Below are 57,347 nucleotides of genomic sequence, written 5' to 3'. Positions count from 1 at the left end.
CCAGCATCACGCCCTTGAGGTGTGGAACCGGATCGCGACGCGTGCGCTCGGCGAGTTTTGGAACGGCGGCGTGACGCGAACGCGCGCTCGGTTTCGATTGCCACGTCTTCGCGCGCGGGTCGCGGGCGACGTCGGCCAACGTCTTTCCCGACTTGACCGATTCGGGATGAGCGGCCGGATCGTACTTAGGATCCGCGTACTCGTCGCGGTCCTTAAAGAGCAGCCACGGGTCGCCGGACTCGCTTTCGCGCGGCTTGATCTTGACGAGCGTGAACTCGCCCTTGAGTTTTTCGCCGTGCATGACGAACTTGATCTTTCCGTTGGCGATCTCTTCGGCGGGATCGTCGCCTTCGACGAGCGAGTACGTTCCTTCGTCCCAAACGATCACGCTGCCGGCACCATACTGGCCCTGCGGAATGTTGCCCTCGAAATCGCGGTAATCCATAGGATGGTCTTCGACGTGCATCGCGAGCCGGCGATCGAGCGGCGCCAGCGTCGGCCCTTTCGGCACGGCCCACGACGCGAGTACGCCGTCGGCCTCGAGCCGGAAGTCGTAATGCAGGCGGCTCGCGCGGTGCATCTGCACGACGAACTTCAGCCGCTTGGAAGCAGCCGCTTTCTTTCCGCGCGGCTCGGACGTGATCCCGAAGTCGCGCTTCTTGTGATACGTTTCGAGCGAGCCGGGACGCCGGCTCGCTCGAGTTTGCTTCGGTGATGGCGGCATTACTGCCGTCTTCGACGGGTTACCGTCGCTACACCCTCGCGCCTCGACCGCTGAACAGGTTGATGATCAGCAGGACCACGGCAACCGCCAGCGCGATGTGGATTAGGCCACCGGTGAGATGCACCGCAAAGAACCCGATGAGCCACACGATGAAGAGTATAACGATGATCGCCCAGAGGATGCCTGCCATAAGTGTTACTGCCTTCCCTACGTCGGTGACGTTACGGTTGTCTTCTGTTGAGTGGACGATCCTTGGTTGGGAGCGCCAGGTTGTGTGATGGTCGTCGTGGATGACGACGACGTCGACGTTGACCACGGATGCCACACGAAGAGTGCTACCAGTATTGCGACGATGACGATCGCAAGCACGGCAATCCCCGCGGAGCCGCCGCTATCCCGTTCGACGATAATCGGATCTCGTTGTCCCATGGGATTCGTGTTTCCCAACCGAAGGGGGCTACAAAACGCACATGTGGAATATAGGAGGTTTGGCGCTCGCACTCTTCCTCGCCGGAGTCGCGTTTGTGCGCAGCCGCTCGCGTGGCGGTTATTACGATGCAGAACTGTACGGAATGGTACCGAGCACTCACCGGCGCTATGCAGCGGTTAGCCTGGCGTTTGCTTTCTTCTTCGCGATCGCGCTGGCGCTGCGAGCCGAACCGGCGGGGATCGTTCTGCTCTCCGTGTACGCGGTGATCGCGCTCTTGTATCTCACTTCATTTCTTCGCGGGTACGCAGATACCGATGAATGACTTTCGATTCTCTCCCCGCCCCAATCGCGCGAGCGAAATCGGCTGGATGCCCTGGGGTACGGATGCTTTCGAGCGCGCGCGTTCGGAGGACAAACCGATTCTGCTGTCCATTTCGGCGGTGTGGTGTCACTGGTGCCACGTGATGGACGAAACGTCGTACTCCGATCCCGGCGTCATCGCCGCGATCAACGAACGATTCGTTCCAGTGCGCGTCGACAACGACCGCCGTCCCGACGTCAACGCCCGGTACAACATGGGTGGTTGGCCGACGACGGCGTTTCTGTCGCCAGACGGTTCCACCTTAACCGGCGCGACGTATCTGCCGCCGGCGCAAATGCGCCGCGCGCTCGACGAGATCGCGAACTTCTACACCGAGCAGAAAGGTGCGCTCGCCGAGCGGGCGCTCGAGATGCGCTCGCAGCGCGCGACGTATCGTCCCTCGTCGCGGGACGATCTGCGCGAAAGCATGATCGTCCGTCTCACCGAGGAGCTGCTCGAATCGTACGACGACGAGTACGGCGGTTTCGGCGACGCTCCGAAGTTTCCGCAGCCGGAAATGCTCGAGTACTTGCTCGCGGAATGGCGTCTTTCGCGCGAACAGCGCCTGTACGAGGTGGTTGCGAAAACGATGCTGGGCATGTCGCGCGGCGGAATGTACGATCACGTCGAGGGTGGGTTCTTCCGCTATTCGACGACGCGCGACTGGTCGGTGCCGCACTTCGAAAAGATGGCCGAAGATCACGCCGGACTGCTGCGCGTTCTAGGGCAGCTCGTGCTGTTCGGTTCCGCGGCCGACTTCCGCGCGACGCTCGTGTCCGCATATTCGTATCTTCGCGACGTTTTGCGCGATCCGCAGACGGGACTGTTCGCGGGGAGCCAAGATGCCGACGAGGAGTATTACACGTTGCCGCTGGAGGAACGCCGCGCGCACGGCGCTCCGTACGTCGATCGCACGTCCTACACGAACTGGACCTGCGGACTTGCCGGCGCGCTGGCGTGGACTGCGCGCGCGCTCGACGACGACGCAATCCTCGCCCAAGCGCTGCAATGTCTGGATTACGTTCACGACACGATGCGTGACGACGACGGACTGGCGTATCACTTCATCGAGCCGGGAGGGAGGCCGCGCGTTCGCGGCCTGCTGACCGACCAAGTCGCCTATTTGCGCGCGCTGCTCGACGCGCACGAAACGTCCGGCGAGCGGCGCTTCCTCGAGCGGGCCGAGGCGTTGGCGCGTGCAACGACGGCGCGCTTCGCCGCCGAGGACGGCGGATTCTACGACCGGACCGGCGGCGAAACGCTCGGCCGCCTCGACATCGCCGACCGGCCCCTCGTCGATAACGGGCTGCTTGCCGAGTCGCTGCTGCGGCTCGCGAGCCTTACCGGCGACGGGTCGTGGCGGGACGCCGCGGAGCAAACGCTCGCGCTCTTCGCCCGGACGTATGCGGCGGGCGGCCCCTTCGCGGCGCCGTACGCCCGGGCGCTGCGTCGCTATCTCTGCCCCGAGGCCGTCGTCCGCATCGTCGGCGATGCCCAAAGCACCGGTGACTTCCGCGAGGCGGCAATCCGCCTGCCCAGTCCGTTCGTGTCGATCCGTACCGCACCGTCGGGTGCGGACCAGAGCTTGCCCGACGAGCCTCGACCGGCGGCGTACGTCTGCGCGGGAACCGCCTGCGGAAGCCCGGCCACCGATCCGGCCGGCATCCGGGCGGCCTACGACGACCTCTCGGCGGTGAAACACCGCGCATAGTGGGGCGTACTTAGCGTCGGAGGATCAAAAAGGTGACACCGTACGCCCAGATGCTGGCTCTCCGCATGCGCCCCGAAGCGCAAGCAACGTTTGCCTACGAGTACCAGCGCTACGCCAAGGACCCCAGCCTCGCACTCGTCCTGACGATCGTTCTCGGAGTCGTCGGCGGCGAATCGTACTACATCGGGAACTACGTCCGAGGCATTCTGATGTCGATCGCACTGTTCACCGGCATCGGCGCTTTGATCGCCGTGCCGATGTGGATCGTGCGCTGCTTCACTATCACGGGCGAAGTGGAGACGTACAACGATTACGTCGCGTACGCTCTCGCGTTGCGTTACGGTGCGTACCAAAACGCAGATGCCGGCGAAATGCCGCCCGCGCCGCCGCAACCGCCGCAAGCCGCGCGCACTCGGCCGAACATCGGCGGCCTTCCGGTTCCGCTTCGCAGCGTCTAAGTTCGAATAAAGGTCTGCCAGAACCAGATTCCCCAGAGTCCCACGACGCACGAGTACGCGACCAGCACGTAGCCCCATCGGGCGAAGCGGTCGCGTACTGCGAGCATCATGAGCGCAACGAGGAACGGTTCGAAGTCGAGCGCGTGGCGCATCCCGAACTGCGCGAATCCGTTGACGTAGTACACGAAGTTCGGCGCCGCTGCCGCCAGCGTCAGGATCCATAGCGCGATCGTCCAGCGAAACGGCGAGCGCGCGAAAAACGCGAGGATCAACGCCGGCGACGTCCAGGTCAACGCGACGCCCGAGATATCGGGCTGCAGTCCCGGATAGTCGGTGAGCTGCTTGGGCGCTTGGACGAAGAACGACCATAGCTGGTACGGCAAATACTCTAAACGGAACGGCGATCCGGTCGGCATCCCGGCTTGATCTTGGTGGTACCACGCGACGTAACCGATGTCGTTCCACGTTCCCCAGCGCGCCTCGTTATACCATAGCCACAGCAGTGCGACCGGAACGAGTACGGCGGCGAACTGCGCGACGGTTTGCTTCCACTGCTTGGGCGCACCGAGCAGAACGAAGTAGACGGGCACGGCGAGCAGCAGCGAGAAGCGCGACTCGAACGCGCACGCCGCCCACAGCGCCACGAGCCACGGGCGCCGCTTTCCGGCAATCTCCGCAAGCGCCAGCATCGTAAAGGCGACCGCGCTGACGTGCGCGATGAACCAGACGTCGCCGAACGTCGCACACCACAGCAGATCCGTTCCGGCTAACAGAAACGCGCAGATCCACGCGTTGCTCGCCTGGGACAATCCGAAGCGCTCGCCGAGCTGCCACGCCGCACCGACCGCGACGCCGCACAGCGCGACGGAGAGCACCGTTTGATTCGCCTGCAATCCGGCAGCGGCAACGTAGGGCAACAGCAGAATCGCCGGCAGCGGCGCCTCGATGACGTAATAGCGTCCGGCGTACCGCAATGCATCGATCCACGCGCCCGGCAAGTCGATCCACGCGTGCCCGTGCAGCAACGCTTGCGCCAGATAAACGTAATTGTCGTACGGCGTGGCGCGCAGGTGCGAGAGTGCGGCGGTGATGACGGCCGCGACGACTCCCGCGAGGACCGCAGGCCTTACGCGCACGAGCCTGCCGTCAAATCGGCGGAAGCGTGGCGTGCGGCAGCGGCCGCGGCGGTTCGAACGTCGAGGGCGGAAGCGAATCGGGGAAGCGGTAGTCGCTCCAGGCGATCCGTTCGCGCGCCGGCTTCCCATTGACGACCGCGGTGACTTCGGCCAGCACCGGCATCCAGTACTTTCCGAACTGGGCGTACGCAATGTGCGCGGTACCGCTCGAGCTCTGCGTGCCGGTCTTGAAACGCACGTCCTTCGGAAGATACTTCAGTCCGTCGATCGTCACGCGGTCGACGACGGCGTCCGCTCCATGGATCAGCGGCGCCGCGGCGTATTGATAATCGACGTGGTGACCGTCTTTGAGCGAACGCAGGAAGAGCAGTTCGTACGCTGCGGCCTTGGGCGCGATGCGCGACACGTCGTACCGGTCCTCGCGCCGCCCGAAGCTGACGATTTTATGCACCAATGCGACGCCGTCGACCGCAAGCGTTTCGTCGCGCACCTGCGATCCGTTGCGATAGACGACGTGCCGCTGATCGATGTTGCTCGGCCCCGCTTGCGAAACCGTATACGTAAAGATGACCGCCTTGGGAACGGGCACCGTCTCGATCGCTACCGCGTAGCGCTGCAGCACGTACTGCGAATCGAGCTCGGCCGGCGTCGCGCCGGCCGCGGCAAGGATGAGGGCTAGAGCGACCAGCGCGCGCTTCATGTCACGCCAGCACGGCGTCGCGAATCGCGCGCAGCGCGGCGTCGGCCCCACCGGCATTTTTCCCGCCCCCTTGTGCCTGCGCCGGTTGTCCGCCGCCTTTGCCGTCGACGAGCGGTGCGGCCAGCTTGACGAGGTTACCGGCGTGAACGCCGCCGCGCACCAAGTCGTCGCTCGCACTCACCAACAAACTGACGGTACCGTCGTCCACGCCGGCGAGCGCGATGACCCCCGAAGGCAAACGGTTGCGAATCGCTTGACTCAAATGCCGCAGCGCTTCGCCGTTGGCTTCGTGCACGACCGCACCAACGAAGCTGCGATCGCCTTTGCGCTCGGCGCGCTCGACGTACGTTTGCGCGTCGGCGGCGGCCAGGCGCGCTTTGAGTTGTCCCAGGCCCGTTTGGAGATCGCGAACCTCGCGTTGCAGTTTGGCGATGCGATCGCCGAGCTCGTCGGGCGTCGTGGCCAGCGACGACGACAACGTCGAAACGAGATCGCTCTGACGCGTGACGAACGTTTCGGCGGCGTCGGAGACGCACGACTCGATGCGCCGGATGCCGCTGCCGACCGAGAACTCGGACAGAATGAGGAACATGCCGAGCTCGCCCGTGGTGTGCGAATGCGTACCGCCGCAAAACTCAACCGACGGTCCGGCTTGAACGACGCGGATCAGCTCGCCGTACTTTTCACCCGCCATCCAGATCGCGCCGCTTTCTCGCGCCTGATCCAGCGGCATGACGCGCGTCACCAGGTGCGAGTCGTCGCGAATCATCTCGTTGACGCGGTGCGCGACCGAGTGCTTCTGTTCGGGCGAGAGCGCTCCGCCCGGCCAGCGGAAATCGAAACGCATGCGGTCGATCCCGACCCACGAACCGGCCTGCACGACGTCGTCGCCGAGCACGTCTTTGAGCGCGCGCTGCAGCAGATGGGCCGACGTGTGATGGCGGCGAATCTCGCGGCGCCACCAATCGTAGACTTCGGTACGCACGCGTTCGCCGGCCGTGATTTCTCCGCCGGTCACGACGCCGGCGTGCGCGATGGCGTCGCCCATGTACTGCGTGTCGCGCACTTCGAACGTGCCGGTGTCGCTGCTGACGATGCCGCGATCGCCGACCTGTCCGCCGCGCTCGGCGTAGAACGACGAACGATCGAGAATCAGCGTCCCCTCTTGCCCGGCGCTCAGCGTTTGCACCGGCTTGTCGCCTGCAAGAATGGCGACGATTTCGCCGTCACTCGAGAGACCGTCGTAACCGGTAAACTCGCTCTTGATCGCGGGAACTTCCGCGAGCGAGACGACGGCGCGCTTCGCGGCCGCGTCGCTGCGAGCGCGTTCGCGCTGCTGATTCATCAGCTGCTCGAACGCCACCGTATCGACGGCGGCGGCGTGTTCGCCCGTGATCTCGCGCGTCAGCTCGATCGGGAACCCGTACGTGTCGTGCAGCATGAACGCGTCCTCGCCGCTCACCAGACGCGTGCAGTTGGCGATCGCGTCGTCGATGAGGCCGTCGAGCATCTTCATGCCGCGCTCGAGCGTCCGGTCGAAGGTCTGCTCTTCGGTCCGTAACGCATTGGCGATGCGGCCGACGTTCTGCCGAAGCTCGGGGTAGCCCGGCTCGAGCGACTTCACGACGGCCGGCACGAGTTCGGTGAGAAACCCGTTGGGAAAGCCCAGCAGCCTGCCGTTGCGAATCGCGCGGCGAATCAGAAACCGCAAGACGTAGCCGCGATCGGTGTTGGACGGATAGATGCCGTCGTTGATGAGAAACGTAGCGGCCCGCGCGTGATCGGCGACGATGTTTTGCCGCGTACCGCGCTCCGCCGGCGAGAGCGAACCCTCACCAGGCGGCATAGCGGCGATAATGTCGGAGAAGAGATCCGTGTCGTACATCGACGCCACGCCGTTGGCCAACGCCAGCACGCGCTCGAAACCCGCGCCGGTATCGATCGCCTTACGCGGCAGGTCGACCAGCTTGCCGTCCGACGTGCGATTGTATTGCTGGAAAACCAGATTCCAGAACTCGACGTAGCGGTTGCCAAGGTTTGGTCCCGTATCGTCGGGTCCACTGGCGTTTTCGGCGCCGGTGTCGTAGAAGATCTCGCTGCACGGCCCGCACGGACCGGTCGAACCCATCGTCCAAAAGTTGTCTTCGTCGAAACGCGTGACGCGCGACGGCTCCAGCCCGATGTCGTCGACCCAAATACGCTCGGCTTCGCCGTCGCTCGTGTGCACCGTGACGTAGAGCTTGCTCGGGTCGAGCGCGAGCGTCTTGGTGACGAACTCCCATGCCATCGCGATCGCTTCGCGCTTGTAGTAGTCGCCGAAGCTGAAGTTTCCGAGCATCTCGAGGAAGGTGCCGTGCCGGCCGGTCCGGCCGACGTTTTCGATATCGCTCTTTGCGCCCGCAACGCGCAGGCAGCGCTGGACCGTCACCGCGCGGGGGGCCGGCGCGGGCTGCTCGCCGAGGAAGACCGGTACGAACTGCTCCATGCCGGCGATCGTAAAGAGCGTCGTCGACATCTCGTGGGGGATGAGCGTCGCCGGCGGCAACAGCTTATGCCCCTTGGAAACAAAAAAATCGATCCAGGCTTGTCGTAACTCTTGAGACTTCATGGGCTAGCCACAAATGATAGCAGAAACGCCCCCCACCCTCCTACTACCGGTGAGGGGCGGCCGGGCAAGCGGGGCCGAAGAACCCCCATCCCATGGAACGAAGCTTTGAGCCGTTCCTGATTACGGCTATTGAGAACGCCAATGACGCCGTCATCGTCTACGACTACGCGCCGGGGCCGATCCCGTTCCGGATCCGCTACGTCAACCCCATGTTCGAGCGCCAGACCGGCTACCGGGTGGAAGAGGCGATCGGGCAGTTCCCCGAGTTGATGTACGGTCCCAAGACCGATCGCGCGGCGGTCGAACGCGTCTCGCAGACCCTCATCGCCAAACTGCCCGTCGAACTCGAGACGCTGCGCTATCGCAAGGACGGGACGACGTTCTGGGCCCAGATCAACATGCGCCCGCTCTGCGACGACGACGGCAATCTTTTGGGAGTCGTCGCGATACAGCGCGACGTCACCGACCGCGTGAGAACGAACGAGAATCTCGAGCTGCTCTCGGCCGCGATGAATCAAGCCAGCGACGCGATGGCCGTCTTCGAGCGTCGCGAGGGCGCGAATCAGTGGGTACTGGCCTACGTCAACGAGATGTTTTTACGGCTCGTCGGTTACCGGCGCGAAGAGGTCATCGGCCGCGCGTCCGACTTCCTTGCCGGCCCCGAAACCAACGTCGAGACGTTGATAGAGTGGCGCCGGCGCCTCCTCGACGGCGAACCGGTGCACGGCGTATTAGCGCTGTACCGCGCGAACGGAACGCGCTTTTGGGCTGAAGCCAGCGGTCGCCCGATCAAACAAGCGCTAGCGAGCAGCGTCTATTCGATCGTCGTGTACCGCGACATCACCGAAGAGTACGAGCGCGAGCGGCAGCTCAGTTACGAGGCTTCGCACGATCCGCTTACCAGCGTACACAACCGGCGTTCGCTCGAGCGCGCGCTGGAAGAGGCTCTCCAAGAGACGCGCGCCGGCGGAATGACGCACGGCTTGATCTATTTCGATCTCGACGGATTCAAACCGATCAACGACCGGCACGGACACGAAGCCGGAGACCGCATTCTCGTGCAGCTTGCGACGGCCGCGAGCGCAAAACTGCGCCGCGTCGACTTGCTGGCGCGCATCGGCGGCGACGAGTTCGTCGCGCTGCTGCGCGGCTGTCCGCCGTCGGTTGCCGAGAACATCGCACGCGACATTCTCGAAGCGATCGGCGGCGTCACGTTGCTGTGGAACGGACAAGCGTTGCGGGTCGGCGCCAGTATCGGCGTGATCTCCGTCGATTGCACGGTTCACAGTGTCGCGCAGGCACTGCGCCGCGCCGACGAAGCGTGTTACGAGGCCAAACGCTCCGGCCGCAATCGGATCTACGTCGCGTCGTAAGGATTACTGTTCGGCGAGTACGGTGCGGAGTTTTTCGAGCGCTTTGGCTTGCAAGCGCGAAACGTGCATCTGCGAGACGTTGAGCCGTTTGGCGATTTCCGTCTGCGAGACCGACTCGTAAAACCGTAAGTAAATGATCACTCGCTCGCGGCCCGTGAGCACGGTGAACGCGCGTTCGAGATTGGCGCGGTCTTCGAGCAGCTCCAAACCGGCGTCGTTGTGACCGACGGTATCGGCGAGGGTCTGAGATTTTTTCTCGGTCTCGCCGGAGACTTCGCTGTCGAGCGAGAGCAGGTTGTACGCCTGCCCGAGTTCTTGCGCTTCGAGAATTTCTTCTTCGGTTGCGTTGAGATGGGTCGCCAGCTCGCCGACGGTCGGGCTGCGCCCCATCTCGATCGCGAGTTTGTCGCTGGCACGGTTGACCGCGAGATTGAGTTCCTGGAGCCGCCGCGGCACCTTCACCGCCCAGCCTTTATCGCGGAAGTAGCGCTTGATCTCGCCGACGATCGTCGGCGTAGCGTAGGTCGTGAACTCAACGCCGCGATCGGTTTCGAAGCGATCGATCGCCTTGAGCAATCCGACGGTGCCGACCTGAACGAGATCGTCGAGCGGCTCGCCGCGATTGGCAAACTTGACCGCCAAGAAGCGCACGAGGTTCAGGTGCGCGACGACGAGCTCATCGCGCAGCGATTCGTACTGTTGGTCGTGGCGCTCCGGGTAGCTCTCATGTCGCTTACGCGCATCGGCAAAAAGAGAAAAGAGCGCGCGCGTCCGTTCGCGGTCCGGGCGCGAGTCGTCACGTTCGGTCACGTCGTTATGCCGTTGCGCCCTGCAGCCTCTTAACCATTACGAGGTCCGTCCCCGCCTCGGGATCGACGTCGTACGCCACCTCGTCCATTAGCGTACGAATGAGAAAAACGCCCAATCCGGCGATACGCGCTTCGTCGAGATCCATGGTTTTGCCGTTCTCACGAGAGAGCGCCTGCCGGCCCGCGTCGCGCACGCGAACGCGAAGTCCGTTCGACGACGTCTCACACGTGAGATCGATGAACTCGCCGTGGCGTTCGTGTTGGATGACGGCGGTACACGCCTCCGCCACCGCAAGCTTAATATCCTCGATGTCTTCGATCGAGAAGCGCAGTCGATTGGCAACCGCGGCGACCGCCAGTCGAGCTAGCGCAACCCATTCGGCTCGGCTTGGAATGCGCAGCTCGACGAGATCGGTACTCAACTGCTCGACCGCTTGTTTCACACAAGCGCCTTCATCGCCGAGTCCTCGTTATCGAAGATGCCGAAGATCTTCACGAGTCCGGTGATGTCGAATATTTTCTTGATCTGCGGGTTCGTGCAAACGAGGTTGACCGAACCGCCGTGCTCGCGCACGCGCTTGAGACCGCCGATGAGAACGCCAAGTCCGGTCGAATCGATGTAGCGAACCTTCTCGAGATTGATCACGAGATGGTAGACGCCCCGATCGATCAGCTCGCCGATTGCATCCTTGACCTTCGGCGACGTATAGACGTCTATCTCGCCGCTCAAATCGACGACGTAACAGTCACCCGGTGCCTCACGTACGTTGACCTTGATGTCCAATGTGTTATCCCCCGTCCCGAGCATCTGCCCGGGATGTCATTGCTTCACTCTCGAGTTCGCCGCGCGTTTGCGTCGCCGCGTTGCGGCCCTCGTCGACGGCGGCGTCGAGGGTCGTGCGCGCGTTCTCAACAACCTGGCGGCCGCGCTCGTACAGCTCGGACGCGCTCGATTGCCACTGCGACGTCACGTCGCCCACCTTGCCGCGCAAATCTTCGGTGGCATCCTTGGCAAAATTACCCGCTTCGCGCACCTTTCCAACGACGATGTCCCGCGTATCTTCTTGCGAAAGCAAAACGGCGGCGGCACCTCCGACGATAGCGCCGATGAGAAAGCCGACGAAGAATCCACCTCCGCCTTTACCGTTGCTCATAATAAACCGACTCCTAGCTTAGGGTTGGTCTGTGGACTTCTTTCCCGTAACCAAGCGCCGTAAACCAGCGCTGATTCCGCTCGCGGCGGCGCCCACGTTGACGAGCGCCGGCGTGAAGGCGCGTTTGGCGAGGTCGGCCGTATCGGAGAGGCTGCCGGCGACGCTCTCGAGCGATCCGACCACCCCGCCCAACCGGGCCAGGGTCTCGTCGGCCGTGCCGGCTATGCCGTCGACGTGGCTCAACGTCTTCGCGACGGGCTCGCCGAGGTTTTCCAGCTGCCGGTCGACGCCGTCGAGGGTCGTGCCGAGCCGTTTGAGGGTCTTGGACAGGGCGAGCATCGCGATGAAGATGCCCAGACCGAATAAGAAGACGCCTACACCGACGAGGATGTCGCGTATTACGCTGCTGGTGTCTGCGGTCACGCTCGCTTGCCCTCCAAGGTCGGTCGCGGTTCGGGCCGCGCCGTCAATATCCCCTTTTGGGCCACAAGCTACGCAGGCGCCTCCGCGCCGGGGAGGCGCCTGCGACGGGGGGCCGTTACGGCAAGAGTTCCATGAGCGTCGGCACGGTCGACGAGCTCTCGCCCAGGTGAGATAGGCCGAACGCGTCCTCGATGAAGCGCAGCTCCGAGTAATGGTTCGAGGGCAGCGCGCTCTGAATCGGCTTGCCGTAGTTCGGCGTGATGACGATCACGGGAATGTGTCCGCCGCCGTGCGGATAGATCGATTTGCAGCACCCCGTTTGGGAGCTGTAGTCGTCTTCATCCCACGCCACGACGATCGCCGTGCCGGCGACGAACGTCTTCGAACGCGAGATCGTTTCGACGAGCTGATGAACGTACTTGTCGCCCTCGATCAGTAGTGCGTCGCCCGACGGACAGTCCGTCGTTCCGTGCATGTCGTGGCATTGATCCGGAACGATGAAGGTGAAGTTGGGCGCCGTGGACGGATTCGAGAGCGCGCTCGCGATATCCGACATGCTCTTGAGCGGCACGATGTTCTTCAGGCGCGTCGAGTTCGTGGCGACGTCCTTGAAGTACAGCAGCGGGTTATGCTTTTGCGCGTAGTGCGTCGGGCCGTTTCCGCTCGTGGTGGCCGGCGGATACTGCGGGCCGAGGTATCCCGCGCTGGGCATCGATTGCTCGAAAACTTTCCAGGTCATGTGCTTTCCTTCGAGCAGATCGGCCAAGTTTTTTGCGTTCGCCGCCTGCTTATCGCACGGGCTCTGCGCGGGTTGAGCGTAGCAGCTCGCGTTGTCGTCCTGAATGCCGAAGTAGCTTCCGGCGAACAGCGACAAGTAGTTCGGCAGGCTTGGGTGCGTGGTACCGAAGCTGAACGTTTGGAGGCCGTACTTCAGGGCCAATGCCGTAATATGCGGAGTATCCGCACCGTACGTGCTGGGATTTTCGTGGCCGATGACGTCGTCGAAGCCCTGATTCTCCATCATGATGTAAATGATGTGCGAGAGGTGCTTCACTCCAACGTGCGGTTGCAGATAGGCGGCGCCGAAGTCGGAAGAGGCTAACTCGGGTTGCGATCCGTTCGGGAGAGCAGCGCCGGCTCGGCCGCTTCCGCCGGATCCGGCGCACGCGCTGAGCGCGAGCGCCGCGACGGCCGAAAGAATGATTGAAACGGGGGACGTACGCATCGTTGCTTTGTCCTCTGCTTAAGATGAGTGCTGGATACAGCGTAATGAAACTAATTCACCAACCGCATCCCTGACGACGCCACTCGGTCTTAACCAACCGGACGAGACGATTATGCAATGCTAAGGACCTTTGGGGATCCTTAATAGTGGATTCGGTTACGCGCGCGCGCGAACGCGGCGCAGATTGGCCACGCCGGCGGCGACGGCTTCCAGCGCGCGATCGATCTCGGCATCGGTCGTGCCGATGCCAAGCGAGAATCGAATCGCGCCGCTTCTCCACGCGACGCCGGTGCCGAGCGCGGCAATCACGTGACTGGGTTCGAGCACGCCCGAGGTACACGCGCTCCCGGCCGATACGGCGACGCCGTCTAAATCCAAGCGCACCAGCAGCTCGTCCGAAGCGATGCCGGCAAAACTCGCGTTGAGGACGTTCGGCAGGCGCGGCGCGTCGGCGCCGTTGACGCGAACGTCGGGCACCGTTTCGAGGATTCCCCGCTCCAGGCGGTCGCGCAGCGCTTCGACGCGGACGCGCGTCGGCGTCCGTTCCGCCTCCGCGAGCTCCAGCGCGCGCATCAATCCGGCGATCCCGCCGACGTTCTCGGTCCCGGAGCGGCGTCCGAACTCTTGGCCGCCGCCGTACACCAGCGGCTCGATCGCGACGCCGTCGCCCGTCGCGAGAACGCCCACGCCTTTGGGTCCATAAAATTTGTGGGCGGAGAGCGATATTGCATCGACGCGCAGGGTCTGCACGTCGACCGGGAGCCATAAGGGCGTTTGGATGGCGTCCGTATGAAAGAACGCGCCCCGCGAGCGCGCGATTGCCGCGAGCTGCTCGACGGGTTGAATCGTTCCGATTTCGTTGTTCGCGTACATGACCGACGCAACGACCGTGTCATCGCGCAGGGCCGCTTCGAACGCCTGCGTCGCCACCACGCCGCGCTCGTCGACCGGCACGAGCGTTACGTCGAAGCCGTTCTCCGCGAGCGAGTCGAGCGCGTGCAGCACCGCGTGATGTTCGATCGTGCTCGCGACGACGTGACGCCCGCGGCCACGGCGCGCGGCGGCGCGCGCGGCTCCCACGATCGCCAAGTTGTCTGCTTCCGAACCGCTGCCGGTAAACGTGATGCCTTTACGCGCGACGCCGAGAACGCGCGCAACGCGGTCGCGCGCGTCGTCGAGCACTGCGCGAGCGCGCCGGCCCTCCGCATGCAGCGAACTGGGATTGAACGGACCCTCGCTTAGTGCCAAACTCATGGCATCCGCAGCTTCCTTGCGTAAGGGAGTAGTCGCCGCGTAGTCGAGATACACGCGCGAAGAATTTTGATGACTCACAGGGCGCTCCCAGGCGTGCCCTTTACCATAACACTCGTGCGAAGCTCCAACGCACACTCCGAGAAGTAGCAACGGGAAACTGGCGGTCTGGGAAAAAAACCAGGCCGCCTTTTTTATTTGTCATTCTCGCCCGGCTCATAATACTTGCGGTCTTTTAAATTGTCAGGCAAGTTCAATTGTTTGACGTCGTAATCGTCATGAGCGTAGTGGTAGTCTTTGCCGTAGCCGAGTTGACGCATCAGTCCCGTAGGAGCGTTGCGCAGGTGCAGCGGTACCGGGTCGTTGCGCGTCTCTTCGACGTCGTGCGCGGCCGCGCCGTAGGCCCGACCGACGCTGTTGCTCTTAGGCGCCTTCGCCAAGTACAGCGTCGCGTGAGCCAGCGGAAAGAACCCTTCGGGCATGCCCACGAAATGGACCGCTTGCTGTGCCGCGATCGCGACCGAGATTCCGCGTGAGTCTGCCAAACCTACGTCTTCCGATGCTAGGATCACCAGCCGGCGCGCGATGAAGAGCGCGTCTTCGCCGCCGTCGATCATCCGTGCCAGCCAATAGACGGCGGCGTCGGGATCGCTCGCGCGTATCGACTTGATGAAGGCGCTGATGGTGTCGTAGTGAGCCTCCCCGCCCTTGTCGTAGACGGTGCCGCGGCGCTGCATGGCGTCGAGCACGAGCGCGCGTCCGACGATGCGCTTGCCGTCACGCTCCGAAGCCGTCGCGGCTGCAAACTCGAGGGCGTTGAGCGCCGCGCGCGCGTCGCCGTTGGCGAGATCGATCAGGGTCTTGCGGGCGTCCGGCTCCAGCACGACCGTGCGATCCCCGAGGCCGCGCTGCGCGTCGCTCAAGGCGCGATCGACGATGCTTCCGACGTCGTCGTCGCTCAGCGCCGAAAGCACGAACACGCGCGCACGCGAGAGGAGTGCGGAGTTCACTTCGAACGACGGATTTTCGGTTGTCGCGCCGATGAGGGTCACCGTTCCATCCTCGACGTACGGGAGAACCGCGTCTTGCTGCCCCTTGTTGAAGCGATGGATCTCGTCGATGAAGAGCACGGTGCGCGTGCCGGCCCGCAAGCGCGCTTTCGCCTCGGCCATCACGCGGCGAAGATCGGCTACGCCCGCGCTAACGGCCGAAAGCCGCTCGAAATAAGCGCCCGTACGATGCGCAACGATTTCGGCGAGGGTCGTCTTTCCGGTGCCGGGCGGGCCCCACAAAATCATCGACGGAACCGTATCGGCTTCGATCGCGCGCCGTAACGCACGGCCGGGACCGAGCACGGAGTGTTGTCCGACGAATTCGTCGAGCGATTGCGGCCGCATCCTAGCGGCCAGCGGCACGTTTTCGGGGCGTGCGAAGAGGGACGGCGCCGGCTCGTGCGATGCCATACGGGTTACGGAGCGGGCGACGCGCTTCCCACCGGCTGGGTGATCGGATTCTTGGGAACGTTCAACGGCTTGGGGGTCGCGAGGCCGCGATGCAGCTGTCCGGGAAACTGCATCGTCACGTTGCCTTCGGCGTGCGCTTGACCGGTGATGGTGTTGTAGACGACGTTGTCCGCGTCGACCTTGCGCGTACCCTGCGTGATGCGCACGTTGCCGCTGAGATCGAGATCGTGGGTTTCGTCGTTGAGCGTGCCGTTCGCGGAATCCACGACGGTGTCGTTCTCGACGTAATGCACGTTGCCGATCGCTTTATAGAGTTTTGCCTGGCCGTCGATTTCCGCGCGGTCGGCCGTTAGCGTCGAGGGTCCGTTCGATTTCGCCGAACCACCACCCAGCCCGCCGTAGTTTCCACTGTTATCGTGCATGACGACGTGCCCGACCAAATAGACGGTCGATTTCTTATAGTTGCCGTTGGCTTTGTCGGCCGTGACGTCGCCGCCGGCCCGCGTCATCAACACTTTTTCGTTGGTGTGGAAATCGCCGGTTTTGATGTTCGCGTCCACCGACGTCGCGTGTACGGTCCAAACGCCGAACTCCATCGTCGCCGCGCCGCTCGAAGCCTCGGGCTGCGGTGAGGGCATCGCCGCGGGCGGCGGCGAGACCGGCACGGGCGCCTGTCCGGGCGTTGCCGGGACGCGCGGACGCGGCGTCGGCGCCAGGAACGCGAGGGTGAGGACGACGGCCAGCAGACTTCGGATCATTTCGCTTGAGTACGCACCTTTACCGTAGGACGTTCGATCGGGCCGAGAAGTTCCGCAAGACGCGCTTCCGGCACCACGCCTTCCCGAAGCAGGCGCGCGTGCACACCGGTGAGATCGACAATGGTCGATTCGCGGTCGTAGAGCGTCGGTCCGTGTTGGATCAGCAAATCGGCCGGCGGCAGCGAATCGCACGCACCGTCGCCGCGGTACCTTGGACCGCCCGGCGGATTTGCCGAAACGCCCGCTAACGGTCCGCACCGTTCCAGCAACGATGCCGCCAGCTCGTCGTCGGGAACGCGAAACGCCACCGTTTGCAGGCCGGCCGTCAAATCGTCGCTGACGAAGCGCGGCTTGCGAATCAACACGATGACGGGGCCGGGGAGAAAACGTTTGGCGACGAGCACCGCGAGCTTATTGCCGGCAGCGTACTCCAAGAACTCCGCCACCGACGCTACGTGGATCGTGAGCGGACGCTGATCCGGACGCCCGAGCGCGGTGTAGACGCGATCGACCGCGTCGCTGCGCTGCGGATCGCACGCGAGCGCATAGCTCGTATCGGTCGGAAAGATGATCGTTCCACCGGCAAAGACGACGTTGGCAACCTCTTCGACCACCTCTTCGAGGCGCTCGGCGCTGGCGTCGACGACTCGGTTTACGCGCGACTCAGACGTGAACGCGGGCCCCCGTTCCCAACGCGACGCACGAAAGCGGATCGTCCGCGACGATCGCCGGTACGCCCGTCACTTCCGAAAGCAGCTTGTCGAGTCCGCGCAGCAGCGCGCCTCCCCCGGTGAGAATGATGCCGCGATCGATGATATCCGACGCCAGCTCCGGCGGCGTCTTTTCGAGCACCGACTTCACCGCTTCGACGATCGCGCCAACCGGCTCGTTGAGCGCTTCGCGAATCTCTTCGCTCGTGATCTTCACCGTCTTGGGCAGACCGTTGATCAGATCGCGCCCGCGAATTTCCATCGCGAGCTCTTGCTCGAGTTTGTAAGCGGAGCCGATCTTGATCTTGATCTCTTCGGCCGTGCGCTCGCCGATCATCAAGTTGTAGACCCGGCGAATGTAACGAACGATGGCATCGTCGAGCTTATTCCCCGCCACGCGCAGCGACTGCGAGACGACGATACCGCCCAACGAAATGACCGCTACGTCGGTCGTTCCGCCGCCGATATCGACGACCATGCTGCCCGACGGACCGTCGATGGGAAGCCCCGCGCCGATGGCGGCCGCCATCGGCTCCTCGACGATTTCGACGTCGCGGGCACCCGCCAGCTTAGCCGCGTCTTTGACGGCGCGCTCCTCGACGCTGGTAATCTCGGCCGGCACGCAAATCGTCACGTGCGGCTTGGGTTTGACGATCGACGACCACCACGAGCGATCTTTCATAACCTTCTTGATGAAGTACGAAAGCATCGCTTCGGTGACTTCGAAGTCCGCGATCACGCCGTCGCGCAGCGGCCGAATCGCCTGAATGTGTGCGGGCGTTTTGCCGAGCATCTGACGCGCTTCCTCGCCGACGGCGAGCACGCGGCCGGTGTTCATGTCCTTGGCCACGACGGACGGCTCGCGTAAGACGATGCCTTTGCCCTTGACGTGCACGAGCACGTTGGCCGTGCCGAGATCGATCCCGATATCCAAAAAAAAAGACTCCTAGCCTGCAGCTGAAATTCTGGGGTATTCGCTGGTTTCGAAGAAGCCGGCGGGTTCGGTCAACGGCGTGACGCCGCTGCTTCTCTGCACCTGGCCACCCAAATCTGAAAGCAGCTCTTCCAAGCGCTCGTAACCGCGATCGATGTATTCCAAACCGATGATTTCGGTCTCGCCGGCGGCCGCCAATCCAGCCACGACCAATCCCGCACCGGCACGAATGTCCGGCGCTTCGACCGGCGCACCCGAAAGCTGACGAACGCCTTTGATCACCGCCGCGTTGCTCTCCATCGTCACCTTGACGTCGGCGCCCATGCGCGCCAGCTCGTTGACGTAGGAGAAGCGCGCGTTGAAGATCGATTCCTCGACGACGCTCGTTCCCGGACACGTGCTGAGAAACGCTACCATCTGCGGCTGTAAATCGGTTGGGAAACCGGGGTGCGGCGCGGTGAGAATGTCGGTCCCGCCGGTAATGCCGTCGGCTTTGACGCGAATCCAGTCGTCGCCGGTCACCGTGACGATTCCGCACTCCACGAACTTCTCGAGTGCGGCGCGCAAATGCTCGGGGTTACATTTGGTCACCGTCACGTCGCCCCGCGTCACGGCTCCCGAAAGCAACAGCGTTCCGGCAACGATGCGGTCGGAGATGATTTCGTATTCGGCGCCGTGCAGCTCGTCGACGCCGTCGATGACGATCGTGTCGGTCCCCTGTCCGGCGATCTTCGCGCCCGTCGCGACCAAGAAGTTCGCAAGGTCGACGACTTCGGGTTCCATTGCGACGTTCTTGAGCGTCGTCGTTCCGTCGGCGACCACCGCCGCGAGCATTGCGTTCTTCGTCGCGCCGACGCTGGGCATGCGAAACTCGACCGTTGCGCCGCGCAGACGCGGATGCTTCGATTCGGCGATCAAGTAACCGTGCGCGTTGTGGACGTCGCATCCGAGCGCCACGAAAGCTTGTTCGTGCATGTCGGTCGCGCGCGTGCCGAGCACGCAGCCGCCGGGAAGCGGGACTTCGGCGCGGCCGAACCGACCCAGGAGCGGCCCCACGATATCGAACGACGCGGCTAGTTTGCGCACCAGCGCGTACGGCGCCCGATACGACGCAACGTTACCGGCGTCGATGGTAACGGTGTCGTCGCCCTCGTAACGGATGCGTGCGCCGAGCGCTTCGAGCAGCGACCACATCACCGAGACGTCGGTGATGTGCGGAATCCGGTGCAGCGTAACGGTGCCTTTTGCAAGCAAGCACGCGGCCATGATCGGCAGCGCGGCGTTTTTCGCACCGTGCGTCGCTACCGAGCCTTCTAAACGGACGCCGCCCCGCACGCGGAGCGTCGTTTCGAGCCTATCGAGCATGCTGTGCGGGCTGTTTCGCTTACGAAGCCGTTGCGGCCTTGGCCTGCGGCCCGAGCGCTAATGCCCCGTTACGCGCAGTTTTGCGTTGGCAAAATCGATCGCGGCTTGCTCGCGTGCGAACGCCGGCGAGTCGATCGTTTGTGCCTTTTGGCGCTCGGTCGCGGCGGCGAGCTCTTCCCGCGCGCGCGCCACGTCGACGTCCTCGAAACGGAGGGCTTCGTCGACCAGGACGGTGACGCGATCGGGGAGTGCCTGCATGAAGCCTTCGCCGGTCGCCAGCTCGAGACGCTCGGTCTTTCCGTCGGCGGCGACGTTGGCGCGCAGCACCCCCGGCCGCAACGCGGCCAAGAACGGCGCGTGCTTGGGCAGGATGCCCTCTTCGCCCTCGGTCGTTACGGCGATGACGAGCTCGGCCTGGCCGTCGTAGACGACCCGGGTGGGGGTGATGAGCTTGAACGGAACGGTGGCGGCCATGACGGTTTAGACGACCGCCATCTTTTCGGCGTTCTCGCGGACTTCGTCGATCGTTCCGGCGTAGAAGAACGCGCCTTCCGGCAGCGAGTCGACCTTGCCGTCGAGGATCTCTTTGAACGACGCAATCGTATCGGCGAGCTTGACGTACTTGCCGGAACGTCCCGTGAACTGTTCGGCGACGAAGAACGGCTGCGAGAAGAAGCGCTGAATGCGCCGCGCGCGACCGACGACGACTTTGTCTTCTTCCGACAGCTCTTCGACGCCCAGAATCGCGATGATATCTTGCAGATCTTTGTACCGCTGCAGCGTCTCTTGCACGCCGCGCGCCACATTGTAGTGTTCTTCGCCGATGATTTGCGGATCCAGGATGCGCGAGCTCGACGCCAGCGGATCGACCGCCGGATAGATGCCGAGCTCCGAAATCGGACGCGAAAGCGCCGTCGTCGCATCGAGGTGAGCGAACGTCACGGCGACGGCCGGATCGGTGTAGTCGTCGGCCGGCACGTACACCGCCTGCACCGACGTGATCGAACCCTTACGCGTGGACGTGATGCGCTCTTCGAGAATGCCGACGTCGGTGCTGAGCGTCGGCTGATAACCGACGGCGGACGGCATGCGTCCCATGAGCGCCGAGACTTCGGAACCCGCTTGCAGATAGCGGAAGATATTGTCCATGAACAACAGGACGTCGGCGCCGAGCTCGTCGCGGAAATACTCGGCCATCGTGACGCCGGTCTGCGCGATACGGAAACGCACGCCCGGCGGCTCGTCCATCTGACCGAAGACGAGCGTCGTTTGCGCGAGCACGCCCGACTCTTTCATTTCGAGCCACAAGTCGTTGCCTTCACGCGTGCGTTCGCCGACGCCGGTGAACACCGAGAAGCCTTTGTGCACGTACGCGATGTTGCGGATGAGCTCTTGAATGAGCACCGTCTTGCCGACGCCGGCACCGCCGAAGAGACCGACCTTGCCGCCGCGCGTGTACGGCGCCATGAGATCGACGACTTTGATGCCCGTCTCGAAGATGCGCGGCGTCGGATCCTGATACTTGAACTCCGGCGCGGGACGATGAATCGGCCACTGCGCCGAAGCTTTCACCGGCTCGTCGCTGTCGATCGTCTGGCCGAGCACGTTGAAGATGCGTCCCAAGGTGCCTTCGCCCACCGGAACCTGGATCGGACCGCCGAGCGCCGTGACGGGTGCACCGCGTACGAGTCCGTCGGTCGACCCGAGCGCCAAACAGCGCACTTGATCGTTACCGAGCTCGTCCTGCACTTCCAAGATCAGATCGCGCGCCTGCATCGCGGAGCCGCCGAGCTGAATCCCGCTCGCGCTCGCCGCGCCGTTGCTGGCAGCGTGCGCGTCTTCGTTGACGCGAACGCTGAGCGCGTCGTTGATGTTGGGCAGCGTCTCCGGCGTGAACTGTACGTCCACGACGTTTCCGAGTACTTGCACGACTTTTCCGGTAGCAGTAGCCATTTCTCTCGTCCTTAGTTTTGGTGGTTCTACTCGACGCCGAGCGCTTCCGCGCCGGCTACGATTTCCAGCAGTTCTTTGGTGATCGCCGCCTGGCGAGCGTTGTTCATTTGGATGGTGAGTTCGTCGATGAGCTTTTTGGCGTTGTCGGTGGCGTTGGTCATCGCCAGCAGCTGCGCCGCGAAGAACGCCGCGTCGGTTTCGAGCATCGCCGAGAAGATCGTGAACTCCAGATACTTCGGCAGCAGCCGCGACAGCACGAACTCCGGCGACCCCGCAAACTCTACTGCTCCGCTGGGCTTCTTGTCACCCTGAGCGTAGGCGCTCTGCGCCGAAGTCGAAGGGTCGAAAGGGATCAAGCGGCGCGTTTCGGGTTTTTGAGACAGCATCGAAACGAGCTTTTGCGACACGATGACGACTTCGGAGATCGTGCCGGCGACGAAATCGTCGCTAACGCGCCGCGCGACTTCGCGTGCGGTGTCGAGCTTCGACGGGGCGTTGAGCGTCCACGACGGTGCGTCGGGCGAGCCCAAACGCCGCACCGCGTTGCGCGCCTTGACGCCGAGGGCGTACCAGCGCACGTTGCCGCGCTCGCGTGCGGCGACTTCGCCCGCGCGAATCACGTTGGAGTTGAACGCGCCGGCCAAACCTTTGTCGGCGGTCATCAGCACGATGCCCGACGGCGCACCGGCTTTACCCGGCTTCATGTAGGGATGGTCGACCGAAGAAACCGCCGACATCAGATCGTTGAGCATCTCGGCAAGCGTATCCGCGTAGGGACGCGCTTGTTTCTGCGCGATTTCGGCGCGCCGAATCTTCGCCGCGGCGACTTGCTTCATCGCCTTGGTGATCTGCTGCGTGTTCTTCAGCGACTTGATCCGGTCGCGAAGGTCTCTTACCGACGGCATGTTAGAACGTTTTTCCGAACTCCGTGAGCGCCGCGTCGAGCTGCTTCTTGACGTCGTCGGCAAGCTGACCGCTGTCGGCAATCGCCTTCGGCACGTCCGGATGCTTCTCGTGAAGGAAGCCGATGAATCCGCTGGCCCAGTTCTGCAAACGCGTCGTGGCGATGTCGTTGACGTAGCCTTTGGTCGCGCCGTAGACGATCGCGACTTGATCTTCCATCGCCATCGGCTGGTACTGCGGCTGCTTGAGCAGCTCGGTCATCTTCTCACCGCGCGTCAGCTGCATCTGCGTCGCCTTGTCCAGATCGCTCGAGAGCTTGGCGAACGCGGCGAGATCGCGATACTGCGCGAGCTCGAGCTTCAACTGACCGGCCACCGATTTCATGGCTTTGGTCTGCGCGGCACCGCCGACGCGCGACACGGAAAGACCGACGTCGACGGCGGGGCGGATACCTTGGAAGAACAGCTCGGGCGTTAGGTAAATCTGGCCGTCCGTAATCGAAATCACGTTGGTCGGAATATACGCGGAGAAGTCGCCCGCCTGCGTCTCGATGATCGGCAGCGCCGTCAGCGATCCGGCGCCCATCTCGTCGGAGAGTTTCGCCGCGCGCTCGAGCAGACGCGAGTGCAGGAAGAAGACGTCGCCCGGGTAGGCTTCGCGGCCCGGCGGACGGCGCAGCAGCAGCGACATCTCGCGGTACGACTGCGCGTGCTTGGTGAGATCGTCGTAGATGATGAGGACGTCTTTGCCGCTATACATCAGCTCTTCGGCCATCGCGCAGCCGGCGAACGGCGCCATCCAGCGCAGCGCGGCCGCCTCGGACGGTCCGACGCAGACGATGGTCGTGTACGCCATCGCGCCCTTCTGTTCGAGTACTTGCGCGAGCGCCGCGACGGTCGAGTTCTTCTGCCCGATCGCGACGTAGATGCAGAAGACGTTCTTGCCTTTTTGATTGATGATCGTGTCGATCGCGATCGCCGTCTTTCCGGTCGAACGGTCGCCGATGATGAGCTCGCGCTGACCGCGGCCGATGGGGATCAGCGCGTCGATGGCGCGGATACCGGTCTGCAGCGGCTGCTTGACGGGTTGGCGCTGAACGACGCTCGGCGCAACGTTTTCGATCGTGCGATAGCGATTCGTCTGAATGTCGCCCTTACCGTCGATCGCTTGCCCGAGCGGATTGACGACGCGGCCGAGCAAGACGTCGCCGACCGGCACCGATGCGATGCGCCCGGTACGGCGCACCTTATCGCCTTCTTTAATGTCCTTGTCGGAGCCCATGATCACGATGCCGACGTTGTCCTCTTCCAAGTTCAACGCGACGCCTTGCAGCCCGTTGGCGAACTCGACGAGCTCCGACGAGCGAACTCCGCGCAGTCCGTAGACGCGCGCGAGATTCGCACCGACCTCGATAACGGTCCCAATTTCGTCTTCTTGCAGCTCGGTCTTGAAGCTCTCGATCTGCTGCTTCAGTATTCCGGCGATTTCGTCAGCGTTAATCATATGATGTAGTCCTAGTTGTTTGCAAAGAGGGTTCTAGCGAGATTTTCCAGGCGCCCCGACACCGTGCCGTCGACCCGGCGATCGCCCATGAGAATGCGCACGCCGCCGATCACCTTCGGATCGACGACGAGCTTCACGTCGAATTTCTTTCCATATAAACGTTCCAAGCGCTCGACCATTGCCGCTAGCTCGTTGAAGTCGAGGTCGCGAGCCGTCGTCACCGTCAGCGGCTCCTCGCCGCGCGCCTGCAGCTCCATCTTGCGATACTCGCTCACGATGGTAGGCAGCAGCGCTTCGCGGCGCTTGCGAACGAGCAGCAGCACCGAGTGGAGGGCCACTTCGTGGATGCGGCCGCCGAAGCTCGCGGTGATGACGCGCTCTTTGGCGTCGCGCTGTATGACCGGGGCGACGAAGAACTCGCGCGCCAGCGCGTCGCTCTCGATCGCGGACGATACGCTGTCGAGATCGGTGCCGATTCGATCGACGGCGTTGCCGGCTTGCGCCAGGGAGAAGATTGCGGCGGCATACCGCCGCGCGAGCGTTTCGTTTGCCACGCTACACTCTCTCCAGCGACCCGAGGAACTCGCTGACGAGACGAGCGTTCGTCGGCGCGTCGACGCGGCGCTCGGCGTCCTGACGAGCTTGTGAAAGCGCGCGATCCAGAATTTCGCGACGCAGCTGATCGCGGGCGGAGGCACGCGCGCGCGCCAGCTCGCCCTGCGCGTTGGCCAACGCGCGTTCGCCGGCTTCCTTCGCTTCGGCGACGTTCGCGTCGTACTCGCGCTTGGCGTGCGCGACCGCGCGCTGTTTGATCGCCTCCGCGTCGCGCTCCGCACCGCTGATTTGGTTGCGCAGCAGATCGAGGGTTGCCTTGGCTTCGTCGCGATGCCGCTCGGCCTCGGCGATTTGCTTATTCTGGCGTTCTTGCGCGGCCAGAACGGCCGGCATCAAGTATTTCACCCAGAGCCACACCAGAAACGCGATGAAGAGGATGGCCGCAACGACCTGACTCCACAGCGCGATGCTGACGTACAGTTGCGCGTCGTTCATCGCGCCGCCTCGCTCAGCGCGCGATCCGCCATCATGTCCGCGAGATCGCCGACGGTCTTCTGCGACGCGGCCCGCGCGGCGTCGAGTTCGGACGCAACCTGCCGCTGCGCCTCCTCGACGACGCTCTGCACCTGCGAGCCGTACTGCGAGGCCAGCTCGGCCGTCGCGTTGGACGCGTCGGCGCGTCCTTTGGCGACGATCTGCTCGGCGTCACGGCGCGCGTCGGCACGCAGACGCTCGTCGTTGGCACGCAGCGCGTTGGCCTCGCCCTGGTACGTATCGTAGTCGGCCGTGACGCTCTTGATGTACTCCCGCCGTTTGGCGATCGCTCTGCCGACGGGCTTCAAAAACAGCACGTTGAGCAACGCGAAGAAGATCGCGAAGTTCACGAGTTGGACGAAGAACGTGCCGTCGAGCCGCAGGAACATCGGTGCTTAGTGTCCCGTTACCTTGGCCATCAACGCGCCCAGCGGCGCGAGGCTGAAGATCATGTAGAACGCGAGACCCAATCCGATGATCGGGAACGCTTCCAGCACGCCGACGCCGAGGAACATGAACGTCATGATATTCGGCCGCGCCTCGGGCTGGCGCGAAATCGCTTCAACCGCTTTGCTGGCAACGATGCCGTCGCCGATGGCGGATCCGAACGCGACGCCGGCAACGATGATGCCGAAGGCCAAGAGGGTGAACGACGCTACCAACGCTTCAGGTGTCAAGGACGTAACCTTTCTTAATGACTTTCGCCCATCGCCAACGAGAAATAGACGATGGCCAGGAGAGTAAAGACGAACGCCTGCACGGTGCCGACGAAGAAGTTGAAAAACTGAATGAAGAACGGGAAGATCGCCGCCGCGAGCGAGAGATTGAGCGGCCCGATCTGAATGTGCTGCGCGATAATCGACGAGATGATAATGAAGAGCAGCTCGCCGACGAAGATATTGAAGAACAGGCGTGCGGCGAGGGTCAGCGGACGCGAGAACTCCTCGATGAGATTAATGAGCACCAGCGCCGGGAACGGCTGGAACAAATGCGACAGATGCGAACGGAAGAACAGCACCCACGTCGCGAGCCAAACCAGAATCGCCAGCGGAACCGTCGTGTTGAGGTCGGCCGTCGGCGATCCGCCGAACGGCAGCCCCAGCGGCTTGAACGGCAGCATCCCGAACTGGTTCAGCAAGAAAATGAAGACGAACAGCGCGATGAAGAACGGCACGTACGGCTCGCCGCGCTCGCCGAGCGTGCTGGTCGCGAGGTCGGCGATGTAGTTCACGACGCCCTCGACCACGACTTGACGCTTCATCTGATAGGCGGAACGGTAGCTCGCGCCGATCCACGCGAAGAATCCCAGCGACAAGATCATGACGATCCACGTCGTCACGATCGTATCGGCATGCACGGCCCCCAGCACCGGAAGGTGCCAAAGGATGTGTTCTCCGAGATGCTCCTGCACTAAAGTGTTCTCTTCTTACTTTCGCTCGAATGCGCGCCGGGCGCCAATAGCAAACATCGCCAACGGGAGAAAAAAACCGGCGAAGTACCACGCCATCGACCACCAGGGTCCGTGCGCGGCAAACGCCACCGGGACTATACCGAACAGGCCGATTCGCAGGAAACTACTTAAGACGAAGAGTCCCACGTTTCGCGAGTCCAGCAACCGCTCCGTCGTGACCGTCGTGAGCAGGGTGTTGAAGACCCCGCACACCCCGCCTGCCGCTAGCGCCAATGCCGGAACGGGGAGCCAATGGTACGCGAGAAGGGCAACGGCGGCGGCGATCACGAGCGAACGGGCCGACGCGGATCTCTTCAGCGCCCGATACGCTGCTAAATCGGCCTCGGCTTCGGCGACGCTGTAGCTACGCCCGCCGGGCTTATCATCCTGCATAAAAAGTCATAGGGAGCGCATCAGCAGCCGGTACGCCGCGTACCCGCCGAAGGCCAGCCCGCCAAAGAGTCCGGCAAGCGCCCAGAGCCCCTGGCCCGTTCGGCCGGCGATCCAAATGCCCACGAGCAGCCCGGCTAGGGTGGTCATCGCGAACGTGCCGCCGGCCGCGATGACCGGCATGACCCCTTTCACGGGGCGTACGGGGCTGGGTATTTGCCGTCGCGCAGGCGCGCGAGCAGCCACGCCACGATGCGGCCGGCGGCGCGTCCGTCGCCGTAAGGGTTGGCGGCACGCGCCATTGCCGCGTACTCCTCGCGATCGGTTAACAAACGCGTCGCCGCGTCGAGGATCCTTTTGCGCCGGTTTCCGGCGAGCACCAGGGTCCCGGCCTCAACGCCTTCGGGCCGCTCGGTTTCGTTGCGCATGACCACGACCGGCTTGCCAAGACACGGCGCTTCCTCTTGGAGTCCGCCCGAATCGGTCAGGACGAACGTCGAGCCCTTTACCGCCACGACCATGCCGGCGTAATCGATGGGATCGACCAATACCACCCCCGGAACGCCGCCGAGAATCTCGTGCGCCACCGGCGCGACGCGCGGTGACGGATGCACCGGCCAGTAGAGCTGCGGCTGCATCGGCAGCTCCGCGATCTCGCGCATCGCTTCGCACATCTCGGGCATGTGCGCGTGGTTTTCGCGGCGATGCGCGGTGATGACGACGATCGGCCGCGCCGGATCGAGCTCGTCCCAACGCGGCGGCGGCGGCAAATCCTTGCGCTGCGCCGTTTCCAAAAACGCGTCGATCACCGTGTTGCCGGTGACGATGATGTCGTCGCCGTTGACGCTCTCGGCGCGCAAATGCTCGGCGGCGAGCGCCGTCGGAGCGAAGTGGTACGACGCGATCGTTCCGGTGAGACGCCGGTTCATCTCTTCGGGATACGGCAGCCAGCGATCGCTCGTGCGTAGTCCCGCCTCGACGTGACCGACCTCGACGTGCTGGTAGAAAGCGGCAAGCGCAGCCGACGTGCTGGTCGTCGTGTCGCCGTGCACGAGCACGACGTCGGGCCGCGCGTCTTGCAGCACGGGTTCCATGCCGGCGATCACGCGCGTCGTAATGTCGGTCAGGGTCTGATCTTCGGTCATGACGTCGAGATCGTAATCGGGCTCGATGGCAAACAGCCGCAGCAGATCGTCGAGCATTTGACGGTGCTGCGCGGTAACGCAGACGACATCGTCGATCGACGGCTCGGCGGCGAGCGCGTGAACGACCGGCGCCATCTTGATCGTGTCGGGCCGCGTTCCGAACACGGTCATAACCTTGAGTTTGGGCTGCATGCTAGCTGGCGTGACGGAACACGTGCGTAAACTCGCCCGACAGCGCGAGCGCCATCGCGCCGAGCACGAAGCAGACGGCGTAGATGAAGAAGACCGCCTGGCGCACGTTGAGCCCGAAACGGAAGATCAACTGGTGATGGAAGTGGCCCCGATCGCCTTCGGTAATCTTCTTGCCGGCGGACGCGCGCCGCACGATCACCGCGGCCGTGTCGAGAATCGGCAGCGCCAGCACGAGCACCGGTACGATCAAGCTCACCGCAATCGCGGTCTTACTTGCGCCGAGAATGGAAACCGTGGCGAAGACGTAGCCGATGAAGAGCGAGCCGGCGTCGCCCAGAAAGATCCGCGCCGGATTGAAGTTATATGGAAGAAAGCCGAGTGCCGAGCCGGCCAGCGCGATGACGACCAGCGCGACGACTGGGTTGTCGTGCACGACGGAGATCACGAAGAGGAAGATGCTCGCGATTGCCGCGACGCCGGTCAGCAAGCCGTCGAGGCCGTCGAGAAAGTTGATGGCGTTCATAATGCCGACGTACCAGAGCACCGTCAGCACGATGCCCACCCACGTTGGGAACTCGATCCAGTTGGTCGCCGGATTGTGATCGAACGGATTGGTGATGCCGGGAATGACGAAGCCGTAGAGCATCGACGCCAGCGCGACGATGATCTGGGCGAGCAGCTTACTGCGCGGGCGCATGCCCATCACGTCGTCCCAAATGCCGACGCCGAGAATGAGCAAACTGCCGAAGAGCAGGCCGACGAGCTGGTGCACCGTTTCGAATCGATCGGTGAGAATTTCGATCTTCTGCGCGTGCGTTCCGAGCACCGACGGCAGCAGCGAGTACGGCGACGCCAGCGCGAAGCCGAGCACCGCGAAGAGCGCGACGGCAAAGCCGAAGAACAGCGCGATGCCGCCGGTTCGAGGCGTGGGAACCTCGTGCATGTGGCGGTATTCTTCCTCGGCGATGTTGCCCATGACGCCCAAGTGGGTCGCCAGCCGCACGATCAACGGCGTGCAGAAGGCTGCGACGACGCCGGAGATCGCGAACGTTGCCGCGTACGTTCCGGCCGCCGCCCAGGAGTGCGCGTTCACGGGCGCGTTCCCTCGAGCATGCCGTAGCTGAGCAGCGCGACGCCGGCTTCGGCAAGCAACCCGCCGGCGATCGGATCGGGATATGCCGTTTCGTAGACGATCTTGCGAACGCCGGCGCTAATGAGCAGTTTCGAGCAGTTGACGCACGGCTGGTGCGTGCAATACGCGGTCGCATCTTGCAAGCTGACGCCGTGCAGCGCTCCCTGTACCACCGCGTTGGCTTCCGCATGGGTCGCCCGTACGCAGTGATCGTTGACCAGCGTGCACCCGACCTCGCTGCAGTGCGCCACGCCGCGCGGCGCACCGTTATAGCCGGTCGTCAGAATGCGGTGATCGCGCACGAGCACGCAGCCGACCGACGCGCGCGGACACGTCGCGCGTGTTCCGACGGTGCGCGCGATTTGCATGAAATACTCGTCCCAACCGGGTCGCATGCAGACTCTCTTTACTAACAGGCCGAGCAACGCCCTGCGAGCAACCGGCCATCGACCGGCCATAAGCCGGTAACGTCGCCTGTTTATGCTACTATGAGTGCAATGGCAATCGCGTTCGAACGGTACCGGATCAGCGTCGAGGAGTACCACCGCATGGTGGAGGCCGGCGTCTTTCAGGACGACCGCCGCATCGAGCTCATCAACGGGCAGCTGATCGAAACCGTGGCGCCGATTCACCCGCCGCACACGTACTCGACGCGGCAGCTCGTGGCGGCGTTCTTCGCCCGCTTCGCTTCTCGCGCGGCCGTTTACATTCAAATGCCGGTGACCCTACCGCCCAATTCCGAGCCCGAGCCCGATGTCGCGCTCGCGCGGCAGGATGCAAAGAACTACGTCGATCGTCACCCGGGGCCCGGCGATCTCTACGTCGTGATCGAAGTGGCCGACAGCACGCTGCTGATGGACCGGCGGCTAAAGGTGCCGCTCTACGCTCGGGCCGGCGTTAAGGAACTTTGGTTGGTCAATATTCCAGACGACCGAATCGAAGTTTATCGCGATCCCGTCGGGCGCCGATATCAGCAGATCGCCACCGCGCAGCGCGGCGATACGATCGAAATGCTCGCGTTCCCCGGCGAAACGTTCGCCGTCGACGACATTCTGCCGCCGCCCCAGTCTCTTTAGGGAACCTCGAATCGAGCGGTAAGCTCGTGAACGCGATCGCGCAGCCGCTCGATCTTTTCACGCGCCTCGATGTCGGTGAGTCCGTCGCAAATGATGCGCGCGACCTCGCGGCAGTCGTCTAACCCGAGGCCGCGGCTGGTAATCGCCGGCGTGCCGATCCGTATGCCGCTGGCAACCATCGGCTTCTGTTTGTCGAACGGGATGGCGTTCTTGTTGACGGTGATGCCGATCTCGTCCAAATATCCCTCGACGGCTTTGCCGGTCAAACCTTTGACCGATACGTCGACGAGCATGAGATGCGTGTCGGTGCCGCCGGCAACGAGGCGCAGTCCGGCGCGCACGAACTCTTCGGCCATGCCGCGCGCGTTGTCGAGCACCTGCTGCTGATACGTTTTGAAATCCGGCCGCAGCGCTTCGCCGAACGCAACGGCCTTGGCCGCGATCGTGTGCATCAGTGGACCGCCTTGAATTCCGGGGAAGACGCTCTTGTCGATCGCTTGCGCCCATTTCTGCGTGCACATGATGACGCCGCCGCGCGGTCCGCGCAGCGTCTTGTGCGTGGTCGACGTCACGAAATCGGCGAGCGGAACCGCTGACGGATGCAAGCCGGTCGCGATGAGTCCGGCGATGTGCGCGACGTCGGCCATGAACGTCGCACCGATCTCGTCGGCGATCTCGCGGAACGGCGGGAAATCCATCGTTCGCGGGTAGGCGCTCGCGCCGGCGATGATCATCTTGGGTTTGTGCTCGCGCGCTAACGCGCGCATTTCGTCAAAGTCGATGAGCTCGGTGTCTTGGCGGACCCCGTACGCGATCGCGTTATACAGTTTGCCCGAAAAGCTGACTTTGGTGCCGTGCGTCAGGTGGCCGCCATGCGCGAGCGACATGCCCAGCACGGTATCGCCCGGCGCGAGATGCGCCATGAACACGGCCATGTTGGCTTGCGCGCCGGCGTGCGGCTGAACGTTCGCGTGTTCGGCACCGAAGAGTTGTTTGAGACGATCGATTGCGAGATTCTCGGCGACGTCGACGTATTCGCAACCGCCGTAGTACCGCTTGCCCGGATAGCCTTCGGCATACTTGTTGGTCATCACGCAGCCCATCGCTTCGCGCACCGCACGGCTTGCGTAGTTCTCCGAAGCGATCAGCTCGAGATTTTGCTTTTGACGCCGCTCCTCGTCGCAGATTGCGGCGAAGACTTCGGGATCGCCGGCTTCGATTGCGGTGGGGCTGAGGATGTCCATGGCAGACCCTTCGCTCGACGCGCTACGGGGACATTCCGGGCGGAGGCGAACAGCCTCCCCCGTGAAATTAGCCGCCGCCAGCAGCGCGCTCAATCGCGTCATCGAGCGCGGGGACCTCACCCAGTTGGAGTGGGTGGATCTGTGCGCGCAAGAGCTTGCGGCCGACGGTATCGCGCTCGACGTCCGGCACTTTCCCCGCAGCGACGACGAGTATCTCGCGCAGGTCAAGAAGATGGCAGCCGACCGCGGCCTCACGATCGCCGCAATATCCGACGCGGGGTTCTTCGGAGCGTCGAACGATCGCATGCCGGCGACCTTGCGGATTGCAGTCGCCGTCGGCGCGCCCCTGGTCGCGGCGCCGCTGGCCGCCGAAACGACCTGGTCGTGGAGCGAACAGCTCGCCGCTTTATCCACCGCGACGTCGCTTGCCAAAACGCATAACGTCACATTGGCCGTGCGCAACGCGCCGGGAACGTTCGCCGCAACGACGCACGATTGCAAACGCGTCGCCAAGGAAACCGATTCTGCGTGGCTGCGCTTCGGTCCGGAGCCGCGCGCGCTCGACGCGGCAAGCGATCCTTCAGCGCTCGCCGCGAACAGCGTGCTGTTGTGGAGCAACGTAGGTGACGAAACCGAACGATCCGTCGGCGACGTGATTCGCGGCTTCGCGCAGTTTCGCGGATACTTGGCCCTCGACGAGCCGTCGGGCGACGCGAGCATCGCCGAAATGCAAAGTGCGATGCGCTCGTGGCGCATCGCACTTGCTTCAATCGCGCTCAACCGCACGTAACGTCTGCCGTACCCGGTATGCGAACCTGCGTTCTCGCAGGTGGGTGCGGCCCGGGCGCAGGTTGGGCAAGCGTGTAGCTCACCCGGCCGTCGTATCCGGAGCTGATGCTCCCTTAGTCAACTAGTCGGTTCGGCACCAAAGCACGTTGCGCGCCATGCGCAGTCGAGCCCCTCTACCTTACCACCGGCCGTCAAGTCCTTCGAGGATAGCGGACTAAGAAATGGAAATGCGCACCGTATGTCAGCGCTTTCGGTTTCGGTTTCATCGCTGGAGCTGCCGCTCGTCCATCCGTTTAAGATCGCGCGCGGCGAAGAGACGGTCTCCCGCACGGCGCTGGTGCGCGTCAGATACGGCGAGCTCGAGGGATTGGGCGAAGCCGCGCCGGTCGAGCGCTACGACGAGTCGGTTGAAAGCGTCATCGACTACTTTGCGACGCACGCACTCGCGTCGGACGATCCGTATAACCTCGAAGCGCTGCTGCACGACGGCATTCCGCCCGCCGCGCGCGGCGGTCTGGACCTGGCGCTGCACGACCTGATCGGAAAAGACCTCGGTAAGCCGCTGTACGCGCTGCTCGGGCTCGATCCGTCGTTGACCCCGGTCACGTCGTTCACGATCGGCATCGCGGATCCCGAAACGACGATCCGCAAGGTTGCCGAAGTGGGCGATCATCCGATTCTCAAGGTGAAGCTCGGACTCGGCTCGGTTGCCGAGCAAGTCGAAACGATGACGCTGATTCGGCAGCGGTATCGCGGTATCGTTCGCATCGACGCCAACGAAGGTTGGGACGTCGAAACGGCGGTGGAGGTTTTGCGCGAGCTCGAGCGCTTCGACATTGAGTTCTGCGAGCAGCCGATTCCGGCCGGAAATCCGCAAGGCCTGCGCGCCGTTCGCGAGCGCGTATCGATCCCTATCGTTACCGATGAAGATTCGATGGTCGCAAGCGATCTGCCGCAGCTCTACGGTTGCGTCGACGGCGTCAACGTCAAGCTCGCCAAGACCGGCGGTATCCGCGGCGCACTTGCGATGATTCACACGGCGCGTGCGATGGGCATGAAGGTCATGCTCGGCTGCATGGTCGAGAGCGCGATCGCCGCAACCGCGGCCGCTCACCTCTCGCCGCTGGTCGATTGGGCCGACATCGACGGCCCGTTTTTGACCGCACGCGATCCGTTTGCCGGCATCACGTACGATCGCGGAAAGATCGTACTTCCCGATGCTCCCGGTTTAGGTGTGAAAGAAACGGCGCTGACGTGAAGCGCCGGTACGCCATTCTCGCGCCCGGACGTTTCGCCGGGGACGCGAAAACCGCGCACGGCGTCATTGCCTACGGTGCGGACGACGTCGTCGCGGTCATCGATGCCGAATACGCCGGCAAAACCGTCGCCGACGTACTGCCGCATCTGCGCAGCACCGCGCCGATCGTCGCGACGGTCGATCGGGCACTCGAGTTTAAACCGACCTCATTGCTCATAGGCACCGCGCCCAAGGGTGGCGCACTGCCGGACGATTGGCGTCAGGCCGTGCTCGACGCGATCGCGGCAAAACTGGAAATTGTGAGCGGCCTGCACGACATGCTCGGCGACGACGACGAGTTTCGAGCGGCAGCCGAGAGCGCCGGCGTGGAGATTTGGGACGTACGCAAACCGCCGGACACGCCGATCTTCAGCGGCGCCGTCTACGACGTAGTCGCGCCGATTCTCTTGATGGTGGGCAACGATTGCGCCGTCGGCAAAATGACGGTCGCACTCGAGCTCGTTCGCGCCGCAACGGAAAAGGGAACCAAAGCGCGCTTCGTGCCGACGGGACAGACCGGCATCATGATCGCGGGCTGGGGTATCTCGGTGGATCGCGTGATCTCGGATTTTGCTCCCGGCGCAACGGAGCAACTCGTGCTCTACGCCGCGCACGAAGGCGCCGATCTCATCGTCGTCGAGGGTCAGGGCTCGATCAACCATCCCGCGTACGCCCCGGTAACGCTGGCGCTGATGACCGGATCGGCGCCCGACGGGTTGGTGCTCGTTTGCGATCCGACGCGCACGCACATCGAATCGTTCGAAACGCCGACCTTGAGCTATCGCGACCTCATCGATATCCACGAAAGACTGCTTGCTACGATCAAGCCCGCAAAAGTGATCGGCATCGCGCTCAATACGCGCGGACTCTCCGACGAGCGCGCCGGCGAAGAGATCGGCCGCGCGCGGCGCGAAACGGGCCTCCCCGTCGATGACGTCGTGCGGCACCTACCCTATCGTTTTTACGACGAGATCGCGCCGCACATCGAGAAGCGGTCGCTGCTGCGGATCGCGCCGGCGTGAGTCTGGCGCGCCGCCTCCTCGCGATCGCGTTGGCGGCCGCGTGCGCGGCCTGCTCGAAACCCCAGAGCACCGGCACGGGCAATCGGAATCCGTGGACGATCCCCGGCGTCTTGCGGATCGGCGCTCCCGAGGAACCCGACAGTCTCAACTTGATGTACGGTCACACGTGGGCCACCGATAATATTGCGCCGCTGCTCTTCTCGTTTCTCATGCGGGTCGATGCGAACGGCAACTACATTCCCGATTTGGCAACCGCGGTTCCGACGCCGGCCAACGGGGGCATCTCGCGCGACGGCAGGACGATCGTCGTGCATCTGCGCAAAGGCGTCGTGTGGTCCGACGGTGCGCCGTTGACCGCGGCCGACTGGCTCTTCACGTATCGCGCGGTGATGAACCCACAGAACAACGTCAAGACGCGCTACGGCTGGGATCTGATCGCATCGGCGAGCGCGCCGAATCCCTATACGATCGTGCTGCACCTCAAACGCCCCAGCGTCGAGGTGCTGGGTATTCTGACCATGAGCGGCGCCGCGTATCCGCCGATGCCCGCACATCTTCTCGCAAAGTCACCGAACATCAACTCGTCGGAGTTCAACAGCAAGCCGATTTCCAGCGGACCGTATCTGCTCAAAGCCTGGAACCACGGTTCGTCGCTGGAGTTCGTTCCCAATCCGCGCTACTTCCGCGGCGCGCCGAAACTCAAGGAACTCATCTGGAAGGTCGTTCCGGACACGAACACGCTCTTCAATCAGCTCGCGACGCACGAAGTCGACGTGTATCCGGCGGTCACGCCGCCGAGCGCGATCGCGCGGCTCGCTACGATCCAAGGCATCGCGGTCGACAGGCGGCTCATCGGAAACTGGCGGCATCTCGACATGAACTTGAGCCATCCGCTGCTCGCCGACGTGCGCGTCCGCCGCGCCATCTCCGAAGCCGTCGATTGGAAGCGCATCAACGACACGATTTATCGCGGCTACGATCGGCTCGCCGTTTCCGACGTCTATCCGCTGCTGTGGGCCGCACCGGCCCTGCCGCCGTACCGCTACGACCCCAACGACGCACGCAAGCTGCTGGCTGACGCGGGCTGGAAGATGGGCGGCGACGGCGTGCTGCACAAAGGGCCCCTCGCGATGCACTTGACGATCTATGCGACCACCGGCCACGAAGAGAACACGCAATCTCAAGTCATGATGCAGTCGTTTCTGCACCCGCTGGGCATCGACTTGATGGTGCGCAACTTCCCCGGCAGCTATCTGTTCGCGCAGAACGGCCCGCTCTACACCGGCAAGTACGATCTGGAATGGTCGGTCGACACGAACGGCCCCGATCCCGACAACACCGGCAACTGGAGCGCGGCGTACATTCCGCCCAACGGCGCCAATACGACGTGGCTCAACGATCCGATCGTCAACGCCACCAGCGAAGCGGCCGCGAGCACCTTCGATCCGGCTAAACGCAAAGCGCTCTATCAGCGCGAAGAGGAGCGCATACGCGAACTGGTGCCCAGCGTGTTCTTCAGCTGGCAAATGAACTACACGGCGGTCAATACGGACGTCAAGAACTACGAGCCGGCCGCATTTTTAGCCGACACGTGGAACGCCTGGCAATGGAGCATCTAGAGGAGCTTTCCGGATTCGCGCAAGTGACCGGCGCGCGCGAAAGCGCACGGCTGCTGCTAACGCCGTCGCGCGGCGGCGTCTTGAGTTGGAACACCTTCGCGCCGGCCGGACGCATCGAGTTTCGTCTGCTCCAGGCGCACGCGCCGGCGACGTCCTGGATGAACTTCGCCGAGTGGCATCCGACCGGCTCGAAGTCGTTCAGTCCCGACGGCGGAGGCGTACACGTCGACGTCGACGTGCTGAGCTGCGACCGCCTCTTCGACGGGATCGAGGTGCGCGCGCGCGAGGTCGAGTTCAACCTCGTCGCGTTCTCCGCGCCGGGGCGCCCCGTGCCGTCGCTGCCGTACGCGCGCGGCGCGCACATCCTCGACGTTCCCACGCGCTCGCAATACGTCAAGGAGGGCGAACGCGGCTGGTGCAGCGCCGCGAGTCTTTCGATGGTCAATGCGTATCACGGTGTCGACGTTTCGGTCGAAGATACCGCGCGCGCCATCTTCGACCGCGCGTACAACGGAACGGGCAACTGGTCGTTCAACGCGGCGTTTTCCGGCAGCCTCGGCTTGCGGGCCGTCGTCGGGCACTTCCGTAATCTCGATCACGCGCAGCGCCTCATCGAACGCAATCTTCCGCTGGTGCTGTCGTACTCGTGGGCGCCTGGCGAGCTGCCGGGTGCGCCGATCGAACGCAGCGACGGACATCTCGTGGTGCTGACCGGCTTTACGAGCACGGGCGACTGCGCGGTGAACGATCCGGCGGCGCCGCACGTGCGCGCCGTCTACCCGCGCGCCGCGATCGAGCGGATCTGGCAACGCAACAACGGCGTCGCCTTCGTGATCGCGCCGGCCGGCATCGACTACGCCGACGTCTTGTCATCGTAGCTCCCCTTGTCATCGTAGCTCCCCTTGTCATCCTGAGCGTAGCGCCGAAGGCGCGAAGTCGAAGGGCAGGCGAATCATAACGTAATGCAGCCAACGGAAAGAATAGTTCCAGCCGAATCGCTGCGCGGCGTTCCGCTGCATATTGCACTCGTCGAACCGGAGATTCCGCCGAATACCGGCAACGTCTCTCGCCTCTGTGCCGCAACGGGATGCGCGCTGCATCTCGTCGAGCCGCTCGGATTTCGAATCGACGACAGGGAGCTCAAGCGTGCCGGGCTCGATTATTGGCACGCGGTCGTCCTCGTCGTGCATCCGTCGCTCGACGCATTCTTAGAAGCGACCGCATCACTCAACCGCTGGTTCTTCTCAACGCGCGCGACGCGCCGCTACGACGAAGCCGCCTTTGCACGAGGCGACGTGCTCGTCTTCGGCAAGGAAACGAAGGGATTGCCGCGCGAGTTGATCGCCGGCAACCCCGAACGTGCGCTCCGTATTCCGATGCGTGAAGACAGCGTGCGCAGCATTAATCTTTCGACTGCGGTAGGCATCGCAACGTATGCCGCGCTCGCGAAACTCGGATTTCCCGGCTTGGCGTAGCATTCGCCTGCCCTTCGACTTCGCTCGCTTCGCTCGCTACGCTCAGGATGACAGTTTGCGCTTTACGCGCGTTTGAGGTGCGGCGGAAGCGGCATGAAGGTCGACATTGCCAACGCGGCAACCGCGAAGAGCGTCGCCGCGCCGAACACCGGTACGAGTCCGAAGCGATCGCCGATCGCGCCGAAGAGCGGCGCCGCCAATCCGCCGATCGTGACCGATAATCCCAGCGTCATGCCGGCCGCGATGCCGATGCGCTGCGGCAAATACTCTTGTCCCATGACGACGATCACGCCCGCCGACAAACCGATCGCGAATCCGAACGCCATCGCCAGCGGCACCAGCAGCGCAAACTCCGGAAAGAAGCGGCCGAGCGCGACGATTGCCGCGCCGAACAGCGTCGTGAAGATCAGCGAGATGAAGACGACGCGGCGCCGATCGACTCGATCGGCGAGCCGGCCGCCGTACAGCGTTCCGAGCGCTCCGGCCAGCAGCATCGCCGCGAGCGCGATGGCGGCGACCGCTTTATCGACGTGCGTCACGGTGATCGCGAAAATCGGCGTAAACGTCACGGCCGCAAAAAAGACGGTCGAGCGCAGAGCCACCACGACCGACATGATCGAAAATCCGCGCCAGTCGTCGGTGCCGGCGCGCTGCCGATGCGCGTGGTGCACGCGCGCGCGTGCTTGTGCAAAGCGCGGTAAGTCGCGAGTCACGAGTATTGCGAGAATCGTTCCCGGCACCAAGAGAAACGCGGTGCCGTGCAGACCGAAGACGAGCAGCAGCGGCGTGATGACGATCGGGCCGATCGCAAATCCGAGATAGCCGCCGGTCGTAAACCAGCTCATCCCCGTCGCGCGCTGCGAACCTGCGAAATAGTTGGCAAAACGCGACGCTTCGGGGTGGAAGCCGGCCACGCCGATCCCCGAAATCAGCGCCCCTACAAGCATCATCGTCATCGACGGAGCGAAACCGATCATCGCCGTTCCCAACGTGGCCAGAAACAGCGACGCGGGAATGACCGGAGCCAGCGAACGGCGATCGGAAAGATGACCGAAAAGCGGCTGCACGACCGACGACGACAGATTCATCGCCAAGACGAGCGTCGCGGCCGCCGTGAGCGACAACCCGCGATGCGCGATGAGCCACGGAATGATCGCCGGCAACGCACTCTGGTTCGCATCGTTAAAGACGTGCGCCACCGATAACAGCGTGATTCCTCTGCGATCTAATGTTTGAACGTCGGGCGACGCAACCGTCGCGGCAGTGGCCATGGGCATCGAGACGTACCTTGGCGAAGCATGCTCGCGTGACCCTTGCGGAGATCGAACGCGCCGTCGTCCGGTGCACGCGCTGTCCCGAGCTGCGCGCCTACACCGCGGCGGTGGCGCGCGAGAAGAAACGCGCGCACCGCGATTGCGACTATTGGGGGAAGCCCGTCCCGGCTTTTGGACCGGCAAACGCGCGGCTCGTGCTCGTGGGGCTCGCGCCGGGCGCCCACGGCAGCAACCGGACCGGACGCCCGTTCACCGGCGATGCGTCGGGCGACTTTCTCTATCCCGCGCTCTACCGCGCCGGGTTCGCGTCGCAGCCGAAGGCGACCGATCGCGACGACGGTCTGACCTTGCGCGATTGTCTGATCACGGCGGCGGCGCGCTGCGCTCCGCCCGGCAATAAGCCGACGCCCGGCGAGCTGCGCAACTGTTTTCCCTATTTGTTGGAAGAGTTCGATGCGCTGCGCAAGCTGCGCGTCGCCGTCGGTTTAGGGTCGATCGGGTTCGACGCCGTCCTGCGCGTGCTGCGGGAACGCGGCTTCTCGCTCGATCCGGCCAAACCCAAATTCGCGCACGGTGCCGAAGTTGTTGCGACCAAAGGCAAGCGTTCCGTCGTTGCGATTGCGTCGTACCATCCGAGTAGGCAAAACACGAATACGGGTGTGCTTACCGTTCCGATGTTCGACGCGATCTTCACTCGCGCCAACGAACTCTTGAACGTTCGCTAGTGCGGTGACCGCGGCGCGACGGGACGGCCGCACGGATCGGTCAACGTCGACAACCCCCATTTCGATTGGCGCGTCACGACGCGCGTGTCGCGCCGCACCGCGCCGAACGAGTGAATCGCATCGTCGACCGCACGCGAGCGAGCCTCGGCATTGGGCGCTTTGACGATCTCCACCGAAGCCAGACTGCTGTCGACGTTACTCGTGACGACCACTTCGGCGCCGTCGAACTCCATGATGCGGGATTCGCACGACCCCAGCGGCGCAGGCGACCCGCTCGACTCGGCACCGCGATGTGCCGGCGAACAACCGGTCATTGCAGCGAGCAGCGCGATCGCGCAAAGCTTGTTCAATTAAACGAGAGGGTTCGGCCGCACGAGTCGACGGCTTTGTCCGGAACCATCATGCCGTTTTCGCCCGGACGGAAGGAAATGACCTTGAGCGGCGGGGCGTTAATGGCGGCGGGACCGTACGTGTTCTCCAGCGACAAGCGGGCGTCGTTGACGGCCTCGGGATTATCGGCCTTCGCCGTAACGACGTATTGTTGAACCGCGCCGTTGTTGGCGAACAGGATGCGAAAGCCGACCCCGGCCGGCGACATGAACGACTTCTCGCCGCACGACGGGCCGGGCGAGAAGGCCGAGGCCGTACTCGCGCACGATAACGCCAACGCGACCGCCAAGGCCGCGAAGCGAGCGCACACTCCCACGGTTCGATTATCGGCCGCCACTTTGTCCGGGGACCGTGCTCCGAAGGTAAAGATCTCGCAAGTTTTGCTCCGGAACTTCGGCGGGCGCGTCCATCATCAGATCGCGGCCGACCTGGTTCTTCGGGAAGGCAATGACCTCGCGGATGTTCTCCTCGCCACAGGCGAGCATGACGATCCGATCGACCCCCAGTGCCATGCCGCCGTGCGGGGGCGCCCCGTAGTCGAGGGCCCGGACGAAGAAGCCGAAGCGCTCCTCGACGTCGTGCGGGCTCAGGCCGAGCATCTCGAAGATCTTCCGCTGCTGCTCGGGCTTGTGAATGCGGATCGATCCCGACCCCAGCTCGTAGCCGTTGAGCACCATGTCGTAATGCTGGGCGCGCATTTGCATGGGATCGGTTTCGATGAGCTCCCACTGACCCTCGCCGGGAGCCGTGAACGGATGGTGCGACGGAACGGGCTTTCCGGTCTCCTCGTCCATTTCGAGGTACGGGAATCCGGTCACCCAGCAAAACGCGAACGTGGCTTCGTCGCGCAGACCACAGCGCGTGCCGACTTCGTTGCGCATCCTTCCGGCGACGCCGTACGCGAGCGCGCGGGTGTCGGCAAAGAGCAGCACGGCGTCACCAGATTCGGATTTGGCGGCCGTGCGAACGGCGGCCAAGTCGGCATCGCTCAGGAACTTGGCTGCCGACGACTTAACGCCGTCGGGACCGTAGGCGATCCATACCATGCCTTTGGCGCCGAACTGCTTGGCGGTCTCGGTAAGCGCGTCGAAATCGCGCCGCGACAGCGACGCGCCCCCGGGATAGCGCAACGCGACGATCGATCCGCCGGCGCTCAGCGCCGATGAAAACACGACGAACTCGGTCGCGCGGAACGCGTCGCTCACGTCGGCGAGCTCGAGACCGAACCGCAGATCGGGCTTGTCGACGCCGTAACGCGACATCGCCTCGTCGTAGGTCAAGCGCGGAAACGGCGGCAAATCGATCTCCAACACGGTTTTCCAGACGTAGCGGACGCACGATTCCATCGTTTCGAGCACCTCGTCTTGCGTGCAAAACGACATCTCGACGTCGACTTGCGTGAACTCGGGCTGACGGTCGGCGCGCAGGTCCTCGTCGCGCATGCAGCGCGCGATTTGCATGTAGCGCCCGAAGCCGGCGATCATGAGAATCTGCTTGAGCATCTGCGGCGACTGCGGCAGCGCGTAGAACGAACCGGGATGCAGGCGGCTGGGAACTAAATAGTCGCGCGCCCCCTCCGGCGTCGACTTCATGAGCATCGGCGTTTCGATCTCCACGAAATCGCGCGAGTCGAAGAAATCGCGAACCGCTTTGACGATGCGGTGGCGAACGCGCAAGTTGCGCTGCATGCGTGCGCGCCGCAAGTCCAGATAGCGGTATTCCATGCGCAGGTTTTCGTCGACCGGATCGTCGGAGTTCACCGAGAACGGCGGCACTTGCGAACGGTTGAGAATCTCGAGCTCCTCGACACCGACTTCGATCTCGCCCGTCGGCAGCTTCGGGTTTTCCGTACCCGCCGGACGCCGGCGCACCGTGCCGCGCACGCGCAGCACGTCTTCGTGGCGCAGATGCTCGGCGTCGCGAAAGCTGGGGTGCTGGGGATCGAAGACGATCTGCGTGACGCCCGCGGTATCGCGCAGGTCGACGAAAATCAAACCGCCGTGATCGCGGCGGCGATTTACCCAACCGAAAAGCTCGGCCGTCGTTCCTTCGTCGGCCGCCCGCAGCGTGCCGCACGCGAGTTTCCCTCTATGCATGGTTTTCATGACTTCCAAGTGCTTCCTTAATACCGGAAACGTAATAGTACTGCCAAATGAGATCGCGCGCGAATTTCGAGCGATCGGCCCGGTCGTCGAAGTAGCCCAGCACCGACGGGACGGAGGTTAGCAGCGAATGCAGCCCGAGCGAAACGGGCGTCATTCCGAGGTTGAGCTTGACGCGAAAATCCGGATGCTTGCGATAGAAACGCACCGTCGAGCGACCGGCGAGTTTCATCTTTTCCTTTTGATCGCCCACCGAGACGTCTTGGCAGTGGTAGTTGACGGCCAGCGGTTCGTAGACGATCTCGACGCCGGCGCGCTCGAGCCGATAGCCGAGCTCGAGATCCTCGTGACCGTAGCCGGTGAAGCTTTCGTCGAAGCTGCCGACGCGCAGCAGATCGTCGCGCTCCACCGACGCGTTGCCCGTGAGGAAGTAGAGCCACGACAGCCGTTTGCGCGTTTCCGGATGCAGGCTGCCCCGCGCTTCGGGATGATCGCGCTTATACGCATAGTCCTCGAGATTCTTGACTTGCACTTCCAAGCCGACGACCGCGACGTGCGAGCGCTCGGCGTGGCGGCCTAAGTGACGCGCCAACAGATCGGGCGACGCGAGGATGTCGGCGTCGTTGAACAGCACGATGCGTCCCCGCGCGGCCGCGACGCCGGCGTTGCGTGCCGCCGCGCGTCCGCCGTAGGCAGCCGGCAAGTGGCGCACGTTGCTCGCTCCCGACGAAACGCGTGCCAGATACTCGGCGGTCCCGTCGGTCGAGTTGGAGTCGCAGACGAGGATTTCGTAACGGTCGCGCGCGACGTCTTGCGCGAGCAGCGTCGGAACGACGTGCTGCAAGGTATCGAGGCGGTTGTAGGTCGGAATGACGACCGAGAGATCAAGCATCTAATAATTGCACAACGCCGGTGACGATTTCGTCCCGAAATCGCGCGAGGGACTCGTCCTCCGCAGTGACGGGTTTGCGAACGAGGACGTGCGGCACGCCGTACGGCGCCCACTCTTGCGAGTTCAGGCGGAAGAACCGATGTTCGAAAGCCACGACCAAGGGCCTCTGCACGGCGCTTGCGACATGAGTCGCACCGGTATCGACGGTGACGACGGCACCGGCACGCTCGAAGACCGCGGCCCACTGATGAAACGGGAGTCCCCGCAGGAAGGCCGCGACGTGCGGGCTGCCCTCGAAGTACGCGGCGAACTCCTCGCACTCGGCCGCACAGGTGATGACCAGCGGCCGCAGCGCCGCAAGCCGCTCCACCAGCGCCAGCGTGCTTTCCAGGGTGCTTCCACCGCTGAACCATCGCATGCCGAGATGGAGGACGATCGGATCGCGCGGCAGCTCGCGGGCGACGGCACGATCGTCCTCGATCAAGTCCAGCCGCAGCGCTTCGACGCGGTCGTGCGCGCCGGCCAATCCGACCAGATCGAGCAGCTGCACGACTTCGTGACGGACGACGCGTTGCGGAAAGCGATCGCTGAGGTCGGGATCGGCCTCCGACACCATCAGACGATTGACGTAAAGCGGCGCGGTGAGGCGCGCGACCCATCGACGCTCGTACGTGTAGCCGACCCGCAGCGGCGCGCGCGTCGCGCCGACCAGCTGCAGGTCGACCGCACGCGGCGCCAGCGCGATCGCGATGTCGTATCCTTTGCGGGCTTCACCGAACGTCGCGGGACGTACCTCACGCGGGAGCACGGCGAGTTCGTCGACGTCGTCGTTGCGCTCCATCACGATGCCGTTATACGGACTCGTCACCATCGTGACGTGAGCGTCGGGGAACGAGGCGCGAACCGTTGCAATCGCCGGCGTCGACAGAATCAAGTCGCCGATGCGATCGGTGCGCGACAGAAGAATTTTCACTTCAAGGCGCGTTCGATTTCGTCGAAATACGCTTGCGCGGCGAGGGCGCGCGCGGCGCGTTCCTCGCGCGGGGTCAGAACGCGATCCGACGAAAGATCTCCCAGGCGCGCCCGCAATCGGCGTTCGCTGCTCAGACGGCCGAACAGCGCGTGCGCGCCCCGTTGCGCCGGATTGATTCCCGTCGTGAGGTAGGCGCGCCAGTGCGGATGCAAACCCACGAGCACCACGGCGGTGCGCGCCTGCGCTCGCGCTTGGCGAATCATCTTCTCGACGTCGCGCGCGCGCAGACGCGGCTTGAAATGATACGCCAGCGCTTTGGGATTGAACACCGCCTTCACGCCGCGCGCGCGCAAGCGCAGCCCGACGTCGATGTCTTCCCATCCGTACTCGGAAAAGGTTTCGTTGAATCCGCCGATGCCGCGCATCGTCGCTAACGGCACCGACACGTTGGTCGTCCAAAAGTAGTTGCCGCTATAGTTCTTGATCGTCCACAGGGGCGGCGGTAAGTCGTCGAAGCTCTCGACGTTGATCGCCCCGCCGCGCACGATGGCCTGCGGATGGGACGCGTGCGAGCGCAGATGTTCTTCCAAGAACGTCGGCAGCGGCAGGACGTCGTCGTCGATGAAGACGATCCGCTCGCCGCTCGCGCGCGCGATGCCGGCGTTGCGTCCTTTTGCCAACCCCGCGTTGGCCTGATCGACGACGACGAACCGGCAGTTCGCGCGGTCGCGCGCCCGCTCGATGACGGCCGGCGTATCGTCGGTCGATCCGTCGTTGACCAGCACGACTTCGTACGATCGCTCGGGGATCGTCTGCTCGAAGCACGCGTCGAGCACGCGCTCGAGCAGCGCCGCGCGGTTATAGGTACAGAGCTGAATCGTCGCGCGCATCACAGGATGCTTTCCGCGGCGGCGACGATGCGCGTGACCTCGAGGCTCGCGACGCAGGCGTAGTCGCGGCAGTTTTCCTTCGTGTCGCCTTTATGACATGGATACGACGGCCGCACGACCGCGGTTCGCGCTCCCAGCGGCGCCCATCGATCGGGATAGTCGGTTTGAAACGGAAAGATTCCAACGGTCGGACATCCCACCGCCGCGGCGACGTGCATCGATCCCGTCGTGATGCCGACGAATCCGCGCGCGCGTTTGGCCAGCGCGCCGAACGCGCCGATACCGAGCTCCCCAGCAATGGAGACGATGGTGTCGCGATGCGCCGCGCTCTCGACGGCATCGGCGATCGGTGCGTCGGCGGGAGACCCGCTGACCAGCACGCGCCCCCCAAACCGATCTTGCAGCTGCAACGCCAACTTTACCCAGCCTTCGACGGGCCAAATGCCGCGTTTGCTCGCAACCGCATTACACGGATTGAGGATGACGAAGTTTTCGTCTGCAATGGCGCGAGCTTCTTCCTCATCCTGAGCGGTCGGCGCGAAGCGATAGGCGCGATCGGGCGTATCGCAGCCGGCCGCGCGTGCGTAGTCGAGCAGAATGTCGCTCCAGTGCGAGGTCACGTCCCCGGTCTCGCTGCGAATCGGTACGGCTTGGGTAAACCGAAACGAGTAGATACGCCGCGCTTGACCGACGCGCACGGGAATGCGCGCGAGCTGCGGAACTCGCGCGGTGCGCGACGTCGCCCAAGTGACGACGCAGAGATCGTAGGAACGCAGCGAGAGCGCGTCCGCCAGCGCACGCTCGGGTTCACCGTCGTCTGCCAGAACGCCGTCGACGTCGGGCACGCGCTCGAGCGTCGCGCGGTGTCCCGGCAGCGTGAGCGCGTCGACCACCTCGTATTTTTGATGCAGCGCGCGGGCGACCACCGAGGCCACCAGCGAGTCGCCGATCCCGCCGCCGGCACAATACAAAAGCGCTCGCACGGATTAGGGCTCATCGTTTCCGCGGATCGAGCGCACCAGCTCGCGCGTGTAGACGCCGTCGAGAAACTGCGTTCGAGCGAACGCACGAAGCCAGCCGGGAATGCGCTCGGCCGTCGCAACGCCGGCGTACAAGGTGAGAAGCGCTTCGGGCGTTAGAAAACGGCCGCGCAAAACGTTCGCGGGGTGCGCGCCGGTCGCCAAGCGCGCGCGCCGCGAAGGGTGCTTCATCAGAAAGCGCCCGGCCATGCGCGCCTTCTCGAAAGCCTTGCGCGCCTCGACCTCGATGGTGTTTTCGTTCGGCGGCTTGATGTGCCAAATATACGCATCCCACGCGAATCTCCACACAAGGCCGGCTTCGCGCAGGCGTACGCCCAGCTCGGTGTCTTCCCAGCCGTACAGGTTGAAGCTTTCGTCGAACGCGCCCGTTGCCGCGAGCGCACGGCGCGGCACCGACGCGTTGCACGTGCACAGAAACGCGCGCGAGTAGTTCGTGAACCGCGGTTTGGGACGATCGTCGTACGACGCGACGTTGAGAATCGGGCCGTCGACGACCGCCGGTTCGCCGGGCGCGTGCGCGCGCGCGTGTGCCGCCACCCAGGTCGGGGGCGCTTGCACGTCGTCGTCGCAAAAGACGACGACGTCGCCGGTCGCAACCGCGATGGCGCGATTGCGCGCCTTGCCGCGATTGGGTTCGGGTTCGCGCTCGTAGCGCACGGCGACGCCTGACGTTTCGTTCGCGCGGGCGACGACCTGCGGCGTATCGTCGCTCGACCCGTTGTCGACGACGATGACGTCGAACGGCGGCGCCTCTTTCTGCCGCGCGAGCGAACCGAGCGCGCGCTCGAGATAGCGGGCGCGATCCTTCGTCGCAATGACGACGGAGACTTGGGGCGTCATGCGGCTAGTGCGAGCAGCTCGCCCGCCATGCGGTCGGCGGCACCGGCGTGTTGACGGTACAGTTCTGATAGCCGGCTTCCGATCGACGCGATCCACGCCGCGTCGTCGTAGCGTTCCAGCGCGATGCGCGCGATACGGCCGGGCGTGATGGTGCCGTGCACTTCGCGAACGAGCATGTCGCCCGCGTCGATGTTGGGCTGGGTGTGGTATTCGAAGCGCTTCGACAGGGCCACGGCGACCGCACGTTTGAGCGGAACGCCGACCAGCGGAATGCGATCGAGATACGTCAGCGGACCGTTAAACGTGACGATTTCCGGCGCGTTGAGCGGCGTGATCGTGATCGCCGGCTTGCCGAGTACCGCGAGTTCGATCGTCTTGGTTCCGGGAATCGTGAGCACCAAGCGCGCGCGCGTTGCGGCGGCGAGAGCGTTACTGACCACCGGGATGCGAACGTCGCCTTCGAGTGATTCGACGAACGTCTGTCCGTGCGCGGCGGTCAACCGGCCGCGCCGTGAGAACACGCGCGGATCGCCGCCGCGCTCGATCGCGGCACGCAGCTTGTCGCGTGGCGTAAACGGCGAGATGCCGAACGCGATCGGCAAACCGGGGCGCTCGCGCAAGATGCGCAGCGCGGCGGTGAAGTAAAACGGCACGAGATTGGCGACCTCGTACGGGCGCGATCCCGGCATGATCAAGATGCCGTCGTCGGGCGTTCCCGGTTCGACCGGGGCGCTGGCCTCGAGCAGCGCACCGTCGATCGCCAAGTTCCCGACGCGCACGATGCGGTCGCTGGGCGTTCCCCAGCCGGTAAGCTGCTCGACGTTGCGTTCGTCGACGGCAAACGCGCGCTCGAAGAGATTGCGATAGCGCGGCCGCGAGAACTTGTAGGTCGCGGCCTTTCCTTTGAGTCGCGAGTGCACGCGGGCGGCGTGCAGCAGATCGCCGCCGATATACAGCACGACGTCGACGTCGTTCGGAACGCCTTCGACGTGGCGGCCGAGCGCAAAGCGCACGTAGGATTTCGGATCGTAGACGTGCGCCTGTGGAAACAGCGACTTGACGGTCTGCGCCTCGAAGCCGGTCGCGTACTCGTCGGGAACCAGAAAAACGTGTGCGTCGGTCTCCGGCGCGCGTCCGTAGAGCGAACGCAGCAGCGGACGCAGCCAGCCGGCGACTTCGCCCGGCCCGTTAGCTGTGACGGCTATACGCATCGATGATCGAAGCGATAACGTCGGTCGTGCTTCGTCCTGCGACGTGCGGCGCGAGCGCGATGCGCCCGCCGTGCGCGAGCACGACGGTTCGTTCGGGGAGCTCGTCGGGGCTATATTGGTCGCTCTTGACGTGAACGTCGGGGCGAATGCGATCGAGCAGCGCTTCCGGCGTCGACTCGCCGAAGCCGACGACGGCGTCGACGCTGCGCAGCGCCAATAGCGTCTTCGCGCGATCCGCGAACGGTACGATCGGACGCCGTTCGCCTTTGAGGCGTCGCACCGACTCGTCTTCGTTCAGCCCCACGACCAGCGCGTCGCCTTGAGCGCGCGCCCACGCCAGATACTCGACGTGGCCGGCGTGCAGTACGTCGAAGCAGCCGTTCGTAAAAACGACTTGCTTGCCTTCGGCGCCCAGCTCTTTGCGAAACGCCGCGGCTTCGTCCCACGACAGCAGCTGCCCGAAGAAATTACGGTCGAGCATGACGCACCAGCGCAAGGATTTCGCGCGGCGAAGCGGTAGCGGTTCCGAGTTTTTCGACGACCGCGCCCGCCGCATAGTTGGCAAGCATCATCGAGGCCTTGATCGTCGCTCCGGTCGACAGCGCGACGCCGAGCGTCGCGATCACCGTGTCGCCGGCGCCGCTTACGTCGTAGACCGTGTGCGCGACCGACGGAACCGAAAGGCGTTCGCCGTTTCTTCCGAACAACGCCATGCCGTGTTCGCCGCGCGTGATCACGACGTACCGGCACTTCAGCCGGCGCAGCAGCCGGACGCCCGCGGACTCGAGCGATTTGTCGTCGACGATGTTGACGCCGCTGGCGATCTCCGCCTCGTGAACGTTGGGCGCGACGCACGTGACGCCGGCGAACATCTCGAGATTCTGAGGTTTCGGATCGGCGAGCACGAGCGGCGCTTCGAGCGCGGCTTCCACGACCTCGCGCGACAGCAGTCCCTTGGCGTAATCGCTCAAGATCACCGCATCGCTATGCGCCGCGCGCTCGCGGACGTACGCGGCGAAATCTTTGCGTTTGACGCCGTTGAGCGGCACGATGCTCTCCCAATCCGCCCGCACCACTTGCTGATTGTGCGCGACGACCCGCGTTTTGCGCGTCGTCGGACGGCCTTGCAGGGTGAAGACACCGCTTTCGTCGACGTCCTGATCGCGAAGGAGCCCGCGCACGTGCCGGCCGTAATCGTCGTCGCCTACCGTACCCGCGAACGCGACGCGGACGTTGAGCGCGCGCAGGTTGTTGGCAACGTTGCCGGCGCCGCCCAGGGTGAACGAATGATCGCTTACGGCGACGACGGGTACCGGCGCTTCGGGCGAGATGCGCGTCACCGTTCCCCAAATCCACTCGTCGATCATGAGATCGCCGACGACCAGCACCTTCCGCCCGCGCGCCCTCCGGAAGACGGCCTGCGCTTGGGCGAGAAACCCGCTCACGCCAATCCATCCTCAAAGATCAGCTTTTGCTCGACGAGATCGCAGACGATGTGCGCCATAACCTGATGCACCTCTTGCACGATTGCCGCGTAGCCGTTGGGACCGACGAGCGACAGATCCGCGACCGTAGCGACGGTGCCCCCGCCGTTGCCGGTAAATGCGATCGCGACGGCGCCCCGCCGGCGCGCGGCTTCCAGCGCGAGCACGATGTTGCGCGACTCGCCGCTGGTCGTCAAGCCGATCACCACGTCGCCGGGCTGCGCAAACGCTTCGACTTGACGCTCGAAGATGCGTTCGTAACCATAATCGTTGCCGATGCACGTCAACGTCGACGTGTTGACCGAGAGCGCTTCGCTATTGAGCCCCGGCCGCTCGCGCAAATAGCGGCCCGAAAGTTCGGCCGACATGTGCTGCGCCTCGGCGGCACTGCCGCCGTTGCCGCACCACAACACCTTCTTCCCCGCGCGAAAAGCGGTCACGAGCGCGTCGGCGATAGCGGCGACTTGTTCGCGATAGTGCGGAGGATCGAGCATCCCTTGACGATCGGCGAGCAGCTCGTCGAAGCCCCGCGGGCCTTTATAATCTACGGCTCTATCCAAAACAGATCTTCACCTTGCGAAACGAGTTCGCCGTTGCCCGGAACGATACGCGCGATCGTACCGCTATAGTCGCTTTGGATCTCGTTGAAAAGTTTCATCGCTTCGAGGATGCAGACGACGTCGCCATTCTCGACGCGATCGCCGATCTGGACGTACGATTCCGCGTCGGGCGACGCCGACCGGTAGAACACGCCGGTCAGGGGCGCGACGATCTTCTTGACGTTCGCCGGTGCCGCCGGCGAGGGTTCGTTTGCCGGCGGCGCTGCCGGCGCGTTCGAAACCGGCGCCGGTACGGCCGCCGCAGCGGGTTCGCGACGCACGATTTCGTAGACGGCATCGCCGACTTTGACTTTCAAGCGGTCGAGATCGTGCTCGTGCATGAGCGCGAGCAGCTCTTTGAGCGTCGCAGTGTCTTGGTCGGGCGTTTCCATCACCGCATCGCTTCTACAATGGCCGCGGCAACGTCTTTTCCGCTGCCCAGCGGCAAGCGGCTGTCGGTGCGATTCTCCAGGTCCCGCAGCAGCAGGTCGCCGGAGGCGAGTTCGTCGCTGCCGGCGATGAGCGCGTAGCGCGCCCGGTTGCGGTCGGCGAGCTTCAAGTGCGCTAGCAGTTTGCGATCTTGATAATCCGCAAAGGTCGGCACGTCGAGAACGCGCCGCAGCTCGGCCACGATCGGTACGAGCGCCGCTCGGGCCTGCGCACCGAGCGCCACGGCTTGAATGCCGCGCCGCGGACGTTCGGCGGCACTGCCGAGCGCTTCGAGCATCATCAGAAACCGCTCCATGCCCAGCGCGAATCCGACTCCGGGAACGTCGGGACCGCCGAGCGACTTGACCAAACCGTCGTAGCGGCCGCCGCCGCAGACCGTGCTCTGCGAACCCAGAACCGACGACGTGATCTCGAAAACGGTTCGATTGTAATAATCCAGACCGCGAACGATGCGCGGATTGATGGTAAACGGAATACCCGCGAGATCGAGATACGACTTGAGCGTCTCGAAATGTTCGCGGCACGCGCCGCACAGCATCGATTCGAACGTCGGTGCCGTTTTCACGTAGACTTCGTCGCCGGGATCTTTGCTGTCGAGCAGACGCAAGGGATTGCGTTCCAACCGGCGCCGCGAGTCTTCGCTCAAGCCTTCGAGATTCGGACGGAAGTGCTCGAGCAGTGCCGCGCGATACTGCGGCCGGCACTCGTCGTCGCCGATGGAGTTCACGTTGAGCGTCGCATCGGTGATGCCGTACCCGCGGATCAGCTCCCATGCGAGCGAGATCACTTCGAGATCGGCTTCGGCACCGGCAAATCCAAAACACTCGACGCCGAACTGGTGCGATTGCCGGTAGCGCCCTTTCTGAGGGCGCTCGTAGCGAAAGATCGGTCCGACGTAATACAGCCGCAGCGGCCCTTGCCCGAAGAGATTGTGTTCGAGCGCGGCGCGAACGACGGGCGCCGTCCATTCCGGACGCAAGGTCATGCTGCGTTCGCCGCGATCGACGAACGTGTACATTTCCTTTTCGACGATGTCGGTCGTGTCGCCGACGCCGCGCACGAAAAGCTCGGTGGCTTCGAACGTCGGCGTCCGGATCTCGCCGTAACCGAAACGCTCCGCGAGCGCGTGAATGCGCGCTTCGAGCGCGATCCAGCGGCTGGATTCGGGTGGAATGAAGTCTTGCGTGCCTCTAGGCGCGCCGAGGTACGAGGGCATGAGGCTTCTGCTTCGCACAGCGAGAATACGGTTCCCGTGACGGGCAACCGGCGATTGGACTACGTCTACGTAGCAATCCTCGCATGCGCTTCCGTGGCGCTGCGAGTTCCGCTGTTGTCAAGAGGACTCTGGCGCGACGAAGGACTCACGTACGCCGACGTTTCGGGGCCGACGTTCGGCAGCGTCCTGCACGCCATTTCCCGCTCCGAGATGACGCCGCCGCTCTACTTTCTCTTCCTGCACGCTTGGACGAACGTCGCAGGCGCCTCGGAGCTGTGGCTGCGCTTGCCGTCGCTGGCGTGTATCGTTGCGACGATCGTGGTGCTGTATGCGGTTTGCATGGCTTTGGAGATGCGCGTCGCGGCGCTGGTCGCCGCGACGATCGTGGCGTTTGCTCCGCTAACGATGCAAGCCGCGCTCGAAGCTCGGGCGTACGGACTAACGTTGCTGCTTGCAAGCTTGACGCTCTTGTGTTTCGTGCACGCGCTTCGCAGCGCACCGCGCGGCCGCCCGTGGTGGGCTGCCGGTTTCGCTTTGGCGTGCGTCGCGCTCGAATACACGCATTACGCAGGGCTGATGGTCACCGCCGCGCTCGCCGCGATCTGTGCCGCCGGTTTGCTCGCCCGGCGCAATCGGTTTGCGCTGCCGTTTGCTGCAACCGCGTTCGCGCTGCTGCTCGCCGTTCCCGGCGTGCTGTTCGAACACGGTCGCGTCACGTGGCACAACTCGCTCGACTTACGCTCGACGGGCATCGAAGTGACGCTCTTCCGTCAACTCTTCGACCTTCGCATTTTCGGACCGTATGCCGTCGAGCAGTTCGTCATTCTCCAGGTTGCGATCGCGGCATGGCTTTTTGCGGCTTGGCGGCGCGGTTTCGACCCGATCGACCGGTATGCGGCCGTCTGTCTGATCGTCGTCGCGGCCGGAATCGCCGGTGACGTCATGCTCGCGGTTCCCGGGACGCGGCACGTGACCGCGTACGCGCCGGCTCTCTGGACGTTCTGCGCGATCGCCGGCGAGCGGTTCTTGCGCTGGATCGTTCGGCCGAGCGACCGGCTCACGCTGGTCGCGCGCGCCGCGTGCGGCGCGTTCGCCGCCGCCTTTTTCGCTCTCTGTATCGCTCGCGCGCCGCAAACGTACGCGCAGGATCGCGCGCCGCTTTCGGGAGCGCGCAGTCTGGCGCGCTTCGTGCAGAACGACGTGCCGGGACCGGTGCTGTTCGTTGCGATTCCCGATTACGTCGCGTCGGGCATCGCGTATTACTTCCGCCAAGACCCTCGAGTCGAGATCCGAGGGGTACCGCAATGGGAAGATCCGTCGTTTTTCACGCTCTATAGCGACCAATGGGACTCGCCCGGATTCATTGCATCGACGGCGGCCCGCATTCGCAGCGCGGCCCGCGGGAGAACCGTCGTGATCGGTTACGACCCGCATCCGAATACCTGGAACGCCAACGATTATCCGCGTTCCCTCGACCTCGTCGCGGCGCTGACGACTTCGTGCGTTCGCGAGCATCGAGTGTTTTCCGGATATGAAACCATCGCCGTTACCGTTCTCTGTCCTAGGCGAGACTAAAATCGGTCGTGATAGAGATGCGTGCGGCGTCCGTTCCTGTTCGCGGCGATTCTCGCGGCGGCAGTTTGGCCTAGCGAAGCCCGGCTGACGCTCGTTTCGGCGGCAGCCATCGTCGTGGAAGCGCTGCCCTTCGTGCTGGCCGGCGTTCTCGCCGAACGCGTCGTGGGGCGAAGGAATGCGTTCGTCGCGTATGCCGGGTGCGGATGCGTTGCCGGACCGTCGGCCCGATCGCTTCCGGCAGCCGCGCTCGCGTGGCTGGCCTTCGGACCGCTTGTTGCGCTCGCACGCGTCGCGGCGGCGACGATCGTCGACCGCGTACGCCGGGTTCCCGCGACTACGTGCTGCATGCACCCGAGCGACCTCATCAACGAGCTCGAGCGCCTCGTGCCGTTTGCCGTCGCCGCGGCAATCGGCGGGCAGATCGCCGGCCGTCTCGATCTCGCGCACGCGAACGTCGCGCTGCAAATCGCGACGGGTGCCGCGATGGGTTTCGTCGCGTCGCCGTGCGCGATCGGTTCTATCGCCGTCGCATCGGCGCTGCGCGCACACGCCGGCGCGGCGGCGGCAGCGTTTCTCTGCGTCGCCGGCATCGTCGATCTGCACGCGCTTCGCCGCGATTGGGCGCCCGTGCACGACAAAGGTGACGCGTTTGCGTACGCGATCTTGGCGATTGGTGCGGGACTGGTCGCGTACCGCCATGGAGCGCAGTTGATTCGGCCGTCGTTCGCGCCGGTCGTGGCGGCTTGCGCCGCCGCTGCCGCCGTACTGGCGTTCGCACGCCGGAGCGAACCCGCGCGACGGTGGTACGCCGCCCCGGCGGCCGTCGTGCTCGGCGCGCTCGTGGCAACTCCGCCGCCCGTGTATCGCGCGACCGAGACGACGCTCGCCGAGGTCTTTCCCGGCGAGCATCTGTCGTTTACCGGAGAGCTCGCGCGCGACCGTCGCGCCGCGGCGCTCGTGCGTTACGCGATCGTGTGCTGCCGCGCGGATGCGGCACCGGTGGTCGTGCGTCTCGCACGGCCGACGAGTTTACCGCCGGGAACGTGGGCGCGCGCCGACGGCGTCATCGTCGCAACGCCGCAGGGTTTCGCACTTTCCGACGATCGGATTACGCCGGTTCGGCCGCCCGCGGATCCGTTTCTCTATCGGTGAGCAGGGCGCGATGGTACGGCAGCGCGCGGTACGCGACGGCTGTCGCTTCGTCGTCGAAGCGCACGATGTCGGCTTCGAGCTGCGCGCGCGCGCGCTCGAAATAGCCCGCCGCACCGGCTTCGTCTCCCGCCGCCGCTTTTGCGCGCGCGATCGACGACAACAGAAACGCCGGACGCCACGCCGTTTCGACGTACGCTTCGTAGAGCGGCGCCAGCTCGTTTGCAATCGTGAGCGCGCGTTGGTTCTCTCCGGCGTCGAGCAGTGCGTCGAGATATAACCCTAGCGCTTCGACCAAACGCAGCGGCGTCGCGATTTCGCGGCGCATCGCGACCGCTTGGTCCATCAGTGCGAGCCCGCCGTCCGCATCGCCGGCTACGCACGTCGCGGCGCCGATGGCCAGCAGCGAGGCGGTTTTATGATGCCGCGCATTGCTCTTTTCGGCGATCTGTAACGCTTCGCGGCCGTATTCGAGCGCGCGGGGCGCGTCGCCCAGCCAGCCGTACGCCTCCGCTCGCGCGTGCTGCGTGACCCACATCGCGAGATACGCGTTTGCGTCGCGCAAGGCCGGAAAGACGGCGTCGAAGCGCGCGAGAGCTTCGGGAATCAAGCCGGCGTACATTTCGCAGATCGCCAGCGAGTTTTCGAAACTCGACCGCATCGGTGCCGATCCGAGTCGATCGCACAGCTCGCTGCCGCGTCCGAAGTGTTCGCGCACTTCGCGCAGGCTGCCCAGACGCAGAGCGCCGATGCCCAACGCGTAACGGGCGTGCACCTCACCGTACATGTCGCCCATTTCCAGAGAAAGCTCCAGCATATCGTTGCCGACTTGCTTCAACCGAATCGCATCGATGAGTTCGCTCGCGACTTGCTGCTCCGCGTGCAGGTAGTAAAAGCGCAGCTGCGGCAGGCGGTTTTTCAGCCACAGCGACCGCAGCGTGTCGACGTGGCCCTCGGCCTCGGCGAAACGGCCCAAACGAAACAGCGCTTGCACCATGGTAAACCGGCAGCGCGCTTCGATGGCGTCGTCACTTTCGCCGAGCATCGAGAGCGCCGATTCGAGCACCGCGAGCGATTCGGCCAGCCGGCCCTCTTGGAATTCGAGCGCACCCTGCTGATAGAGCGCCGCGGCGCGCCGATGCGTGTGAAGACCTTCGGCTGCCGCAAGCATTCCGTCGATCGACGCGCGTTGGGCGGTGCGATCGCCGACGTTGGAGTGATACTGCGTGTAGGCTTCGGCCGCGAGGAAGCGGCGTTCGTCGTCGAGCACCGCGGCGACCGCAACGAGCTCGTCGAGATCGGCTTTCCAGCGCTGCGTCTCGACGCGGCGCGCCTCGGTGGAAACGATCAGGTGCAGCGCTTCGAACCGCTGCGCGTCGTCCAGCGGCGTCTGGAGCGCTGCCCGCGCGAGCGCGATCGTCTCGTCGATCGCGTAGACGGATGCCGCGGCCCGCGCGGCGAGCAGGTACGACCGGCCGGCGCGCTCGCGTTCGCCGCCAAGCTCCCAGTGACGCGCGATCGATCCCAGTGCTTGCGCGCCTTCGCCGTGCATCTGATCAAGCACGGCCGCGACGCGGCGATGGCGCAGGGTGCGTTCCGCGGGCGATATCGTATCGTAAATCGCATTTTCGATGAGCGCGTGTGTGAACGCGAACGTAAAGCCCGAGCTCTCCGACGTGCGAACCAAACCGCGGTCGAGCAGAACCCCGAGCGCGTCGAGCACTTCGCCCTCGCGCCAGCCCAAAACCGCGGCGAGCAGATCGGTGCCGAACGTGCGCCCCGCGACCGACGCGGTTTCCACCAGCATGCGGCTGGGTGCGTCGAGCGTGCCGGCCCGCGCGAGGATCGCGTCGGTGAGGCTTCCGGGCGCATCGGCGCCGGCCAGCGTTCCGTGCTCGAGATAGTTGCGCAGGAGCATTCCGACGAACAGCGGGTTGCCTTCGCTGCGCGCGTAGATCGACGCGGAAAGCGCGTGCGCCTCGTCGACGCGCGCCGCCTTTTCGAGCAGATGCGCCACATCGGCAGGCTGCAGTGCGTGCAGCTCGAGCGTGGTGGCGCAACGCTGCGCTTGCAGGCGGCGCCGCAGCAGGGTGAGCGGATGTCCCGGCGTCACTTCGGTGCTGCGGAAGATGGCGACGACGAGTATCGGTGCCGAATACAAGCGCCGCGTGAGCAGTTCGAGCGCGTCGAGGGTTGCCGGATCGGCCCAATGCACGTCCTCGAGCACCAAGACTAACGGACGCGCTTTCGCCAAACGCTCGATCGTGCGCGCCATCGCTTCGAACAGACGCGCGCGCGCCTTTTCGGTGTCGAGCGGTTCGGGAACCGGCAGATCGGAAAACGCTCCGCGCAGCTCGGGGAGAATCTCCGCCAGCACGCCCAGCCACAGCGGCTCGATCGACGACTCCGCGATGAGCGGTAATCCGCGCCGCAGCGCGTCGACGATCGGTTCGTACGGATACGCTTGCGGATTCGACGTTTCGCCGAAGAGCGCGCGGCCGCGCTGTGCGGCAATGCCGGCCGCGAACTCCCCGGTCAAGCGCGATTTCCCAATGCCCGCGTCGCCGCTGACGAACAGCAGCGTACCGCGGCCGCGAGCCGCGTGACGCCACGCTGCGTCGAGCGTCGCGAGTTCTTCATCCCGTCCCACGAAGGGCATGCCGCC

The 57,347-nt window shown here is 64.3% G+C and carries 62 protein-coding genes (2 of these 62 cut by a window edge); 14 read left to right on the top strand and 48 right to left on the bottom strand.

Annotation, left to right across the window (positions count from 1 at the left end):
• Both ligD and VGG89_11820 read right to left on the bottom strand, forming a co-directional pair.
• Positions 1-724, bottom strand: partial view of a non-homologous end-joining DNA ligase gene (ligD, locus tag VGG89_11825; GenBank protein ID HEY1977232.1) — the 5' portion only. 911 nt of this gene lie to the left of the window's left edge; 724 of the gene's 1,635 nt are visible here — the first part of the coding sequence; the start codon lies at positions 722-724; the stop codon falls past the left edge of the window.
• 28 nt (positions 725-752) lie between these two features.
• The gene (locus VGG89_11820) at positions 753-1,049 is read right to left on the bottom strand and encodes a lmo0937 family membrane protein (protein ID HEY1977231.1); all 297 of its coding nucleotides are present in this window, start codon (positions 1,047-1,049) and stop codon (positions 753-755) included.
• A 163-nt stretch (positions 1,050-1,212) separates the two neighbouring features.
• On the opposite strand from VGG89_11820, the gene VGG89_11815 reads away from it, so the two are divergent.
• From VGG89_11815 to VGG89_11805, 3 genes are read left to right on the top strand one after another with little or no spacing between them, the layout of a single operon-like run.
• A complete protein-coding gene (locus tag VGG89_11815; GenBank protein ID HEY1977230.1) occupies positions 1,213-1,476 on the top strand; it encodes a hypothetical protein in 264 nt (87 codons plus the stop codon).
• Complete coding sequence (locus VGG89_11810; protein HEY1977229.1) at positions 1,469-3,226, top strand: DUF255 domain-containing protein; 1,758 nt, start codon at positions 1,469-1,471, stop codon at positions 3,224-3,226. Before VGG89_11815 ends, VGG89_11810 begins: the two co-directional genes overlap by 8 nt.
• 32 nt (positions 3,227-3,258) lie before the next feature.
• Positions 3,259-3,684, top strand: coding sequence for a hypothetical protein (locus VGG89_11805; GenBank protein ID HEY1977228.1), 426 nt, complete (start codon positions 3,259-3,261; stop codon positions 3,682-3,684).
• Here VGG89_11805 and VGG89_11800 read toward each other — a convergent pair.
• Genes VGG89_11800 through alaS form a run of 3 tightly spaced genes read right to left on the bottom strand, consistent with a single transcriptional unit; the run spans position 3,681 to position 8,128 of the window.
• On the bottom strand, positions 3,681-4,820 hold the full coding sequence (locus tag VGG89_11800; protein ID HEY1977227.1) for a hypothetical protein: 1,140 nt from the start codon (positions 4,818-4,820) through the stop codon (positions 3,681-3,683). The genes VGG89_11805 and VGG89_11800 overlap by 4 nt on opposite strands.
• Positions 4,821-4,830: 10 nt before the next feature.
• Positions 4,831-5,520, bottom strand: a complete 690-nt coding sequence (locus VGG89_11795) for a hypothetical protein (protein HEY1977226.1) — start codon at positions 5,518-5,520, stop codon at positions 4,831-4,833.
• A 1-nt stretch (position 5,521) separates the two neighbouring features.
• On the bottom strand, positions 5,522-8,128 hold the full coding sequence (gene alaS / locus VGG89_11790; GenBank protein ID HEY1977225.1) for an alanine--tRNA ligase: 2,607 nt from the start codon (positions 8,126-8,128) through the stop codon (positions 5,522-5,524).
• A gap of 92 nt (positions 8,129-8,220) precedes the next feature.
• On the opposite strand from alaS, the gene VGG89_11785 reads away from it, so the two are divergent.
• Entirely contained in the window at positions 8,221-9,501 is a 1,281-nt protein-coding gene (locus VGG89_11785; protein ID HEY1977224.1) for a diguanylate cyclase, read from the top strand.
• Positions 9,502-9,504: 3 nt separating this feature from the next.
• On the opposite strand, the gene VGG89_11780 is transcribed toward VGG89_11785, so the two are convergent.
• From VGG89_11780 to VGG89_11655, 26 genes are all read right to left on the bottom strand, one after another.
• The gene (locus VGG89_11780) at positions 9,505-10,311 is read right to left on the bottom strand and encodes a SigB/SigF/SigG family RNA polymerase sigma factor (protein HEY1977223.1); all 807 of its coding nucleotides are present in this window, start codon (positions 10,309-10,311) and stop codon (positions 9,505-9,507) included.
• 4 nt (positions 10,312-10,315) lie between these two features.
• The gene (locus tag VGG89_11775) at positions 10,316-10,753 is read right to left on the bottom strand and encodes an ATP-binding protein (GenBank protein ID HEY1977222.1); all 438 of its coding nucleotides are present in this window, start codon (positions 10,751-10,753) and stop codon (positions 10,316-10,318) included.
• On the bottom strand, positions 10,750-11,094 hold the full coding sequence (locus VGG89_11770) for an STAS domain-containing protein (protein ID HEY1977221.1): 345 nt from the start codon (positions 11,092-11,094) through the stop codon (positions 10,750-10,752). The genes VGG89_11775 and VGG89_11770 overlap by 4 nt, the downstream gene beginning before the upstream one ends.
• A 4-nt stretch (positions 11,095-11,098) precedes the next feature.
• Positions 11,099-11,464 carry a hypothetical protein gene (locus VGG89_11765; protein ID HEY1977220.1) on the bottom strand — a complete coding sequence of 122 codons (366 nt, stop codon included), beginning with the start codon at positions 11,462-11,464 and terminating at the stop codon, positions 11,099-11,101.
• 18 nt (positions 11,465-11,482) lie between these two features.
• On the bottom strand, positions 11,483-11,887 hold the full coding sequence (locus VGG89_11760; protein HEY1977219.1) for a DUF948 domain-containing protein: 405 nt from the start codon (positions 11,885-11,887) through the stop codon (positions 11,483-11,485).
• A 115-nt stretch (positions 11,888-12,002) separates the two neighbouring features.
• Positions 12,003-13,112, bottom strand: coding sequence for an alkaline phosphatase family protein (locus tag VGG89_11755; protein ID HEY1977218.1), 1,110 nt, complete (start codon positions 13,110-13,112; stop codon positions 12,003-12,005).
• Positions 13,113-13,268: 156 nt separating this feature from the next.
• On the bottom strand, positions 13,269-14,420 hold the full coding sequence (locus tag VGG89_11750; GenBank protein ID HEY1977217.1) for a cysteine desulfurase family protein: 1,152 nt from the start codon (positions 14,418-14,420) through the stop codon (positions 13,269-13,271).
• A gap of 137 nt (positions 14,421-14,557) precedes the next feature.
• Positions 14,558-15,826 carry a replication-associated recombination protein A gene (locus VGG89_11745; protein HEY1977216.1) on the bottom strand — a complete coding sequence of 423 codons (1,269 nt, stop codon included), beginning with the start codon at positions 15,824-15,826 and terminating at the stop codon, positions 14,558-14,560.
• Positions 15,827-15,831: 5 nt separating this feature from the next.
• Positions 15,832-16,584 (bottom strand): LPS export ABC transporter periplasmic protein LptC, encoded by a 753-nt coding sequence (lptC, locus tag VGG89_11740; protein ID HEY1977215.1) that lies wholly within the window; start codon positions 16,582-16,584, stop codon positions 15,832-15,834.
• Positions 16,581-17,198 carry an L-threonylcarbamoyladenylate synthase gene (locus tag VGG89_11735; GenBank protein HEY1977214.1) on the bottom strand — a complete coding sequence of 206 codons (618 nt, stop codon included), beginning with the start codon at positions 17,196-17,198 and terminating at the stop codon, positions 16,581-16,583. The genes lptC and VGG89_11735 overlap by 4 nt, the downstream gene beginning before the upstream one ends.
• Positions 17,199-17,247: 49 nt before the next feature.
• The gene (locus VGG89_11730; GenBank protein HEY1977213.1) at positions 17,248-18,228 is read right to left on the bottom strand and encodes a rod shape-determining protein; all 981 of its coding nucleotides are present in this window, start codon (positions 18,226-18,228) and stop codon (positions 17,248-17,250) included.
• Between the two features lie 12 nt (positions 18,229-18,240).
• On the bottom strand, positions 18,241-19,593 hold the full coding sequence (murA, locus tag VGG89_11725; GenBank protein ID HEY1977212.1) for a UDP-N-acetylglucosamine 1-carboxyvinyltransferase: 1,353 nt from the start codon (positions 19,591-19,593) through the stop codon (positions 18,241-18,243).
• Positions 19,594-19,650: 57 nt separating this feature from the next.
• On the bottom strand, positions 19,651-20,067 hold the full coding sequence (atpC, locus tag VGG89_11720; GenBank protein HEY1977211.1) for an ATP synthase F1 subunit epsilon: 417 nt from the start codon (positions 20,065-20,067) through the stop codon (positions 19,651-19,653).
• Between the two features lie 6 nt (positions 20,068-20,073).
• A complete protein-coding gene (atpD, locus tag VGG89_11715; GenBank protein HEY1977210.1) occupies positions 20,074-21,546 on the bottom strand; it encodes a F0F1 ATP synthase subunit beta in 1,473 nt (490 codons plus the stop codon).
• A gap of 26 nt (positions 21,547-21,572) precedes the next feature.
• Entirely contained in the window at positions 21,573-22,451 is an 879-nt protein-coding gene (gene atpG / locus VGG89_11710; protein HEY1977209.1) for an ATP synthase F1 subunit gamma, read from the bottom strand.
• 1 nt (position 22,452) lies between these two features.
• Entirely contained in the window at positions 22,453-23,952 is a 1,500-nt protein-coding gene (gene atpA, locus VGG89_11705) for a F0F1 ATP synthase subunit alpha (GenBank protein HEY1977208.1), read from the bottom strand.
• A gap of 11 nt (positions 23,953-23,963) precedes the next feature.
• Complete coding sequence (atpH, locus tag VGG89_11700; GenBank protein HEY1977207.1) at positions 23,964-24,506, bottom strand: ATP synthase F1 subunit delta; 543 nt, start codon at positions 24,504-24,506, stop codon at positions 23,964-23,966.
• Position 24,507: 1 nt separating this feature from the next.
• Positions 24,508-25,002, bottom strand: coding sequence for an ATP synthase F0 subunit B (locus VGG89_11695; GenBank protein HEY1977206.1), 495 nt, complete (start codon positions 25,000-25,002; stop codon positions 24,508-24,510).
• Complete coding sequence (locus tag VGG89_11690) at positions 24,999-25,430, bottom strand: ATP synthase F0 subunit B (GenBank protein ID HEY1977205.1); 432 nt, start codon at positions 25,428-25,430, stop codon at positions 24,999-25,001. The genes VGG89_11695 and VGG89_11690 overlap by 4 nt, the downstream gene beginning before the upstream one ends.
• Positions 25,431-25,436: 6 nt before the next feature.
• Entirely contained in the window at positions 25,437-25,718 is a 282-nt protein-coding gene (gene atpE, locus VGG89_11685; protein ID HEY1977204.1) for a F0F1 ATP synthase subunit C, read from the bottom strand.
• A gap of 14 nt (positions 25,719-25,732) precedes the next feature.
• Positions 25,733-26,452, bottom strand: coding sequence for a F0F1 ATP synthase subunit A (gene atpB, locus VGG89_11680; protein ID HEY1977203.1), 720 nt, complete (start codon positions 26,450-26,452; stop codon positions 25,733-25,735).
• 15 nt (positions 26,453-26,467) lie between these two features.
• Positions 26,468-26,884, bottom strand: coding sequence for a hypothetical protein (locus tag VGG89_11675; GenBank protein ID HEY1977202.1), 417 nt, complete (start codon positions 26,882-26,884; stop codon positions 26,468-26,470).
• A 6-nt stretch (positions 26,885-26,890) separates the two neighbouring features.
• The gene (locus VGG89_11670; protein ID HEY1977201.1) at positions 26,891-27,064 is read right to left on the bottom strand and encodes a hypothetical protein; all 174 of its coding nucleotides are present in this window, start codon (positions 27,062-27,064) and stop codon (positions 26,891-26,893) included.
• Positions 27,065-27,072: 8 nt separating this feature from the next.
• Complete coding sequence (gene wecB, locus VGG89_11665) at positions 27,073-28,218, bottom strand: UDP-N-acetylglucosamine 2-epimerase (non-hydrolyzing) (GenBank protein ID HEY1977200.1); 1,146 nt, start codon at positions 28,216-28,218, stop codon at positions 27,073-27,075.
• 1 nt (position 28,219) lies between these two features.
• Positions 28,220-29,311, bottom strand: coding sequence for an MraY family glycosyltransferase (locus VGG89_11660; GenBank protein ID HEY1977199.1), 1,092 nt, complete (start codon positions 29,309-29,311; stop codon positions 28,220-28,222).
• Entirely contained in the window at positions 29,308-29,745 is a 438-nt protein-coding gene (locus tag VGG89_11655; GenBank protein HEY1977198.1) for a cytidine/deoxycytidylate deaminase family protein, read from the bottom strand. The genes VGG89_11660 and VGG89_11655 overlap by 4 nt, the downstream gene beginning before the upstream one ends.
• Positions 29,746-29,838: 93 nt before the next feature.
• Between VGG89_11655 and VGG89_11650 the strand changes: the two genes are divergently transcribed.
• Positions 29,839-30,426, top strand: coding sequence for a Uma2 family endonuclease (locus tag VGG89_11650; GenBank protein ID HEY1977197.1), 588 nt, complete (start codon positions 29,839-29,841; stop codon positions 30,424-30,426).
• On the opposite strand, the gene glyA is transcribed toward VGG89_11650, so the two are convergent.
• Complete coding sequence (glyA, locus tag VGG89_11645; GenBank protein ID HEY1977196.1) at positions 30,423-31,670, bottom strand: serine hydroxymethyltransferase; 1,248 nt, start codon at positions 31,668-31,670, stop codon at positions 30,423-30,425. The two genes, VGG89_11650 and glyA, sit on opposite strands and share 4 nt — an antisense overlap.
• A 61-nt stretch (positions 31,671-31,731) precedes the next feature.
• Here glyA and VGG89_11640 point away from each other — a divergent pair, with 61 nt between their 5' ends.
• The 6 genes from VGG89_11640 (at position 31,732) to VGG89_11615 (ending at position 37,872) form a co-directional block, all read left to right on the top strand.
• Positions 31,732-32,460, top strand: coding sequence for a TIM barrel protein (locus VGG89_11640; protein HEY1977195.1), 729 nt, complete (start codon positions 31,732-31,734; stop codon positions 32,458-32,460).
• 237 nt (positions 32,461-32,697) lie between these two features.
• Positions 32,698-33,717, top strand: a complete 1,020-nt coding sequence (locus VGG89_11635; GenBank protein HEY1977194.1) for a dipeptide epimerase — start codon at positions 32,698-32,700, stop codon at positions 33,715-33,717.
• Positions 33,714-34,778, top strand: coding sequence for a DUF1611 domain-containing protein (locus tag VGG89_11630; protein ID HEY1977193.1), 1,065 nt, complete (start codon positions 33,714-33,716; stop codon positions 34,776-34,778). Before VGG89_11635 ends, VGG89_11630 begins: the two co-directional genes overlap by 4 nt.
• Entirely contained in the window at positions 34,775-36,397 is a 1,623-nt protein-coding gene (locus VGG89_11625) for a peptide ABC transporter substrate-binding protein (protein HEY1977192.1), read from the top strand. The genes VGG89_11630 and VGG89_11625 overlap by 4 nt, the downstream gene beginning before the upstream one ends.
• On the top strand, positions 36,385-37,275 hold the full coding sequence (locus tag VGG89_11620; GenBank protein HEY1977191.1) for a C39 family peptidase: 891 nt from the start codon (positions 36,385-36,387) through the stop codon (positions 37,273-37,275). Before VGG89_11625 ends, VGG89_11620 begins: the two co-directional genes overlap by 13 nt.
• An 84-nt stretch (positions 37,276-37,359) precedes the next feature.
• Positions 37,360-37,872: a tRNA (cytidine(34)-2'-O)-methyltransferase gene (locus VGG89_11615; protein HEY1977190.1), complete on the top strand. Its 513-nt coding sequence runs from the start codon at positions 37,360-37,362 to the stop codon at positions 37,870-37,872.
• Positions 37,873-37,934: 62 nt separating this feature from the next.
• Here the strand turns inward: VGG89_11615 and VGG89_11610 are convergent, their stop codons facing one another.
• Positions 37,935-39,149, bottom strand: a complete 1,215-nt coding sequence (locus VGG89_11610) for an MFS transporter (protein ID HEY1977189.1) — start codon at positions 39,147-39,149, stop codon at positions 37,935-37,937.
• A gap of 29 nt (positions 39,150-39,178) precedes the next feature.
• On the opposite strand from VGG89_11610, the gene VGG89_11605 reads away from it, so the two are divergent.
• Positions 39,179-39,871, top strand: coding sequence for a uracil-DNA glycosylase (locus VGG89_11605; GenBank protein HEY1977188.1), 693 nt, complete (start codon positions 39,179-39,181; stop codon positions 39,869-39,871).
• Here the strand turns inward: VGG89_11605 and VGG89_11600 are convergent.
• Genes VGG89_11600 through hisS form a run of 14 tightly spaced genes read right to left on the bottom strand, consistent with a single transcriptional unit; the run spans position 39,868 to position 51,958 of the window.
• The gene (locus tag VGG89_11600) at positions 39,868-40,221 is read right to left on the bottom strand and encodes a hypothetical protein (GenBank protein HEY1977187.1); all 354 of its coding nucleotides are present in this window, start codon (positions 40,219-40,221) and stop codon (positions 39,868-39,870) included. The genes VGG89_11605 and VGG89_11600 overlap by 4 nt on opposite strands.
• Positions 40,218-40,577, bottom strand: coding sequence for a hypothetical protein (locus tag VGG89_11595; GenBank protein ID HEY1977186.1), 360 nt, complete (start codon positions 40,575-40,577; stop codon positions 40,218-40,220). The genes VGG89_11600 and VGG89_11595 overlap by 4 nt, the downstream gene beginning before the upstream one ends.
• Before the next feature lie 7 nt (positions 40,578-40,584).
• Positions 40,585-42,366 (bottom strand): aspartate--tRNA ligase, encoded by a 1,782-nt coding sequence (gene aspS, locus VGG89_11590; protein HEY1977185.1) that lies wholly within the window; start codon positions 42,364-42,366, stop codon positions 40,585-40,587.
• Positions 42,350-43,255 carry a glycosyltransferase gene (locus VGG89_11585; protein ID HEY1977184.1) on the bottom strand — a complete coding sequence of 302 codons (906 nt, stop codon included), beginning with the start codon at positions 43,253-43,255 and terminating at the stop codon, positions 42,350-42,352. Before VGG89_11585 ends, aspS begins: the two co-directional genes overlap by 17 nt.
• Positions 43,248-44,228 carry a glycosyltransferase family 9 protein gene (locus VGG89_11580; GenBank protein HEY1977183.1) on the bottom strand — a complete coding sequence of 327 codons (981 nt, stop codon included), beginning with the start codon at positions 44,226-44,228 and terminating at the stop codon, positions 43,248-43,250. The genes VGG89_11585 and VGG89_11580 overlap by 8 nt, the downstream gene beginning before the upstream one ends.
• Positions 44,225-45,118: a glycosyltransferase family A protein gene (locus VGG89_11575; GenBank protein HEY1977182.1), complete on the bottom strand. Its 894-nt coding sequence runs from the start codon at positions 45,116-45,118 to the stop codon at positions 44,225-44,227. Before VGG89_11575 ends, VGG89_11580 begins: the two co-directional genes overlap by 4 nt.
• A complete protein-coding gene (locus tag VGG89_11570) occupies positions 45,118-46,101 on the bottom strand; it encodes a glycosyltransferase family 9 protein (GenBank protein ID HEY1977181.1) in 984 nt (327 codons plus the stop codon). The genes VGG89_11575 and VGG89_11570 overlap by 1 nt, the downstream gene beginning before the upstream one ends.
• A gap of 3 nt (positions 46,102-46,104) precedes the next feature.
• A complete protein-coding gene (locus tag VGG89_11565) occupies positions 46,105-46,998 on the bottom strand; it encodes a glycosyltransferase (GenBank protein ID HEY1977180.1) in 894 nt (297 codons plus the stop codon).
• Positions 46,995-48,209, bottom strand: a complete 1,215-nt coding sequence (locus tag VGG89_11560) for a hypothetical protein (GenBank protein HEY1977179.1) — start codon at positions 48,207-48,209, stop codon at positions 46,995-46,997. Before VGG89_11560 ends, VGG89_11565 begins: the two co-directional genes overlap by 4 nt.
• Positions 48,187-48,690: an adenylyltransferase/cytidyltransferase family protein gene (locus VGG89_11555; GenBank protein HEY1977178.1), complete on the bottom strand. Its 504-nt coding sequence runs from the start codon at positions 48,688-48,690 to the stop codon at positions 48,187-48,189. Before VGG89_11555 ends, VGG89_11560 begins: the two co-directional genes overlap by 23 nt.
• Positions 48,677-49,654 carry a D-glycero-beta-D-manno-heptose-7-phosphate kinase gene (rfaE1, locus tag VGG89_11550; GenBank protein ID HEY1977177.1) on the bottom strand — a complete coding sequence of 326 codons (978 nt, stop codon included), beginning with the start codon at positions 49,652-49,654 and terminating at the stop codon, positions 48,677-48,679. Before rfaE1 ends, VGG89_11555 begins: the two co-directional genes overlap by 14 nt.
• Entirely contained in the window at positions 49,651-50,253 is a 603-nt protein-coding gene (locus VGG89_11545; protein ID HEY1977176.1) for an SIS domain-containing protein, read from the bottom strand. Before VGG89_11545 ends, rfaE1 begins: the two co-directional genes overlap by 4 nt.
• The gene (gene accB / locus VGG89_11540; GenBank protein ID HEY1977175.1) at positions 50,238-50,684 is read right to left on the bottom strand and encodes an acetyl-CoA carboxylase biotin carboxyl carrier protein; all 447 of its coding nucleotides are present in this window, start codon (positions 50,682-50,684) and stop codon (positions 50,238-50,240) included. The genes VGG89_11545 and accB overlap by 16 nt, the downstream gene beginning before the upstream one ends.
• Positions 50,684-51,958 (bottom strand): histidine--tRNA ligase, encoded by a 1,275-nt coding sequence (gene hisS, locus VGG89_11535; protein HEY1977174.1) that lies wholly within the window; start codon positions 51,956-51,958, stop codon positions 50,684-50,686. The genes accB and hisS overlap by 1 nt, the downstream gene beginning before the upstream one ends.
• A gap of 36 nt (positions 51,959-51,994) precedes the next feature.
• On the opposite strand from hisS, the gene VGG89_11530 reads away from it, so the two are divergent.
• A complete protein-coding gene (locus tag VGG89_11530; GenBank protein HEY1977173.1) occupies positions 51,995-53,533 on the top strand; it encodes a glycosyltransferase family 39 protein in 1,539 nt (512 codons plus the stop codon).
• A 21-nt stretch (positions 53,534-53,554) separates the two neighbouring features.
• On the top strand, positions 53,555-54,685 hold the full coding sequence (locus tag VGG89_11525) for a hypothetical protein (GenBank protein ID HEY1977172.1): 1,131 nt from the start codon (positions 53,555-53,557) through the stop codon (positions 54,683-54,685).
• On the opposite strand, the gene VGG89_11520 is transcribed toward VGG89_11525, so the two are convergent.
• Positions 54,642-57,347, bottom strand: partial view of an AAA family ATPase gene (locus VGG89_11520; protein ID HEY1977171.1) — the 3' portion only. 762 nt of this gene lie beyond the right edge of the window; 2,706 of the gene's 3,468 nt are visible here — the last part of the coding sequence; its start codon lies beyond the right edge, outside the window; its stop codon occupies positions 54,642-54,644. The two genes, VGG89_11525 and VGG89_11520, sit on opposite strands and share 44 nt — an antisense overlap.

This window comes from Candidatus Baltobacteraceae bacterium (assembly GCA_036488875.1).
Taxonomy (GTDB): Bacteria; Vulcanimicrobiota; Vulcanimicrobiia; order Vulcanimicrobiales; family Vulcanimicrobiaceae; genus JAFAHZ01.
Note: the sequence above shows the minus strand (reverse complement) of the source record. Positions and strands in the feature narration are given on the sequence as shown.

Bases quoted from the DNA above. Each gene is read 5' to 3' on its own strand.
- VGG89_11670 (HEY1977201.1), bottom strand. From the start codon at position 27,064: ATGCCGGTCATCGCGGCCGGCGGCACGTTCGCGATGACCACCCTAGCC.
- VGG89_11795 (HEY1977226.1), bottom strand. From the start codon at position 5,520: ATGAAGCGCGCGCTGGTCGCTCTAGCCCTCATCCTTGCCGCGGCCGGC.
- VGG89_11565 (HEY1977180.1), bottom strand. From the start codon at position 46,998: ATGACGCCCCAAGTCTCCGTCGTCATTGCGACGAAGGATCGCGCCCGC.
- VGG89_11620 (HEY1977191.1), top strand. From the start codon at position 36,385: ATGGAGCATCTAGAGGAGCTTTCCGGATTCGCGCAAGTGACCGGCGCG.
- VGG89_11695 (HEY1977206.1), bottom strand. From the start codon at position 25,002: ATGAACGACGCGCAACTGTACGTCAGCATCGCGCTGTGGAGTCAGGTC.
- VGG89_11765 (HEY1977220.1), bottom strand. From the start codon at position 11,464: ATGAGCAACGGTAAAGGCGGAGGTGGATTCTTCGTCGGCTTTCTCATC.
- VGG89_11555 (HEY1977178.1), bottom strand. From the start codon at position 48,690: ATGCTCGACCGTAATTTCTTCGGGCAGCTGCTGTCGTGGGACGAAGCC.
- VGG89_11575 (HEY1977182.1), bottom strand. From the start codon at position 45,118: ATGCGCGCGACGATTCAGCTCTGTACCTATAACCGCGCGGCGCTGCTC.
- VGG89_11810 (HEY1977229.1), top strand. From the start codon at position 1,469: ATGAATGACTTTCGATTCTCTCCCCGCCCCAATCGCGCGAGCGAAATC.
- atpG (HEY1977209.1), bottom strand. From the start codon at position 22,451: ATGCCGTCGGTAAGAGACCTTCGCGACCGGATCAAGTCGCTGAAGAAC.
- wecB (HEY1977200.1), bottom strand. From the start codon at position 28,218: ATGCAGCCCAAACTCAAGGTTATGACCGTGTTCGGAACGCGGCCCGAC.
- glyA (HEY1977196.1), bottom strand. From the start codon at position 31,670: ATGGACATCCTCAGCCCCACCGCAATCGAAGCCGGCGATCCCGAAGTC.
- VGG89_11615 (HEY1977190.1), top strand. From the start codon at position 37,360: ATGCAGCCAACGGAAAGAATAGTTCCAGCCGAATCGCTGCGCGGCGTT.
- atpD (HEY1977210.1), bottom strand. From the start codon at position 21,546: ATGGCTACTGCTACCGGAAAAGTCGTGCAAGTACTCGGAAACGTCGTG.
- atpA (HEY1977208.1), bottom strand. From the start codon at position 23,952: ATGATTAACGCTGACGAAATCGCCGGAATACTGAAGCAGCAGATCGAG.
- VGG89_11560 (HEY1977179.1), bottom strand. From the start codon at position 48,209: ATGCGTATAGCCGTCACAGCTAACGGGCCGGGCGAAGTCGCCGGCTGG.
- VGG89_11675 (HEY1977202.1), bottom strand. From the start codon at position 26,884: ATGCAGGATGATAAGCCCGGCGGGCGTAGCTACAGCGTCGCCGAAGCC.
- VGG89_11755 (HEY1977218.1), bottom strand. From the start codon at position 13,112: ATGCGTACGTCCCCCGTTTCAATCATTCTTTCGGCCGTCGCGGCGCTC.
- aspS (HEY1977185.1), bottom strand. From the start codon at position 42,366: ATGAAAACCATGCATAGAGGGAAACTCGCGTGCGGCACGCTGCGGGCG.
- VGG89_11650 (HEY1977197.1), top strand. From the start codon at position 29,839: ATGAGTGCAATGGCAATCGCGTTCGAACGGTACCGGATCAGCGTCGAG.
- VGG89_11785 (HEY1977224.1), top strand. From the start codon at position 8,221: ATGGAACGAAGCTTTGAGCCGTTCCTGATTACGGCTATTGAGAACGCC.
- VGG89_11635 (HEY1977194.1), top strand. From the start codon at position 32,698: ATGTCAGCGCTTTCGGTTTCGGTTTCATCGCTGGAGCTGCCGCTCGTC.
- murA (HEY1977212.1), bottom strand. From the start codon at position 19,593: ATGCTCGATAGGCTCGAAACGACGCTCCGCGTGCGGGGCGGCGTCCGT.
- VGG89_11585 (HEY1977184.1), bottom strand. From the start codon at position 43,255: ATGCTTGATCTCTCGGTCGTCATTCCGACCTACAACCGCCTCGATACC.
- VGG89_11655 (HEY1977198.1), bottom strand. From the start codon at position 29,745: ATGCGACCCGGTTGGGACGAGTATTTCATGCAAATCGCGCGCACCGTC.
- VGG89_11690 (HEY1977205.1), bottom strand. From the start codon at position 25,430: ATGTTCCTGCGGCTCGACGGCACGTTCTTCGTCCAACTCGTGAACTTC.
- lptC (HEY1977215.1), bottom strand. From the start codon at position 16,584: ATGATCCGAAGTCTGCTGGCCGTCGTCCTCACCCTCGCGTTCCTGGCG.
- accB (HEY1977175.1), bottom strand. From the start codon at position 50,684: ATGGAAACGCCCGACCAAGACACTGCGACGCTCAAAGAGCTGCTCGCG.
- atpC (HEY1977211.1), bottom strand. From the start codon at position 20,067: ATGGCCGCCACCGTTCCGTTCAAGCTCATCACCCCCACCCGGGTCGTC.
- alaS (HEY1977225.1), bottom strand. From the start codon at position 8,128: ATGAAGTCTCAAGAGTTACGACAAGCCTGGATCGATTTTTTTGTTTCC.
- VGG89_11610 (HEY1977189.1), bottom strand. From the start codon at position 39,149: ATGCCCATGGCCACTGCCGCGACGGTTGCGTCGCCCGACGTTCAAACA.
- VGG89_11745 (HEY1977216.1), bottom strand. From the start codon at position 15,826: ATGGCATCGCACGAGCCGGCGCCGTCCCTCTTCGCACGCCCCGAAAAC.
- hisS (HEY1977174.1), bottom strand. From the start codon at position 51,958: ATGCCCTCGTACCTCGGCGCGCCTAGAGGCACGCAAGACTTCATTCCA.